Here is a 54,171-nt window from a genome sequence, read left to right as displayed (position 1 = left end):
CGACCTCGGCCAGAGGCTCGATGACCACGCCGCCGCGTGCGCCGGTCGAGTGGATGACCTGATCGGCGTCGACCATGATGGCCGAGTGGCCGGTCCAGTCGTCGCCCGCCGGGGCCATCCAGACGACCAGATCGCCGCGCTGGGCGGCGTCTCGGACGATAGGGCGGCCCAGATCGGCCTGGGCGTCAGAACGACGCGGACCGGGCAGACCGCAGGCCAGCAGGGCCTGCTGCACCAGACCCGAACAGTCGGTCTCGAACGAGGAACGGGCGCCCAGGGCATGGGGACGGCCCAGCAGGCGTTCGGCCACGGTCACCGGCTCCCGCTCGAAATCGCCGACGGGTTGCAGATCTTCAGCACTGACGCCCTCGGCCGTCTCGCCCACCAGGGCGTTCAGCGGCAAGGCGGCGGAAATCGAAGAGACGCGGCGGCTGGCCAGGGGCGCGCCGGGCGACAGGACGTCCAGCGCGATCCAGCCGACGATCCCGTCGCGGCGCGCGCGGCCCCAGCCTCGGTCGCTCTGGCGGTGCAGAATGTCGAAGGCTTCGCCGTGCAGCAACTGGTCGATGCGCTGGCCAGCGTCAGAGACAATGTCCGCGACCGGGACCCGGCAATGCATGGGTTCAAGCCGCCCATAGGCCTCGGCCCGCATCAGACCTTCCAGCGCCTGTTCGGCCAGCACGATCCGATCTCCGTCCCTAAGGATCAGAGGCGGGCCGGGCGGGATCAGGTCGAGGGCGTCGGACAATACGAGGACTCGGCGGTTCACGCGGGTAAGTCGTCGCTTGTAAACGCCGAAGCCAAATCGGGCGTTAACAGCCTTGGCTATTTGACGAATCGGTCGCGCAGATAGCGATAGCAGGCGCGCAGGGCCTGAGCTTCCCCACCCTCGGGATGACCCGGACGAGCGCGCGGGTTCCAGGCGAAGATGTCCATGTGGGCCCATGCCCCCGTCGTCGGCGCGAACTTCTGCAGGAACAGGGCCGCCGTCACCGAACCGGCCTGGGCCCAGGCGGCGGAATCATTCCTGACGTCGGCGATCTCGCTGTCCAGCGAGGCGCGATAGCCGGCCCAAAGCGGCATCCGCCACAGAGGATCGCCCACCGCCCGCCCGGCGCTGAGAAGGCCCTCGGCCAGGGCCTCGTCGTCGGTATAGAGCGGCGGCAGTTCGGGGCCGAGCGCCATGCGCGCCGCCCCGGTCAGGGTGGCGAAGTCCAGGGTCAGGTCGGGATTGTGCTCGCTTGCCCGCGTCAGGACGTCGGCCAGGATCAGGCGGCCCTCGGCGTCGGTATTGCCGATCTCGATGGTCAGGCCCATGCGGCTCGACAGGATGTCGCCAGGACGGAAGGCGTCGGCGGAGACCGCGTTCTCGACGGCGGCGACCAGCACCACCAGCCGCACCGGCAGATCGGCCTGCATGATCAAACGGCCCAGGGCCAGGGCATGGGCCGAACCGCCCATGTCCTTCTTCATATTGCGCATCCCGGCGGCGGGCTTGAGGTCCAGACCGCCGGTGTCGAACACCACCCCCTTGCCGACCAAGGCCACCAGCGGCAGGTCGGTCTGGTCCAGCTTCCAGCCGATCTCCAGCACGCGCGGGGCGCGGTGCGGCGCGGCGGCGCGGCCGACGGCGTGGACGGCCGGGTAATTCTCTTCCAGCAGGGCGTCGCCGGTGACGACGGTCAGGCTCGCGCCCGCCGACTCGGCGATCTCGCGGGCGATGGTCTCGATCTGCAGCGGCCCCATGTCGGCGGCGGGGGTGTCCACCATCTCGCGCGCCAGGGCCGCGGCGCCGGCGATGTTCAGGGCCTCGGCGAGGTCGAGGTCCGCTGGCGCGACCAGACGCGCACGGCCGCGCTCGGGCCGGGCCTTATAGCGGTCGAACAGATAGCCGCCGAGGGCGAAGGCCAGCGCCGCCTGTTGAGCCGCCTCGCCCTCAACGCCATCGAGCCGCCAGTCGCCGGCGGGCAGGCGCGTCGGCAGCGACCGCGCGCTCATCGGCTCGAAGGTCTCGCCGGCGCCGAACAGGGCCTCAGACGCCGCGCCGTCGTCGCCGGGGACGATCAGCAGTTGGCCCGCCTTGCCGGTGAAGCCGTTGGCCTCGGCCCAGACCGCCGCCTTGCCGGTCAGGGTCTGCCCCTGCGCGACCACACGCACCGGGCGCGCCGTCTCGGCGGCGGCGATCAGCAGGTCGGAGTGAACCACGGACATGGGGCGAGCCTTTCCGGCCCTTAAAGGCCGATTAACCAAACCTTGACCCGGAGGCGCGACGCTGGGGCCGCAGGAAACCGTCCGGACCCTCTCCATGTCGCGCACCGCCGCCGCCGCCGCAACCATGACGCTGGCTCTTATGGGTCTGACGGGCGCTGTTCAGGCGCAGACCGCCGCCCCGACGGCGACTTCCGCCCCCGCACGCCAGCCCGCCGACGCCGCCACCCGCGCCAGCTATGACCGCGCCGACGCCCTCAGCCGTTCGGTCTTCTGGTCGCAGGAACAGCAGATCAACCCGATGGACCCGATCGCCGGCGTCAAGACGGCCCAGGCCCTGCGCGAACTGGGCCAGTTCGATCAGGCGGCGGAGACGGCCCAGGGCGTGCTGACGCTTCAGCCCGGCAACGTCGAGGCCATGCTGGAGGTCGGCCGCGCCCACATCGCGCGCGGTCAGGCCTTCTACGGCATCGCCGCGCTGGAGCAGGCCCGCGCCGCGGCCCCCCGTGACTGGCGCTCGCTCTCGTTGCTCGGCGTGGCCTATCAGCAGGTGCGCCGCCCCGACGACGCCAAGGCGGCCTGGACCGAGGCCCTGCGCCTGTCGCCCGATAACCCCGACGTCCTGACCAACGCCGCCATCGCCCGCATGGGTGAAGGCGATGCGCCTTCGGCCGAAATCCTGCTGCGCCGCGCCGCCGCCCAGCCGGGCGCCAGCCTGAAGGTGCGCCAGAACCTGGCCCTGTCCCTGGGCCTGCAGGGCAAGACCGCCGAGGCCGAGGCCATCCTGCGCCGCGACCTGCCGCCCGAAGCCGCCGACGCCAACCTGCGCTGGCTGGCCGAACGCACGGCGGCGGCGCAAGCCGTGGCCGCCGTCCCGGTCGCCGAAGCGGGCACGGCCCGAACCTGGTCCTCGGTTCAGGGCGGCTAGTAACAGCAGGCCCAGCTTTCCAGCAGTCGCCGCGCAATCGCGAACGGCGGGGGCGCATGGATGGTCCCATGCGTGCCCGCCAGCACCGCCCGCGCCTCGGCGCGCGTCAGCCAGGCCACGGCTTCCAGCTCGGTCTGATCCGGCGCGGCGTTGTCGTCCGTGACCTCGGCGACCAGGCCGATCATCAGCTGGGCCGGGAAGGGCCAGGGCTGGCTGGAGTGATAGGCGACGCCCGAGACGGTCAGCCCCGCCTCCTCCATCACTTCGCGCGCGCAGGCCTCCTCGATGGATTCGCCGGGCTCCATGAAACCGGCCAGAGCTGACATGCGACCGGCGGGCCAGGCGGCCTGACGCCCCAGCAGGCAGCGCGGTTCATCCTTGTTTTCTGGGCCGCCCTTATAGACCGGCAGCATGATGACGACCGGATCGACGCGCGGGAAATGCTCGACCCCGCAGGCCGGGCAGATGCGCCGCCAGCCGCCCGAGGCCTGATCCGTGGCCTTGCCGCAGGCGGCGCAGAATCCATGACGCCGGCGCCAGTCGAACAGGCTCTTGGCCGTCCCTGCGATGGCGACGTCGGCTTCGGACAGGGCGGCGGCGGCCGCGCGCATCTCGATGAACTGGCCCAGGCCCCCGGCGGGGCCGGTGGTCGGGTCGATGGAGCTTTCGAACTCCACCGCAAACACCGGCGCCCCCTTCCACAGACCCAGGAAGATGTCGCGGTCCGGGACCAGGTCGCGGCCGTGGCTCAGCGCCAGCCAGACCAGACGCTGGCCGCCCTCATGATCTTCGACCAGAGGCCGCCCCTCCCACAGCACCATGGCCAGGGCCTCGGGGTTGGCCTCCTGCTCGCCCAGCCAGGCGGCGTCGTTGCGAAGGTCGCCCGAGCGGTCGAGCGGATTGCCGGAGAAGACGTTGGTATGGGGCATGGCGCTTCATACCCCCGACAAGACGACGCGGGGAGGGGTCTTGATTCCCGCGTCATCAGCCGTCATATCCCTCCTCGGAGATCGCGGGCGAAGGCTTCGCCAACTTGGTCAGGGCCGGAAGGCAGCAGCCACAACGAATTCACCTTCGGGTCGCGGTCTCTACCTTCCATCTTTGTGGCGCTACCGCTCGCCATGCGATGGCTCGCTGCTTGAGCGCCGTTCGGCGCTATGCTTGCGGCTTGAGCGGTTGATTTCAGACAGATTAGACGAATTGGACTCTGTTTTTTGGCAGGGGCTCCCGGCGTCTCGCAAGCTTCACGGAACCGGAATCGCTCTGGCTCGCTGAAAGGGCTTCACCTTTCAGGAGCAGGCGAATGAGCATTCTCGGGTCCATCCTCGGCGGCATCTTCAAGAAGAAGAAGGAAGAGGCGGCCCCCGCCGCACCGGCGGCGCCCGCGCCGACTGCAGCCCCGGTCGCGCCTGCCGCGCCCGCAGCGCCGGCCGCAGCGGCTCCTGCGCCCGAAGTCGATGTCGCCGGCATCCTCGACTTCATGAACGACCAGCGGGCGCAGAAGCTGAACTGGCGCACCTCCATCGTCGACCTGATGAAGCTGGTTGGGCTGGAATCCTCGCTGGCCGAGCGCAAGGAACTGGCCGACGAACTGGGCTACACCGGCGATAAGTCCGACAGCGCCTCGATGAATATCTGGCTGCACGCCCAGGTGATTCAGAAGATCAAGGACAACGGCGGCCGTCTGCCCACCGATCTCTAAGGCTCCCCTTTGCCGTCATCCTCGGGCGCCCGCAGGGCGACCCGGGGACCCAGGCGGCGGGGTTTTCTGCGGCGATGATCCGTTGAGAGCCGCCGTCTGGGTTCCCGGGTTCCGCCGCCTTGCGTCGGCCCCGAGAATGACGGTGCATATCGGCCAAGCGGAGGATGCGCTGGCGGCTCGCGCGCGCTAAGACAGGATCATGAGCGACGTCGATCCTGATCTTGATGGCCCTCCCTGGGAGGAGGACGTTCCCGAGCGGGACGAGAACACCGACGACATGTTCGGCGCGCCCGCCGCTGCGCCCGAGCCTGCAGCGGCGCCCGTTGCGTCCGCGGCGACTGCGCCGACCGAGGCCCAACCCTTCGCGGATGAGCTCGCTGACGACGGCGCCTACAAGGTTCTGGCGCGCAAATACCGCCCGCGCACCTTCGAGGACCTGATCGGTCAGGAGGCCATGGTCAGGACCCTGACCAACGCCTTCGCCACCGGCCGCATCGCCCACGCCTTCATGCTGACCGGGGTGCGGGGCGTCGGCAAGACGACGACCGCCCGCCTCTTGGCTCGCGCCCTGAACAACGAAACCGACGTTATCGACAAGCCGTCGCTGGCCTTGTCGGCCCACGGCCGCCACGACGCCTCCATCATGGCCGGCCAGCACATGGACGTCATGGAGATGGACGCCGCCTCGCACACCGGCGTCAACGACATCCGCGACATCCTGGAAAGCGTCCGCTACGCCCCGGTCGAGGCCCGCTACAAGGTCTATGTTCTCGACGAGGTCCACATGCTGTCGACGCAGGCGTTCAACGCCCTGCTGAAGACGCTGGAGGAGCCGCCGCCCCACGCCAAATTCATCTTCGCCACGACCGAGATCCGCAAGGTCCCGGTGACGATCCTGTCGCGCTGCCAGCGTTTCGACCTGCGCCGCGTCGAGCCCGAGGTCCTGGTCGGGCATCTGGGCCGTATCGCCGATCGCGAAGGCATGAAGATCGAGCAGGAGGCTCTGGCGCTGATCTCGCGCGCGGCCGAGGGCTCGGTCCGCGACGGCCTTAGCTTGCTGGATCAGGCCCTGGTTCAGGCCGAGAGCGGCGCGACGGTGCAGACCGCGACCGTGCGCGACATGCTGGGTCTGGCCGACCGCACCCAGACCATCGCCCTGTTCGAATCCATTATGGCCGGCCGCACCGCCGAGGCGCTGGAAAACTTCCGCACCCTCTACGGCTTCGGCGCCGATCCGGTGCAGGTGACCAACGACCTGCTGGAACATTGCCACGCGGCCTCGGTCGCCAAGATGCTGGGCCCCAACGCCACCCGCCTGCCCAATGATCAGGCGCAGAAGCTGACGGCCCTGGGTGCGGCCATCTCGGCTGGGACCCTGTCACGCACCTGGCAGATGCTGCTCAAGGCCCTGGACGAGGTGCGGCGCGCGCCGAACCCGGCGGACGCGGTGGAAATGGCCATCGTCCGTCTGGCCTACGCCGCCGACCTGCCGGGACCGGAAGAGGCGCTGAAGGCCATCCAGTCCGGCGGGACCCTGCCGGGCGGTGGCGGCGCGGGGGGTCCGCGCGGCGGTGGCGGAGGCGGCGGCGCCTCGGCCATGCTGGCGGCGCGTCCTGTGGCTCAACCCGCCTTTCCCGACCCCCAAACCTTCGAGGCCGTCGTCGCCCTGATCGGCGACAAGCGTGAAATCACGCTGCAGATGGACGTCGAGCGCTATGTGAAGCCGGTGTCGTTCAAGCCGGGCGCCATCGTCTATGAGCCGGCGGCGGGCTCGCCCGTCGATCTGGCGCGGCGCCTGGCCTCGCGGCTCAAGGAATGGACCGGCCGCACCTGGCTGATCGCCGCCAACGGCCAGGGCGGCGGCGAGACCCTGATCGAGATCGAGAAAAAGGCCCGCTCCGCCCGCCGTGCGGCGGTCGAGGCGGACCCCTTTGTCGTGTCCATCATGCAGGCCTTCCCCGGCGCCGAGATCAAGGAGATCAAGACCCTGGCCCCGGCGGTCGAAATGCCCGCCATCCCTGAGGATGACGAGGTGGGCGAGTACGACTGATCGTCCTCGCCGCTTTCGCGCTTACAGAATCTGCGCGGCCTCCTCGAAGTCGAGGCGGGGCGAGCGCGGGAACAGGTTCTCGTCCGTGCCGTAGCCGAGGTTCATGATGAAGTTCGGCTCGACATTGCTGTCGGGGAAGAACTCGGCCTTCACGCCAGCGGCGTCAAAGCCCGACATCGGACCCACGTCCAGACCCAGGGCGCGCGCGGCGATGGTCAGGTAGCCGCCCTGCAGCGAGGCGTTGCGGAAGGCGGCTTCGCGACGACCGGTCTCGTCCAGGAACCAGTCGCGAGCGCCCGGCGCGTGCGGGAAGAGACGCGGCAGGGTGTCGTGGAAATCGATGTCCTGGGCGATGATCAGGTTGACCGGCGCGGCCAGGGTCTTGGCGCGGTTGCCCTCGGCCATGTGCGTCGACAGGCGGGCCTTGGCCTCCGGCGAGGTGACGAAGACGAAGCGGGCGGGGGTCATGTTGACCGCCGTCGGGCCGAACTTGGTCAGGTCGTAGAGCTGGCGGATGATGTCTTCGGACACGGGCCGGTCGCTCCAGCCGTTGCGCGTGCGCGCCTCGGTGAACAACTGGGCCAGGACCGAATCGGAAACCGGAACGTCGCGGGCGGAAAGGGCGTCGAAGGCCATGGGAAAAGCTCCTGAACAGGATTAGTAACTTCAGTTGTGGCTAATATGGCCTGCGCCGGGGCGCCGTCAAGGGGATTGCTACAAAATCTGTTGCTGATGTGAATCGCTGTTCTGCAAGAGGGTCTGGAGCCGCGATGCGGATCACCCTATCTAGGGGGAATGAAAGACCTCAACGCCCTGATGCAACAGGCCCAGGCCATGCAGCAAAAGCTGCAGGACGCCCAGGCGAAAATGGCCGAAACCACCGCCGAGGGCACCTCGGGCGGCGGCCTTGTCTCTATCGCCCTGAAAGGCCCCGGAGAGATCACTGCGGTCAAGATCGACGACAGCCTGATGGCGCCTGGCGAGGGTGAAATCCTGGCCGATCTGATCGTCGCCGCCCACGCCGACGCCAAGCGCAAGCTGGACGAGGTCAACAACGCCCTGATGCGCGAGGCCGCCGGCCCCATGGCCGGGATGAACATCCCGGGAATGCCGAAACTCTTCTGATGGCCGCCTCCGCCGGGCCGGAAATCGAACGGCTCATCAGCCTGCTGGCCAAGCTGCCGGGCATGGGGCCGCGCTCGGCCCGGCGCGCGGCGCTCGCCCTGCTGAAGCGGCGCGAGCAGTTGCTGGTTCCGCTGGCGGCGTCGCTGGCCGAGACGGCGGCCAAGGTCGTCAACTGCTCGGTCTGCGCCGCGCCCGACACGCGTAATCCCTGCTCCATCTGCTCGGACCAGAGCCGCGACAACGCCCTGATCTGCGTGGTCGAGGAGGCCGGCGCCCTGTGGGCCATGGAGCGGTCCGGCGCCTTTCGCGGCAAGTATCACGTCCTGGGCGGACTGCTGTCCGCGCTGGACGGCGTCGGGCCTGAACAGCTGCGCATCGCTGAACTGATTGGCCGCGCGAAAGGCGGCGAGGCTCGGGAGGTCGTCCTGGCCCTGCCCGCCACCGTCGACGGCCAGACCACGGCCCATTACCTGGCCGAGCGCCTGTCGGCGGCGGGGGTCGAGGTCACCTCGCTGGCGCGCGGCGTCCCTGTCGGCGGCGAACTGGACTGGCTGGACGACGGCACCATCGTTCAGGCGTTGCGGGCGCGACGCCCCGCTTAGCTCCCTTCCCCCTCGAGGGGGGAAGGGTTGGGGATGGGGGTGTGGCCACAACCTTAATGTTAAGGGCAAATGAGGCTCTGACGACGACGGCGTGGCGCCGCTGATTTCCAGGTATCAGGCATCGCCATATTCCTGCGAAACGGGCTAGGTTGCCTACCAGCTCGAATAGGGCGTTCAGGTTGTCGATTAGGCCCACCGCTGTCTCCATCCAAAAGAAAGAATGGATGCTCAGGCCGGTCTGAAATCGGCAACGCGCTCCTGTTGTCAGGTCCGCCCCACACAATAGGAACTTGGCCCAGTCTCTTGCGAGCCCACGGAAACCGGCTGCCTTCACCCCCATCCAACCCTCCCCCCTCGAAGGGGAGGGCTTCGCATGAGCTTTCAACGGCCCCCGACTCCGGCTAGGAACGGAGCATGAACACGCTCGAACTCATCCTTCTGGTCGCCGCCGTGGCCGCCGTCGCCGGTTTCTTCTGGGCCTTCATGGGCTGGCAGAAGGCCAAGGGGGCGCTCGACGCCGCCGACGCCCGGCTGGATCTGATGGAGGAGAGCCGCGATTCCATGGCCGAGTTCCTCAAGGCCCAGGCCTCGCAGTCGGCCGAGGCCGTGGCGACCAAGCTGGTGGCCCGCGCCACCGAGACCTTCCAGGCCCAGGACCGCGTCGCCCGCGAGCGGATGGAGGCCCAGCTCAAGCCGGTTTCTGAAACCCTCGCCAAGTTCCAGGAGCACGTGGCCGCGCTGGAGAAGACCCGCGCCGAGGACACCGGCGGGCTGAAGGAGCAACTGGCCGCCCTGATGACCGCCTCGACCGCCACTCGCGACGAGGCCCGCCGCCTGACCGAAGCCCTGAAGGGCAATACCGGCCGTCGCGGCCGTTGGGGCGAGCAGACCTGCCGTAACGTGCTGGAGGCCGCCGGCATGGCGGGCCGCTTCGACTTCGAGGAGCAGAACTCCTCGGCCAATGACGAGGGGCGCCAGCAGCGCCCCGACTTCATCGTCAAACTGCCCGGCGGCGGCATGTTTGTCATCGACGCCAAGGTGTCGCTGGCCTTCGCCGACGAGGCCGACGGCGACGACGACGCCCAGGCCCAGGCCATGTCGCTGCGCACCGCCGCCAGCATGAAGACCCACGTGCGCCAGCTGTCGTCCAAGGCCTATCAGGACCAGTTCAAGCCCAGCCCCGACTTCGTCGCCATGTTCGTGCCGGGCGACGCCTTCCTGGCCGCTGCCCTGGATCACGAGCCCAACCTGATGACCGACGCCATGGCCTCGCGCGTCGTCATCGTCACCCCGACCACCTTGTTCGCCCTGTGCAAGGCGGTCGCCTATGGTTGGCGCGCCGAGGAGCAGGCCAAGAACGCCGAGGACGTCGCCAAGCTGGGTAAGGAGCTCTACAAGCGCCTGTCGGTCATGGGCGGCCACGCCGCTTCGGTCGGCAAGGCGCTGGACGCGGCGGTCGGGCGCTACAACCAGTTTGTCGGTTCGCTGGAGAGCCAGGTCATGGTTTCGGCGCGTCGCTTCGAGGACCTCAAGGTCGATCACGAAGGCAAGGACCTGCCCGAACTGCCGCCCGTCGAGCAGTCGCCGCGCACCCTTAGCCGCCCGGAACTGCTGAACGCCCCGGCAGAGTAGGCGGCTCTGACAACCTTCCTTGACGCCGACCGGCGCGCCTGTAAAACAAGCTTGTCTGTTTTTCGGGGAGAGCGTCCATGTCTTCAAAGCCCGCAAAGCCCTATGGCGCGTCCGCCCTGGTCGGCATGGCTGTCGGCACCCTGGTTCTGGGGGTGGTGGTGGGGCTGGGCGCCGGCTTCTTGTCCGAACTGCCCGGTCAGGTCGGCGTGCTGCTGACGGCGATCTTGCTGGCCGTAGGCATGGGCGGGGCTGTCTGGCTCAGCGTCGGCTGGTGGCGCCGCGTCGATGAAGCCGCGCGTGAGGCGCACAAGTGGGCCTGGTTCTGGGGTGGGACGTGCGGCATGGCTGTCGGTTTCGTCTGCCTGTTGACCGTGTCGATGCGCGGTGCGGAACTGCCCTTGCCGACCTGGCTCGGGACTGCGCCGCAGGACCTGCTGGTGTCGGGCATGATGGCGATCCTGGCCTTCCAGATCGTCGGTTATCTGATCGCTTGGGCCTGGTGGTGGCTGGGTCAGCGATGAGGGCGACAGCATGAACAACCGTCTCAAGGTCCTGCGCGCCGAGCGCGACTGGAGCCAGGCGCACCTGGCGACCGAGCTCGGCGTCTCACGCCAGACCGTCAATGCGCTGGAGACCGGTCGCTACGACCCCTCCCTGCCGCTGGCCTTCAAGATCGCGCGTCTGTTCCAACTGCCGATCGAATCCATCTTCTCGGACGAGGAATAGGTCCGGCGCGCGCCGGACCGATTGACCCTCAGTCACATGAAAGGACGCCTCTGATGCCTATCGCCCGACTGACCGCCTGCGTTCGATCGACCTTGGCCGTCGGCGCCGCCCTGTCGGCCCTGCTGCTGGCACCCTCGGTCATGGCTCAGCAGCCGGCGGTGTCGGGGCCGGTGGCCGTCGCTGCGGCGCCCGTGGGATCGGGACCGGGTCTGTGGGTGGTGCGCGACGCGGATTCGACCGTCTATCTGTTCGGCACGGTCCATGTGCTGAAGCCCGAAACCCCCTGGGGTACGGCCCGCGTCGATCAGGCCTTCGCCAGCGCTGACGAATACTGGTTCGAGATCGCGGACCTGGCCGATCAGACCGGCGTCATGCCTGTGATTCAGGCCAAGGGCGTGTCGCCCGACCGTCCTTTGTCCAGCCTGCTGACCGTCGAGGAGATGGCTGACCTCGACGCCGCCGCTCGCACGGTTGGGGCGACCGCGGCGCAACTGGACCCGCTGCGCCCCTGGCTGGCCAGCCTCCAGCTGGCGCTCGCCTCGATCCAGAAGGCCGGCTATGTCGCGGCCAATGGCGGGGACCAGATCCTGCACGCCCGCGCAGCCGCCACCGGCAAGCCGATCAAGGGCTTCGAGACCGCGCCCCAGCAGATCGGCTTCATCGCCGACATGTCGGAAGACGCTCAACTGGCCATGCTGCGCTCGGGCCTCAAGGAGTTCGACACCGCCGAAGCTGTCCTGGGCCAGATGGTCACCGCCTGGTCCACCGGGGATGTCGAAGGACTGGACGCCCTGATCGGTCAGGAGATGAAGGTGGAATCACCCGAGCTGTACGCCGTCATGCTGACACAGCGGAACACGAAGTGGGCCGATCAGATCCAGACCCTGCTGGCCGGTTCGGGCACGGCCTTCGTCTCGGTCGGCGCGGGCCATTTGGCGGGCTCTGACAGTCTTCAGGCGCAGTTGGAACGGCGCGGCGTCTCGATCGAACGCATCCGCGACTGAGCCGCAGGGTCCAGCCGATTTTCCATAGGCCCGGCCCCGCGCCGGGCCTTTCCTTTTCGGCCCCGCCCTCTATGGTCCGCCCCCAGCGCGGCCGTAGTTCAGAGGTAGAACGTCAGCTTCCCAAGCTGAATGTCGCGGGTTCGATTCCCGCCGGCCGCTCCATTCCCTCTCGCGATTATACGGACAGGTCTCGCTCGAGGCGGCAGGCCTGACGCTTCGGCGGCGACTCCGGTCGTGCGGAACGCTGGGGGGCGTGCAGTTCCGCGTGAGGTCGTCGCGCCGAAGCGCCCATGTTTGAGCGGAGGCGGAGCGCCCACGCCCGGCCCGCCCTTTGACGCGTCGACCCCGCAAACGCGGTGGTGGCGATCGGCGCGCCTGGGGTCCGGCGGGACAGGCTCGCGACGCGGCCTCGCGCGCGATGTCATTTCGCGGCGGTTGGTGCGGTCTTGGACCCGTCCGAAGTCTTTCCGGCGTCTCTGATTGTAAAATCACCGAGGGGCTCAGGGCTGTCGGCGGCGTCTTGCCCAGGAAAAACGTGTCAGTTCATCAATTTGCGACGTTAACAACTTGTTAGTAATCTCCATTTCACTTTGTTGATAGATTAATTGGTAGAAATCAAAGTATTTGATCAAACTAATTATGTAAAATGTAGACTATTACTGATCTTCGATCTGAATTTTGCATCGAATTTCAGTTTTGAATATCACCAATCTGTGGGGTGTTTGCGGGAATATTTTGGGGTATGGTCAATTCCGTCGACATTGTGGCGTTGTGACGTGGTGGTGAAACAACAGGTCGGACGGGGGCGGCCAGAGCTTGGAGTGTCAGGGTGGCGCAGAGTTCTGTTGAGATTGATCTGGCGACCAGCGTGCCGGGAGAACCGTTCTGGTTTTCGACTGATCGGCGCGTGTCGCGTGACCGGCGACGTCCTTCCACGTCGGACGAGGGCGGGCCAGACGCCGTCTGCGGCCGGGCTTTGGCCAACTGGATCGACAGCGAGCGGCGAGCCCGGCTGATTGTGACGCGCGATCTTGACGTGATGTGGATGAACGAGGCGGCGCGGCGACTGCGCGATGAGGGCGAGGCGTTCGAGATGTGCGACGGGCGCCTGACGCCGCGGTCCGCCATCATCGCCGGCCTGGTCGCGGCGGCGCGGTCCGAGGAGGCGGGCTGCGCCGTGGTGCCGGGCGAGGGCGGGCGCCATTGGGTGGCCTGGGCGCGCGAGGTCTGCGCCGCGCCCGACGCCCTGATCGGTCTGACCTTGCAGCGGGCGCGAAGCGAGATCCGCTTTCAGGCCCTGATCGAGAACCACCTGCTGACGCCGTCGGAAGGCCGGATCATCGAAATGCTGCTGGCCGGCGCCGAGACGGGACGGGTCGCCCAGGCGCTGGATATTTCGATCGAGACCCTGCGCACCCACCTGAAGCACGCCTATCAGAAGCTGGGCGTGCGCAGCCGCGGCGAGTTGTTCGCCGAGGCGTTGAGTTTCGTCGGCCCCTGATCGGCCGCAGACCTTAGGCGGCCGGGGAGGGAACGCCGACCACGGCGGGTGTCGGCGTGACCGATCCAGGCGCGACAGACCCAGACGCGAGGGGCGTTGGCGTGGCGGCGCTGGCGGCGTCGGCCTGGACCAGCAGGGGGCCCAGAGCGAAGGCGGCGACCGCCGCGCCGGCCGACAGGGCCAGGACCGCCACCACCACATAGGCCGCGATAGAACGCGAACGGCGACGACGGAAACCGCCGGATTTCACGGCGCGGATGATGACGAAGGGGCCCTTGTTGAAGGCCTCGGAACCCATGATGTTATGCTGGGACAAGAACGCGCTCCCCGACTGTCCAGGAATGGATCAGTTCACAGAGCGGTCCTGTAAGGCCAAAGGATGGCGAACGCTGATCCCTGGCGTCGTTCAGCTTCCGAGCGTGACGTTGATCATACGCCCGCCGCGCGTCTGGACGCGCTTCATCAGCACCACGATGTCGTCGCCCGCCTTGACCGGCGAGATCAGGAACCAACTGCCGTCGGGCAGGCCGTTGAAGCGGAAGGCGTCGTTGGCGCAGGCTTGGGCGCGCTCGAACGAGCGGTAGTCGGCGCCCTGCTCGCCGGCCGAGCGGGCGCGCACCACGGCGGCGGGCACGGCGGCGCGTTCGGTCGAACCATAGAGGCGCTGCATCCGGGCGCGGGTGTAGCCGGTGTCGGGGATCAGGCCGACATTGCCGACGCAATGGAAGCTCTTGCCGTCCTGAGCGAAGACGACGCGGCCTTCGATCGAGGCTTGGCCCGCGCGAGTCGACCAGGCGAAGGCGTCGGCGCTGAATTCAGCCGAGTTGACGGGCGCGCCGCCGCTCATGGGCATGGTGGCGCAGGCGCCGAGCGCGAGGGCGCCGGCCAGAATGGCGGCTAGGGCGAGGTAAGGGCGACGGGTCGACATGGAGGGGGCTCCCAGAACGCATTTCAAGCGTCACCGGCATGACCCTCCATGGCCTCGAGAGTCAAGGTTGCCCGTCCGCTTCGGGTGCGTCACAAGGGCGCCGGAGACCGGACGCAGAGACCGGCCGAGAAACGAATTCAGGGGCTTCATGACCGTCACCATCGACGATATTCGCGCGGCGCAATCCCGCATCGCCGGCCAGGTGGACCGCACCCCCGTCCGCTATTCGCGCCGCCTGTCGCAGCTGACCGGCGCCGAGATCTGGATCAAGTACGACAACCTGCACTTCACCGGCAGCTTCAAGGAGCGCGGCGCCTTGAACCGGCTGCTGCAGTTGACGCCGGATGAGATGAAGCGAGGCGTGGTCGCCGCCTCGGCGGGCAACCACGCCCAGGCCCTGGCCTATCACGGCGGTCGTCTGGGCGTGCCGGTGACCATCGTCATGCCCGAGGGCACCCCCTTTGTGAAGGTGGACGGCACGCGCGCCCACGGCGCCAATGTCGTCATCCACGGCCTCGACTTCTCCGGCTCAACCGAGGAGGCCAGGCGGCTTCAGGCCGAGCACGGCTATGTCTTCGTCTCGGCCTTCGACGACGAGGGCATTGTCGCGGGTCAGGGCGTCTGCGGCCTGGAGTTTTTGGAGGATGCGCCGGATCTCGACGCCCTGATCATCCCCATCGGCGGCGGCGGCTTGATCGCGGGCAGCGCCATCGCCGCCAAGGCGATGAAGCCGGGCATCAAGGTCTTCGGGGTCGAGGCGGCGCGCTATCCCTCCTTCACCGCCCGTCGTCGCGGCGAACCGGCCAAGTGCAGCGGCCAGACCATCGCCGAGGGCATCGCCATCAAGGCCGTGGGCGAGATCCCCTTCGCCCTGGCCGACAGCCTGATCGACGAGGTCTTCGTCTGCGAAGAGGCCGATTTCGAAAAGGGCGTGGCCCTGCTGGCGACGCTGGAGAAGACGGTGGCCGAGGGCGCCGGGGTCGGCGGTCTGGCCGCCGTCCTGGCCAATCCGGAACGCTTCAAGGGCATGAAGATCGGCATCGAACTGACCGGCGGCAATATCGACGCCCGCATGCTGGCCGTGGTGCTGAACCGCGAAATGGTCCGCGAGAAGCGGCTGATCGTCTATCGCATCCTGGGCGACGACCGCCCCGGCATGCTGTCGGCCATGGCCGCCGTGATCGGCGGGCTGGGCGGCAATATCATCGACGTCGTGCACAACCGGCTGGCGCTGGACGTGCCGGCCAAGGGGGCGGAGTTCGACATCATGGTCGAGACCCGCGATGCCAGACATGCCGAGGAAATCGGCGAAGCATTGAAAGAACGTGGCTATGAACTTCGCATGGGCTAGGCCCGTTTTGGTCGCGGCGTCCGCCGCCGCCCTGTTGGCCGTGGCCGCCTGCAATCGCCAGCCCGCCGTGTCGAGCGCGGACCTGGCCAGGAACGCCGAGGCCGCCGCCGCCTTCATGAAGACCAACGCCTCGGCGGAGGGGGTGCAAACCCTGCCGTCGGGTCTGCAGTACAAGGTGGTCGCCAGCGGTCCGGCGGGCGGCGTCCATCCCGACCGCAACGACCTGGTGCGCGTCGACTACGAAGGCAGCCTGACCGACGGCACGGTTTTCGATAGCTCGTTCAAACGCGGCGCCCCCGCCGTCTTCTCGCCCGAGGGCGTGGTGCCCGGCTGGACCGAGGCCCTGCAGCTGATGAAGCCCGGCGACGAATGGCTGCTCTATCTGCCGCCCGAGCTGGGCTACGGCGAAGCGGGCGGTCCGCCGATGATTCCGGGCAATGCGGTGCTGGTGTTCCGGCTGAAGTTGCTGGACGTGGCGGCGGTGCCGGGCGGCGGTCGCGGCGTCGGTTCGGCCGAGGTCTGATCTTTCTCCCTCCCCTTCATGAGGAGGGTGGTCGCGTAGCGACCGGGTGGGGAGGGCGAGGCTGATTATCAGCAGCGTCCGATTGCCGAAGCGCCCCCACCCGACTTCGGCCCCAAGTCGGGGCCTCAGCCACCCTCCCCATGGGGAGGGAGAGGCGTGCTCCACTCGACTCTCACGCTCTCGTCGTCTTCCCCCGCCAGTCGCGCCTCGCGCAGCGCCGTGAACCGCGCGCCGTTAAGCCGTGACAGCGCCCAGGCCGCTGCGCCGCGCACCACGGGGGCCGGGTCGTCCAGCAGGGCCTCGACCGGCGTGATCAACTCGGCGTCGCCGGAGTTCCCCGCCGCATAGAGGACGTTGCGGATAAATCGATCGCGCCCGATCCGCTTGACCGGGCTCTTGGTGAACAGGGCGCGAAAGGCTGGATCGTCCAGGGCCAGCAGGTCGGCCAGTCGCGGCCCCTTCAGGCTGTCGCGGGCGTGCAGCCGGGCCTCAGACGCCCCTTGCGCGAACTTGTTCCACGGACAGGCACCCAGGCAGTCGTCGCAGCCATAGATGCGCGGTCCCGCCGCGATGCGGAACTCGACCGGCCAGGGATCGGCGAACTCGATGGTCAGATAGGACAGGCAGCGCCGCGCATCGATCTGGAACGGTGCGGGAAAGGCCTTGGTCGGACAGGCGTCCAGACAGGCGGTGCAGCGGCCGCAATGCTCGGTCTCGGCCTCGTCCGGTTCGATCTCGGCGGCGGTCAGGATGACCCCGAGGAAGAGCCAGTTGCCGTGGGTCCGGCTCAGCAGATTGGTGTGCTTGCCCTGCCAGCCCAGACCGGCGCGCTGGGCCAGGGGTTTCTCCATCAGGGGGGCGGTGTCGACAAAGACCTTCACGTCTTGACCCAGACGCGCCGCCATCTGCCCGGCCAGGATCTTCAGCCGCCCCTTGATGACCTCGTGATAATCGTCGCCGCGCGCATAGACGGAAATATAGCCCGCCGACCGGTCCTCGAGCTCCGGCAGGGGATCAGCCTCGGGGCCGTAGTTCATGCCCAGGACGATGGCGGTCTTCGCCCCGTCCCACATGGCGGTGGGGTGAGCGCGGCGCTCCAGCGTCGTCTCCATCCAGCCCATGTCGCCGTGCCGCCCGGCCTCGACGAAGTGGGCCAGCTTCTCGCCCGCGCTCCACGGTTCGCTGGCCGAGGCGAAGCGGCACACGCCGAAGCCCAGTTCGGCGGCGCGTTTCCGGATAAAGATGCGGGGATCGGCCGCCATGACGCTCGTTTGGTGCGGTTGGGTGAGGGAGTCGAGTCCGATGATGTTCCCCTGCCGTCATCCCGGACGGCCGTCAGGCCGATCCGGGGCCCAGGCGGGGGCTTTATGAACGACAAGGGTCAGTCGATCTCTACCGTCTGGGTCCCGGATCTTCGGCCCGCTGCGCGCGCCTTCGTCCGGGATGACGACAAGGAAGTAGGACCTCAGAAGTCGAGGTCGGCGTACCAGGTGGCCGGATGGACGCCGGGGAAACGGTCGCTCAGCAGGGGACGGAAGCAGGGGCGCGACTTCAGCTTGGAATACCAGGTCTTCAGCGACGGATAGGACGCCCAGGTGATCTCGCCGAAATAGTCCAGCACCGACAGGTGGCCCGCTGCGATCAGGTCGGCCTGGCTGAGCCGACGCCCGGCCAGCCATTCGCGCCCGGCGGCTAGACTTTCCAGCATGGCCAGATGGGCGCGCAGGGCGTCGCGTCCCTCGCGCAGCATCCGCGCCTCGGGCGGACCGAGGCGCAGCAGGGGCTTTTCCATCCGCTCGTGCAGCAGGACGGCGTCGACCTCGTCGATGAAGCGGCGGTTGAACCAGGTCGCCAGTCTTCGTGCCTCGGCGCGCTCACCGATGTCGGCGGGCATCAGGACGTCGCCCTTGGCCCGATCCTCGATCCAGCCGAGGATGGCGTCGGTCTCGCACAGGGTCAGGGTCTTGCCCTTTTCCGTCACGCTCAGGACCGGCGGCATCCCCGAAGGATTGAGGTCGAAGAGGGGGCAGTCCTCTTCCCACGGCTTGACCAGTTCTTCGCCGAAATCGATGCGCGCCTCGCCCAGCGCCAAGCGCGCCGTGCGCGAGCCGGGGTGGAAGGCGAAATGATAGAGGACGGCGGACGCGGACATTGCTCCACCCATGCGCCCGCGCTCGTTAAGGCTCCGTTTACCGCGACGCCCGGTCGCAGGTCAGGACCAGGGGCCGTTGGATGTCGAGGCGGACAGATGCGGCGCCGACGCTTCTGACGTTTCGGGGGCCGCCGTTTCAGCAAAGACCCCGCCGTGCGGCTCGGCCAGCCCCCTCGGGTCGGCGTGGATCAGGATGTCGGCGTGGGGGAAGGCGGCCAGGATGCGCTGCTCGGCCTCGACCACGATGGCGTGGGCGGCCTCCAGCGTCAGGCTGGGCTCCAGATCGACGTGCATCTGCACCATCAGCACCTGTCCGCCCATGCGGGTGCGCAACTGGTGGACGCCCGAGATCCGCGGGTCGGCCAGGACGGCGGCGACCACGGCGGCGCGGTCGGCGTCGGGGGCGGCCCGGTCCAGCAGGTGATCGGCGGCGTCGCGCAGGATGGAGATGGCGCCCCAGAACAGCCAGACGGCCACGACCAGACCCGCCGCCGCGTCCAGCCCAGGCGCCCCCAGGTAAGCCCCCGAGATCACGCCGATCAGGACCACGGCATTGGCGGCCAGATCGGCGGCGTAGTGGGCGCGGTCGCCCGCCACGGCCAGGGACGAGGTCTTCTTCAGGGCTTGGGTCTGCATCCACACCAGCCACAGGGTGACGGCGATCGAGACCACGACCACGCCGACGGCCCAGCCGCCGGCCGTCACCGGGCGTGGATCGAAGATGCGCTGCACCGCCTCCCAGCCGATGAAGACGGCGGAGGCGAACACCAGGCCCGCCTGCACCAGGGCGGCCAGGGCCTCGGCCTTGCCGTGGCCATAGCGGTGCTCCTCGTCCGGCGGGGCGGCAGCCCAGCGCACGGCGAAGAAGGTGGCCAGTGAGGCGATCAGGTCCAGCGACGAGTCCGCCAGGGTCGCCAGGATCGACACAGAGCCCGAAGCGCCCAGCGCAAAGGCCTTCATCACGATCAGGATGGTCGCCGTCCCCACCGACAGGGTGGTGATCCGGCGGGTCTCTGCGTGGGCGGCGTCGAGGGAGGAGGCGGTCATCCCCGCCCTTGTCGCGCAAAACCGCGTATCCGCCAATGGCGGCGTCTTGTCCGGGGCGCTAAGGAAGGAGCCTGCCCGGCGCGGACGAACCGTCGCCGGTCGAGACGGAGTTTCCATGGCGGACTGGCTGACGGCGATCCTTCTGGGTCTGGTCGAGGGATTGACCGAGTTCATACCGGTGTCCTCCACCGGCCACCTGCTGCTGCTGGGGCATTTCCTCGGCTTCGAGAGCACCGGCAAGACGTTCGAGATCGTCATCCAACTGGGGGCTTTGCTGGCCATCATCAGCGTCTATTTCAAGCGGCTGTGGACCCTGGCGACGCGTTGGCCCTTCGATCCGGCGGCGCGGCGGTTTCTGATCGGTCTGCTGGTCGCCTTCCTTCCGGCGGCGGTGATCGGCTTCTTCGCCTACGGCTTCATCAAGACGGTGCTGTTCGAGACGCCCCTGGTCATCTGCATCGCCCTGATCCTCGGCGGCTTCCTGCTGCTGTGGCTGGATCGGGTGGACAAGTTCCCGGTCTATCTGGACGCCGACCGCTATCCCATGCGCGTCTATTTCCTGATCGGCCTGTTCCAGTGCCTGGCCATGATCCCCGGCGTGTCGCGCTCGGGCGCCACCATCGCCGGCGGCCTGCTGCTGAAGACCGACAAGCGTTCGGCGGCCGAGTTCAGCTTCTTCCTGGCCCTGCCCACCATGGGGGCGGCGGTGGCCTATGACCTGTTCAAGAACCGCGACGTGCTGGACTTCAGCGACTTCGGCCTGATCGCGGTGGGCTTCATCGCCGCCTTCCTGACGGCCCTGGTTGTGGTGCGCTTCCTGCTCGACTTCGTGTCCAAGCGCGGCTTTGGCCCCTTCGCCTGGTGGCGGATCGTGGTCGGCGTGGCGGGCATCATCGGTCTGGCCGTGACCGGCGCCTTTTAAGTTTCTTTCCTCCCCACTCTGTGGCGAGGGGGACCGCGTAGCGGTGGAGGGGGCGGCGCGATCGGTTGACGTGGAGTCGCCCCCTCCGTCACGGCGCTAGAGCGCCGCGCCACCTCCCCATGGAATGGGGAGGAAAGCCTAGCCACTAGCCATAGAAAAACCCCTCGGGACGCGGTCCCGAGGGGTTTTTTTGTTCGTCGCCCGATCAGGCGGCGGCGGGGCTTTCGGCGTATTGCCCGCCGACGCGGTAGCGGAACAGATAGCTCGGCGCGATGGCTTCCAGACCCGTGGGCTCGACGCCCAGTTCGGCCAGACCCTCAGCGCCCGGCGAGACGACATTGTCGCCTTCCAGCAGCAGGACCTGATCCTTGGTCAGCATCGGCTTCAGGCCGATCGCCGCCGGGATTTGCGCCAGCGAACCCAGAATGCGGGCGGCGAAGAAGGGCACGGGGACCAGGAAGCGGTTGCGGTTGGTCTCGCGCAGGATGAACTTGAGGATGTCCTCGAAGGTCCAGACCGAGGGGCCGCCCAGTTCGAAAGTCTTGCCCTCGGCTTCCGGGGCGACGGTGGCGCGGGCCGCAGCCTCGGCCACATCGCCGACATAGACGGGCTGGAACCTGGTCACGCCGCCGCCGATCAGGGGCAGGGCGGGCGACCAGGTGGCCATGGCGGCGAACTTGTTCAGGAAATCGTCGCCCTTGCCGAAGACGACCGAGGGGCGGATGACCACGGCGCCGGGGAAGGCGGCGCGCACGGCGACCTCGGCGGCGCCCTTGGTGCGGGCATAGGCGGCCTTGCCGTTCACATCGGCGCTCAGGGCCGACATATGGGTCAGGCGCTTGACGCCCGCGGCCTTGGCGGCCTCGGCGACATTGACGGCACCCTCGACGTGCAGGGCCTCGAACTTGCGGCCGCCGGTCTCGAACAGGATGCCGACCAGGTTGACCACGGCGTCGGCGCCTTTCAGCGCCTCGGCTACGGCGGCCTTGTCGGTGATGTCGCAGCGGACGGTCTGGATCTGACCGACGTCGCCGGCCATGCGCAGTTCATAGGCCAGGGCAGGCTTGCGCACGGCGACGCGCACGCGCCAGCCGCGCTTGGCCAGGGCCCGCACCACCTGGGTTCCGACAAAGCCCGAGCCGCCGAAAACGGTGACCAGTCCGGGGGCGAAATCAGCCATCTGAGCGCTCCAACGCCAAGCCCCGGCCGCAACGGGCGACCGGAGGAGAATTCCATGGGCGGGGCTTAACCGATGCGCCGCCCCGCCGCAACGCACAGGCGGGTCAGGATGCAAGGTCTGCTCCCTATGTCGTCACCCTCGGGCTTGTCCCGAGGGCCCATCGTTCGACTGACGCGGCCACGGTCATCGGGGCGCAGCCTGCGATCCGCCATAGGCCCTCGGGACAAGCCCGAGGGTGACGTCTTTTCTCAATCGGCCTGATACACCACCTGGCCGTCCACCACGGTCAGGACCGCATGGCCCTTGGGGATGTCGGCGGCGGGGACGGTCATCAGGTCGATGTTGAAGGCGGTGAAGTCGGCGCGCTTGCCGACTTCGATGGTGCCCAGCTCATTCTCGCGGAAGCTGGCGTAGGCCGGCCACAGGGTGAACATCTTCAGCGCCGTGGCCCGGTCCACGGCCTCGTTGGGGCGCCAGTCCGGGCCCTGGAAGCCGTTCAGGTCGCGCCGCGCCACGGCGGCGTAGAACTCGATCAGGGGATCGCCGCGTTCGACCGGCGCGTCCGAGCCGCCGACCACGATCACGCCGCGATCCACCAGGGTGTGCCAGGCATAGGCCCCGTCCAGCCGCGCGTCGCCCAGACGGTCGGCGGCGAAATGCAGGTCGCCGATGGCGTGGCTGGGCTGCATGGAGGCGATGATCGGCAACTCGTCGAAGTAGTGATAGTCGCTGGGTCGGATGATCTGGGCGTGCTCGATGCGCCAGCGCGGATCGGCCAGCTTCCACTCTGACTTGGGCACGGAGCGCAGGGCCTCCTCGTACCAGGCGGCGACCTCGTGATTGCCCTTGTCGCCTATGGCGTGGGTGGCGATCTGGATGCCGGTGCGCAGCGCCTCCTGATAAAGCGGCATGACCTCGTCGTGCGAGGTGCGCATCAGGCCGTGGGTGTCGGGCCGGTCGGAGTAGGGCTCGAACAGCATGGCCCCGCGCGAGCCCAGGGCCCCGTCGGCGTAGAACTTGATGGCGCGGGTGATGATCCGACCATCCGCCGCCTCGCGCGGTCCGCCCGCCATCAGGGCGCGGGCGTCGCCCATGTCGATGCTGTTGTAGACCCGAACCGGCGCCTCGCCGTTCTGCGCCATCTGCTCCAGCAGGGGCACGTCCTTCCACGGCGCGCTCATGAAGTGGATGCCGGTCCAGCCGTAGCGGGCATAGACGCCAAAGCCCGCGCGATAGGCCGCCCGCGTCGCCGCCGCATCGGCCTGGGGCGCCAGACCCGAGATCAGGTCGCCCGAGGCGTCGATCAGCAGGCCCGTCGGCTGGCCGTCCGCGCCTTTCAGAATGTCGCCGCCCGAGGGCGAAGGCGTCGAGGCGTTGATCCCGGCGGCGGTCATGGCGGCGCTCGACACCGCGACCGCGTGACCGTCGGCGCGGGTCAGCAGGACGATGCGCCCTGGCGCCGCCGCGTCCAGATCGGCGGCGGTCAGGAAGCGTTTTTCCGGCCAATGGGTCTCGATCCAGCCACGGCCGACGATGACGCCCTCGGGATGGGCCTTGGCCCAATCCGACAACCGCTGCATGGCCTCGACGACCGAGGCCGAGCCTTCCAGGTTCAGCGTCATCTCGCGCCAGCCGATGCCGTCCAGATGGGCGTGGCCGTCGGTGAAACCGGGAAACAGGGTCGCGCCCTTCAGGTCGATGACCTGCATATCGGCAGGGCCCGCCACCGCTGTCTCGGGCCCCACCGACAGGATCCGTCCGTCGCGGACGATCACCTGCTCCGCGGTCGGCTGATCGGGGGCGCCGGTGTAGATGGTCCCGCCACGGATCAGCAGGCTCTGAGCGAAGGCGGCGGGCGCGGCGGCGGCCATCAGGGCGGCGCCCAGCGGGATGGCCTTCAGGGCGTAACGGATCATGGGGTGTCCTCCAACGTCAGCGCAGGGAGCGGGTCGCAAGGTCCGGCGTCAAGCCCGGGACCGCGTATTGCACGATGCGTCAGAAAAAACAGTGCAATCGGTGCGATGGCGAGGGCGCGCGATCTGATCCAGGCTTCCAAGGAGGCTTGAGGCAACCGTTCGCCGGGATGCACTGCCGTTCACCGATCAAGGCGCGCCATTGACCGAGCCGAGGTGGACCAGTCTGCCGCAAACGGGTCAACCGACGCCATGGCCAACTCGCCGCTCAGTCATGCGCCGTTGCGCCCAATCCATGATCGCAGCCGATACCCCCTAAACTCTGGACACCCAAAAGAATGCTGAACAAGATTTCTGCCGCAATGGGCCTGATCACCGTCATCGGCGGTCTCGCCGACAGCGCAAACGCCCAAACAACGCCGGTCGCAGAAGCGGACAACAAGACCGCCGCGATCGAACGCCTGGTCCAGGACGAGATGGCCGCCCGCCGCATTCCGGGGCTCCAGCTGGCGATCGTGAAAAGCGGCGAAATCGTCTTCACGGGCGCCTACGGCCAGACCAACCTCGAGACCGCGACGCCTGTGACGGAACGCACTGTTTTCATGATCAACTCGATCAGCAAGGCCTTCACCGGCGTTGCGGCGATGCAGCTTGTCGAGGCCGGAAAACTGGATCTCGACGCCTCGGTGACGCAATACCTCGAAGGGCTTCCGGCATCGTGGAAAGAGATCACGGTCCGCCAGATCCTGACGCACACCTCCGGCCTGCCTGAGATCATTGACGACAACACCCGACTGATCGACGGCGCCGAGCCCGACGCCGCCTGGGCCAAGGTGCAGGAACTTCCCTTGAGATCTGCGCCGGGGACGCAGTACGCCTACAATCAGACCGGCTATGCCCTGATGGGCAAGATCATCGAGAGGATCTCAGGCAAGCCCTTCGTGGATTTCGTTCGCGAGGGGCAGTTCAATGCGGCGGGCATGGCGCAGGCGCGCTTTGGGCACACCGCCGACACCGTGCCCGAGCTCGCTTCGCTCTATACCTATCTGACGCTGAAGATGGAGGGCATGAGGGCTGTCGGTGTCGAGCGCAGCGAGACCCCGATGGCGCGTCATGAGACGTGGCCGGCCTATATGCATCCCACGGGCGGTGTTCAGACCACGGCTAGAGACCTGGCTGCATGGGTTATCGCGCTGCAGAATCGCAAACTGGTCAGCGAAAGGGGCCTCGAACAGCTCTGGGCGCCGCAGCAACTGCCCGACGGAAGCTATCGCGGCTTCAATCGGACCATCAACGGCTATGGACTGGGCTGGCCGTCCATCCGCCGCGCGGAACATCCGGCGATCACGCCCACGGGCGGCGATCGCGCGGCCATCTTCATCTACCCCGAGGACGATCTGACGGTGATTGTTCTGACGAACCTGATGGGCGCTTCACCCCAGAAGTTCGTCGACAAGATCGCGGCGCAATACATCTCCGACCTCGCCGTCGAAAACTGACGATAGCGGCGCATCGCGAGTGCGGCCGGATTGGCGGGGCGCCGTCAGTCTGACACGAGGCCGGACGTCGAGCCGCAAGGCTTGGCGTCGGGCGGCTTTCGTCCGATGCTGGCCGGATGAAGCTGTTCACCATCGGCTATGAAGGTTCGACCCAGCCCCAGGTCGTTGCGCGGCTGAAGGACGCGGGCGTCGAACTGGTCGCCGACGTGCGCGCCGTGGCCTCGTCGCGCATCGCCGGCTTTTCCAAGACGGTGCTGGGCGAAAGTCTGAAGGCGGAAGGCGTCGACTATCTGCAACTGCGGGCGTTGGGAACGCCCAAGGCCGGGCGCGATGCGGCGAGGAAGGGCGACGTGGCGACCATGCACGCCATCTTCAATGCCCATATGCGCGAGCCCGACGCCGAGGCCGCCTTCCAGCAACTGCGTCATGTTGCGGGCGAGAAACGTGTCGCCCTGCTGTGCTTCGAGGCCGACGCCTGCGGCTGCCACCGCGCCGTCCTCGCGGACCGGCTGGCTCGCGAGGACGGGGCTGAGGTGACGAACCTCTAGGCCTTACGGACGGCCCACCAACTGATCCACCGAGCCCGTCGTGACCGGGTGATAGAGGGGCCGGGCCTTGGCGTAGATGCGCGTGGCATTGGCGCGGCCCCAGTCGCCTTCGTTCCACAAGGTCTGGAACAGGGGTAGGACGAATTTGCGGCGGCCCTGGCTGGTCAGGAAGCGGTCGGCGGTGGCCACGGCGGGCTCATAGCGATGGGCCAGGGCGATCTGCAGCCAGGCGAAGGTCAGCTCGGCGTTGCCTTCATTGGCCAGGTTCAGCGTCTTTTCCAGATCGGCCAGTTGGGCGGTGGTCAGCCAGTCGGAACCGGCCTTAAGCCCTTCGGGGCGCCAGGCGAGGAAGCGCTGGCGCTGCTGGGTGTTCCAGTTCTTCCAGTCGATGGCCGAGGCCGGGCCCTGGTCGCCGAAGAAGGCCTTGGCCTGGGCGTCCACGGCCTCGAAGGCGTGCGACACCGGCGGGACCCAGTTCGACGGCATGCCGGGCTGGTAGATCCAGTTGTCGAGCTGAAGCTGGGCCTCCAGAGCGGCGTCGCCCTTGATCAGGTGCTCGCGGATGTCGGCCAGGAAGCCGACGTCGGTCATGGGCTGGAAGGCGTGGCGGTCGAAATAGCCGCGCAGCCAGGCGTCAAACGCCTCGCGCCCGACGATGCGCTCGATGGTGCGCAGCATGGCCGCGCCCTTTTCATAGGGCACGCCCGACAGGCCGTCGTCCGGGTCGCGCCCGGTCAGGTCGATGTGCAGCTTGGTGTCGTCCGGCGCGGTGGTCGCCAGTTCGGCCGACAGCTCGCCCCAGCCCAGAACCTGCTCCTGCAGCGCGCGGTCGCGACCGTAGAGGGATTCCATGATCCGGTTCTCGAAATAGACGGTGGTGCCTTCGTTCAGCCAGATGTCCGACCAGGTGGCGTTGGTCACCAGATTGCCTGACCAGCTATGCGCCAACTCGTGCGCCACCAGCGAGACCAGGGACTGATCCCCGGCGATGATGGTCGGGGTGGCGAAGGTCAGGCGCGGATTCTCCATCCCGCCGAAGGGGAAGCTGGGCGGCAGGACCAGCAGGTCGTAGCGGCCCCAGCGATAGGGGCCGTACAGGGCCTCGGCTGCGTCGACCATGCGCGGGGTCGACACCAACTCGGCGCGGGCGGCCTCCAGTCGGCTGGGCTCGGTCCAGACGCCGGTGCGACCGTCGAACGGGGCGAAGGCGATGTCGCCGATGGCGACGGCCATCAGATAGGGCGGGATCGGGCGATCCATGTCGAAGCGCCAGGCCTTGGTCCCTGCGCCCGCCGCCTCGCCGTTCGGCGTCAGGTGCTCGGCGGACATGACCACGGTCAGGTCGGCGGGAGCGACAACGCGCGCCGAATAGGTCTGGCGGATGCCGGGGCTGTCTTGGGTCGGGACCCAGGTGCGGGTCAGGATCGCCTGGCCCTGGCTGAACAGATAGGGCTTTTGACCGCCCGCCGTCTGCTGCGGGCTGAGCCATTGCAGGGCCGCCGCGTCGGGACGGGTCGAATAGTCGACGACGACCTTCTGGATCTCGGTCCCAGCGAAGGCGGGCAGGTGGACGGTCAGGGCCTGACCCTTGATGGCGTCGACGGCGCCCAGCTCATAGCGCAGGGGGCGCCCCCGCGCGTCGCGCACGCCGCGGATGTCCAGGTTCTTGGTGTCCAGCACCACCTCGGTCGCGCCGACACGGCCGGTGACGTCCAGCGTCGCCGAACCCGACAGGGTCTTGCTCGCGAAGTCGGCGGTCAGGTCCAGGGCCACATGGCCGACCCGCGCCTCGGCCGGGCGGGCGTTGGAGTGGATGTCGTTGGCGTAGGCGAAAGCGGGCGCGGCCGGGGTCGCGGGGGCGAGAGGCGTCATCGGCACGCTTCCTGCGTCGGGGGCGGTGGCGCAGGCGCCAAGCGCTGCGGTCAGGGCGAGGGCGGATACCAGGCCGGCCAGCTTCAGGGTCATCGAACGCTCCGTATTCAGATGCGTGCGAAAAGGCTCCCTCCGACCCGAAAGATCAAGCCTTTGCGGTGGGCGGCAGGTGGTGCGCCTTGAACAGCCGTCCCTTTTCGGCGGTCAGCACCAGCAGCAGGGCGACGAAGCCCAGCACGGCGAAACCGACCGTCATCGGCACGGTGGTGCCGTCGAAATGCTGGCCGATCCAGAATCCCAGCAGGGCGCCGCCTATGGTCGAGATGAAGCCCTGGGCCGAGGCCGCCGTGCCGGCGATATGGCCCATGGGCTCCATGGCCATGGAGCCGAAGTTGCCGGCGATGAAGCCGAAGCAGAACATCTTGCAGGCCTGCAGCGCGGCGAAGACCCACAGGCTGTCGTGGCCGGCATAGGCGATGGCGGCGTGCAGCAGGCTGAAACCGATGAAGCCGAACAGGGCGGTGTGGGCGATCAGGCGCGAGCCCAGTTTTTCCACCATGCGCGAGTTCAGCACCGAGGCCAGGGCGATGCCGCCGGCCACCATGGCGAAGACGGTGGTGAACAGGCCGGGCGACTTGAAGACGTCGAAGAAGATCTGCTGCGACGAGTTGATGAAGGCGAACAGGGCGCCGCTGATCGCCGTCATGGCCAGGGTGTAGCCCATGCCGATGCGGCTGGTCAGGGCCTGACCAAAGGCGCCCGCGATGCGCTTGACCTTGATCGGCATGCGGTCTTCGGGGTGCAGGGTTTCGGGCAGGCGCAGGGCGGCCCACAGCAGGAAGGACCCGCCGAACAGGGCGAAGAAGCCGAAGATCCAGCGCCAGGGCGCCACCAGCATGATCAACTGGCCGACCGTCGGGGCCAGGATGGGCACGCCGAGGAAGACCAGGAAGCTCAGCGACATGACCCGCGCCATGGTCCGCCCGGAATAGCGGTCGCGCACGATCGACACGGCCAGGACCCGCGTCGCCGCCGAGCCCAGACCCATGCCGATGCGCGACAGGATCAGCCACTCGAACGACTGGGCGAAGGCGGCCAGGATGCTGAAGGCCACATAGAGACCGATGCCGACGAACAGGATGGGGCGACGCCCGAACCGATCCGCCAGTGGACCGTAGAAGAGCTGCGCTCCGCCAAAGCCCAGCAGATAGGCGGTGATCACCCACTGACGCGTGTTCTCGTTGACGACGCCCAGATCCTCGCCGATGTGCGGCAGGGCCGGCAGCATGGCGTCGATGGCCAGGGCGTTCATCGCCATCATGACGGCGATCAGGCAGACGAATTCGGCGAACCCCGGCCCCTTGGGCGTCGTGGCTGTGGCGGTGGGGGTGCTGGTCATCGGGACCAGATGCGGGCTGCGTCAGCCTGACGCAACCCTCAAGCTGGATGAAGTTTTCGCGTCGGCGCGGTTCAGCGGGCGCCGGCGACGTCGATCCGCGCCGTCACCGACATGCCGGGGGCCAGTCGCGTCGCCGCTTCCTGACCGGGATCGATGGAGATGCGGACCGGGATGCGCTGGGCCACCTTGGTGAAGTTGCCGGTGGCGTTGTCGGGGCGGATGACGCTGAATTCGGACCCAGCGGCGGGCGAGATGCGCTCGACCTTGCCCTTCAGCTTCGCCCCGCCCAGGGCGTCGACGGCGACCTCGACCGGCTGACCGACGCGGACGTCGCGCATCTGCGTCTCCTTCATATTGGCTGTGACCCAGACCACGTCGGGGACCAGGGCGGTCAGTTGCGTGCCCACGGCGACCTGCTGGCCGACGCGGACCGCGACCTCGCCCAGACGTCCGGCGCGCGGAGCCTCGATGCGGGTATTGTCCAGATCGATCTGGGCCAGGCGCACCTGGGCCTGGGCGTTCTCGACCGCGGCCTCCAGCGAGCCGCGCCCGACCACGGCCGAGGTCACGCCGGTCTGGGCCACGCCCTCGGCGGCGCGGGCGGCGGCCAGTTGCGCCTCAGCGGCGCGCAGGGCGTTCTGGGCGACATCCACCTGGGCCTGGGCGACCCAGCCTCCGGCGAACAGGGTGCGTACGCGCTGGGCGTCGGCGCGGGCTTTCGTCACGGCGGATTCAGCCCCGGCGATGGAGGCGCGGGTCTGGGCGACCGAGCCGCGGGCCGAGGCCTGGCTCTGGGTCGAGTTGGCCAGAGCCGCTTCGGCCGAATGCAGGGCCGCCTTCGCCTGATCCAGCCGCTGGCGATAGATACGGTCGTCCACGGTGGCCAGAAGCTGGCCCTGCTGCACGGTCTGGAAGTCCTGCACCTCGACCGCGGTGACATAACCGCTGACCTGGGGGCTGATGACCGTCACCTGACCGCGCACATAGGCGTTGTCCGTGACCTGGGGGCCGCCGTCGAAGGGCGGCAGACGCCAGGCGTGCAGGATCAGCCCGACCCCGACCAGGGCGAGCAGGGCCAGCACCACGCTGATCATGACGCGGCGGCCGCTGGACGGCTGGGGCGCAGCGGCGGGCGCGGGCGGCGGCGGGGGAGCGGCCGGCGCGGCGGGGGCTTGAGCTGGGCCCGAGGAGGAAGCGGGAGTAGCGTCGGTCATGGTCGGGTCCGGGTCATTCGACAGCGGCGGCGGCGGCGGCCTGGGCCGCCTCGCGGTGGGCGGCGCGGCGCGCCTCGATACGGGGGCGATAATGGTTCACGGCGACCCAGAGCGCGCCCACTGCGGCGGCGGCGGCGATCAGCAGAAAGACGTCGTTATAGGCCAGCACCTGGGCCTGCTGGCTGATCTGCTGTTGCAGCAGCTTCAGCGCCAGGGCCTGTCGCTGGGCGGCGTCGCCGACGGTGTGGGCGTAGGCCCCGCCCAGTTGCTGCAGCCGCAGCACCACCTCGGGGTCGCCCATGTCGATGTGGGCGCTCAACTGGTTGGAGTGAAATTTCTCGCGCAGGGTCTGGATGGTGCCGACCAGGGCCGAGCCCATAAGGCCGCCGACATTCTGGCCGATCGAAAAGACGACGATGAAGCTGACCATGTGCTTGCCGCCGCCCTGCAGCACCTTGCCGAAGCCGATAATCATGGTCGGGCCGATGAAGAAGGCGGCGGCGAAGCCCAGCAGGGCCTGGCTGAAATAGAGGTTGGCCGGGCGCGTCAGCACCGTAGCGTGGCTGTCCATGAAGGCGCCGACGGCGATCAGGCCGAGCGCGATGGAGATGGGCTTCCACAGCTTGGTCGGGTTCAGGGTGAAGGCGCTGGTCAGGGTCCCCGCCGCCGTGGCGAACAGCATGACCCAGAACAGACTGTGCATCTGCTCGTAGCCCAGGCCCATCTGCTGCAGGAAGCCGACCGCGCCGGTCGTCTGCTCCGACAGGACGATCCGCACCAGCAGGATGGCCAGAAGCAGCCGCACGATGTCGCCGCCGGCCAGCCATTTCAGGTCGATCAGGGGATTGGCGCGGTTGTATTCGATGATGACGGCGGCGGTCAGCAGCACCAGGGCCCCGATCAGGGCCAGGCCGATCCACGGCGCCTCGGTCCACCAGACGATGCGACCTAGGCCCAGAACCGCAGTCAGCAGAGCCACCCCCGGCGCGAACAGGGCGAAGGTGACGAAGTCCAGCGTCTCGAAGGCCTTGACCCGCTGCGACGGCGGCATCTTCAGGGCGAAGACGGCGGGCAGGGCGATCAGCACCAGCCCCAGGTCGAACATGTAGACGGCTCGCCACAGGTCGCGATCCAGCAGATAGCCGACTCCCAGCCGCGCCAGGGGAATGGCCAGGCTGGACAGGCCGACGCCGATGATGATGCCCTTCAGCCGGTGCTGCGCCGGAAAGGCCTGGATGATGTAGAGGATGCCGAGCGTCGACATCCCCGCCGCCGCGATCCCGGCGATGCCGCGCACCACCAGGGTCGAGCCGTAGTCCTCGAGGAAGAGGTGAGCGGTCGCCGTCGCCAGGAAGATCATCAGGATGATCTCGGTGAACAGCCGCAGCCCGTACTGCATCCTGAACTTGACCAGCAGCAGGTTCATGCAGGCGTTGGTCATGACGAAGACGATGGGCAGCCAGGAGGCCTCGGTCGTCGTCACGCCCAGAGAGCCCGCCAGCAGGGGGATGTTGGCCGTCACCGCCGCATTGCCCAGACTGCCGGTCAGGGCCACCAGAACCCCGACGCAGGCATAGGCCAGCCGCCAGGGCGTCGAATGATCGGGCGTGGCGGGCGAACCGGGCAGGGCCGGCCGCTCGTGCGGCTTCAACGTCGCCAGATAGTCGTCCCAGGGCAGATCCCAGTTGCGGCGGCTCATGCGGCGCGCCTTTCAGGCTTCACCGCGTCCAGCACCAGCTCCAGCGCGCGGCGGCTCAGTTGATCCCGGTCCGCCGCCCCGACGGTGCGCGACGGCGCCCCCAGCATCAGGGCCAGGACGCGGGTGTCCTCGACGCTCAGATCGGTCCGCACCCGGCCCGCCGCCTGCGACACGGCCAGGGCCTCGGCCCCCGCGCGCTTCAGCCCGGTGCGGATCGGGGCCAGGGCCTCGTCCTTCAGATCGCGGATGGCGCCGGCCAGGCCCGCGCTCTGGATCATCAGCTCGACCATCTGGCCGAGGAACCACAGAAAGACATCCGGGTCGTCCAGCCGCGCCTGGGTGCGTTCGTGCAAGTCGTCGATCTGTCCGACGAAGACCGCCAAGGCCAGCTCGGAGCGGTCGGCGAAGTTGCGATAGAGGGTCGCCCGTCCCACCCCCGCCCGCTCGGCGATGACGTGCAGGGGCGTCTCCAGTCCGTCGCGCGCAAAGGCCTCGGCGGCGGCCTGCAGCAGGGCCTCGCGGCGTTGGGCGGCGTCTTTTCTCAGGGGACGGGTCATGAAGATCGCCAAGTGGACACTTGTGTCCGCTTAATCAAGTGCGGTGGGACTCATTCTTTGTTTCGGCCCATGTCGCGGGCGCGCGACATCCCTCCTCGCCAAGCGGAATGCGCCAGAACGGCTAAGGCTGCGTTCGGGTCGATGACGATGTCGGTCAAAAAGAAGACGGCGCCTTGGGGCGCTCATCCAGATGTGGTGCCGGTGGCCGGGCTCGAACCGGCACTCCTCTCGGAACAGGATTTTGAATCCAGCGCGTCTACCAATTCCACCACACCGGCACAGGTCTGGGAGGCGCGCAATCTAGCGGCGGAATTCGGGGGGTCAATCGCAGCGCTGACGATTAATTGGATCTCAGACGGCTTCCCGTGGAGGGGGAGGATTCCATCGTAAAGGTGGTTCGGTACTGGATCATGCCCAACGGCACCTCGCCGCCATTCTTGTTCCGCAGCCGAGCGCGACGCGTCGCCTCAATCGCCGCCTGGCCGAAACCGCCGTCGATGGGGTGCTCCGTCTCGACCACGCAGTCGCGCACGCGGCCGTCGGGCTGGGTCAAGCAACTCACCGTGGCGAACCCGCGGGAATAGGTCCGTCCCCGAGGATAGGCGGGTTCGGGGGCCGCGACCACTCAGTGTCTAGCGGCAGCCCGTCGTCCGCGAGGGCGTCGAGTTCTGCGTCGCGTGGATCGACCAAGGGGCGACCGCAGGCTTGCAAGGCTTCGTCGATGGCGGTGCTCGAGGCGGGCAGGTCCAGAACATAGCGCAGATTGCGTCCGCCCTCGCCGCCTCCCGGCACAATGACCTGCATCTTGCCGCCTTCGCGCATGTCGCGGGCCAGGGGGCTGGGGCTGTCGCTGATGGCGACCACGGGGTTCTCGGCCACATTCCAGCGCTGGTCGTTGAAGTCGTCGTCCTGGAACGCGACCTTCAAGGTGCGCGTCGCGCCGGTTGCCGGGGGCAAGCCGCTGATCAAGACCTGGAACGAGCCGTTCATGCAGCGCGCGCCGATGCCCAGGCCGTTGTCAAACGCGGTGTAGGCGATGACCAGTTTCTTGTCCGGATCGCGGGTCATGTCCCAGTCGCTCGCCGTGTCCTGGGCCAGGAGGGGGATGGCGTGGGCCAGGGCTGCGGCGGCGATCAGGGCGGTCTTCACGCCGCGATCTCGACATGGCTGTCGCTTCCGCCGGCCAGGATGCGGCGGGCGCGGATGTAGAGTTCGATGCGCTGGGTCACGATCATGCCGACGGCGAACAGCATGAAGGCGTCGGTGACGACCACGGCGTCCAGATGCCAGGCGGCGGCGTTGGCTTCCATCACCTCGCGCAGGCCCGCGCGCGCCGCGAACAGGCCGACGACCAGAATCAGCCCCAGGGGCGAGGCCTGGGCCTTCAGCGAGCCGTCCGGCTCCTTCTCGATGGTGATGGTCTTGCCGCGCTGCCAGCCGGCGAGGCAGCCAAGCGCCAGAGCCGCGATGAAGGCGATCCAGGCCAGGGGGCCGAAATGCGGATGCTGGGTGTTGGCCCACAGGCCAAAGCCGATCGCCGCCGTGACCAGCAAGGGCATGACCCACAGCAGGTGCGGCCGCAGGGTCCGTTTGCGCCGATTACGCAGCAGGATGATGATCAGGGCCACGCCGATGCCGATTAGCGGCCCCATGGTTTGCGGCGACATGACGGAACTCCCCCTCCGAACGCCGTCAGCCTAACCCGACGAACGGCGCTCGAAAAGCGGAGATCAGGCGGGCGCGACCGTCTGTTCGATGGCGCCGAAGAGGGTGTGGTGCTTGTCGTCCAGCATTTCGATGCGGACGGTGTCGCCATGCTTGAGGAAGGGGGTCTTGGCCTCGCCGGTCAGGATGGTCTCGACGGTGCGGACTTCGGCGATGCAGGAATAGCCCAGACCGCCTTCGGCCACCGGCTTGCCGGGACCGCCGTCGGCGTCCTTGTTCGACACCGTGCCCGAACCGATGATCGAGCCGGCGATCAGGGCGCGGGTCTTGGCCAGATGGGCGATCAGGACGCCGAAGTCGAAGGTCATGTCGACGCCCGCGTCGGCCTGACCGAAGTCCTGGCCGTTCAGTTGCACCAGCAAGGCGCCCGACAGCTTGCCGTCCTTCCAGCGGTCACCCAGCGCATCCGGGGTGACGAAGACCGGCGACAGAGCGCTGGCCGGCTTGGACTGGACGAAACCGAAGCCCTTGGCCAGTTCGCCGGGGATCAGGTTGCGCAGGCTGACGTCGTTGACCAGGCCAACCAGACGGATCGAGGCCAGGGCCTCGTCGCGGCTGGCGCCCAGGGGCACGTCGCCGGTCACGACCACGATCTCGGCCTCCAGGTCGCAGCCCCAGGCCTCGTCCTTCAGCGGGATGGCGTCGCGCGGGCCCATGAAGTGGTCGGAACCGCCCTGATACATCAGAGGATCGGTCCAGAAGGTCGCCGGCATCTCGGCGTTGCGGGCTTTGCGCACCAGTTCGACGTGGTTCACATAGGCCGAGCCATCGGCCCACTGATAGGCGCGGGGCAGGGGAGCGGCGGCGTCGCGCTCATGGAAGCGGCCGCGCGGCACGCCTTCGTGCTCCAGGCTTTCGGCCAGGGCCCGCAACAGGGGCTCGCAACGGTCCCAGTCATCCAGCGCCGCCTGTAGGGTGGGGGCGATCAGGAAGGCGTCCGTGAACCAGTTCAGGTCATTGGAGACGACGACGAGGCGGCCGTCACGGCCGTGCTTGAGCGAGGCGAGTTTCATGAGGCGAAGCTAATCCGGCGCGAGGCGGTTGGGAAGCGGCGTCGGCGACCGAAAAGCCGCAGTTCGATCAACTGTTTGGGGGCGAGATCACGGCGCGGGCCTCAGCCCCGGTGCGCAGGGCCGGGTCGCGCACCTCGACCTCGACGGCGATGGCGCCCGCGGGCTCATGTGCCCACAGGTAGCGACGCTCGATCTGGACCGCGCGGCCGGACGGGGCCGTGCCTTCATAGGTGTCGCCCCAGGGGGTGACGGATTTCATCTCGACCCAGTGCAGGCTGCAGGCGGCGTCCAGTTCCTCGATGGTCATTTCCGACAGTTCGTCGGCGTGGGGCGCGGGGCGGTTCGGGGTCACAGCCATCGGCGGACCTTTCCTTTGTAGGCTTGATACTCGGCGCCGAACTTGGCGCTCAGATAGGTTTCTTCACGCGCGATGACGAAGCGGTCGATCACGATCAGACAGGGCACCAGCAGGGCCAATGCGACCGGGCTGTCCATGGCCAGGGCGAACCCGGCGTAGGTGATGCCGAAGCCGACATAGATGGGGTTGCGGCTGTATTTGTAGAGGCCGCCGGTGGCCAGGGCCGTGGTCGGCTTCCACGGCTCGGGCGGCGTGCCCAGGCGGCGGAAGGTCCCGGCCGCGATCCCGTCCAGCAGCAGGCCGCCGATCACCAGCGTAAAGGCCAGTCCGCGCCGCAGATCGACGTTGAGGCCCAGCGACGGCTCGCTGACCAGTTGGCCGACGCCGTACCCGGCCAGCAGGAAACCGAGATAGATCAGCGGCGGCGGGGCGATGACGCCGGGATGGTCGCGGGTGCTCATAGAGGCTGGGTCAAATCGTCTGGCCCGAAGGCGCGGTGAAGTCCGAGGGCGGGGCGTCGCCGGTGTTGATCACTTCGGAGGGCTCGAAAATCATCACCTCGGCCTCTTCGTCGGCGGCGGTGCGGTGCTCGATCCCGCGCGGCACGACGATGAACTGGCCGGGACCGAGGGTCTCGATGCGGTCGCGGAACTCGACGCGGAACCGCCCCTTCCAGACCAGAAACATCTCCTCGGCGTCCGCGTGGCTGTGCCAGGGGAAGACCCCCTGGACCTTGACCAGCCGCACGTCCTGTCCGTTCAGCTGCGCCGCGACGCGCGGCCGCCAGTGGTCGGAAAAGCCGCCGAACTTCTGCTCCAGATCGACGACCCTGCCGGTCATCGCGGGGTTTCCTCGTCGGCGTAGATGGCGACACGCGAGGTGCGGCCCGAACCGGCCTCGCCGCGATACATGCCCGAGGTGTTCATCGAGAAGGCGACCGTGCCGTCCTTGCCCATGACGATGACGCCGCCGTCGCCGCCAATGGCCCCGACTTCAGCAATCTCGGCGTCGGCGGCGGGCTTGACCGCCATGCCTTCGGCGGTGCGATGGCAGATGTCGCGCGCCACGGTGGCGCGGATGAAATACTCGCCCGAGCCGGTGGCCGAGACGGCGCAGCCGTCGGCGTTGGAGGCGTAGGTCCCGGCGCCGATGACCGGCACGTCGCCGACCCGGCCCCACTGCTTGGCGGTCATGCCGCCGGTCGAGGTGGCGGCCGCCAGACGGCCCTGGCTGTCCAGGGCCACGGCGCCGACGGTGCCGAACTTGCGCTCGTCCAGCGGGGCTTCGTTCAGGGAGGCCAGCGGAACCGGCCGGGCCAGGGTCGCCGGTTCCGGCGGGGCGCCTTCAGGGCGCGGCGGGAGGGGCAGGCCCTTGTCGCGCAGGGCCTTCAGCAGGGCCTGCCAGCGGCTCTCGGTGAAGAAGAAGTCGGGCTCCACCTGCTCCAGACCGACCGAGGCGGCGAAGGTCTCGGCGCCTTCGCCGATCAGCATGACGTGGGGCGACTTCTCCATCACCGCGCGCGCCGCCGCGATCGGATGGCGGGTGCGGGTCAGACCGGCCACGGCCCCCGCCGTCAGGTCGGCCCCGTTCATTACGGCGGCATCCAACTCGTTCTTGCCGGCGGCGGTGAACACCGCGCCGCGTCCGGCGTTGAACAAGGGATTGTCCTCCATGGTCTGAACCGCGGCCTGAACCGCGTCCAGCGACGAGCCCCCGTTCGCCAGCACGGCCGAACCGGCGTCCAGCGCCGCCTGCAGACCGGCGCGATAGGCGGCGTCGCGCTCCGGGCTCAGGCTGGCGCGCTCGATGACGCCTGCGCCGCCGTGGATGGCCAGGGACCAGGTCGGCGCCTCCTGCGCGAGCGCGGGCGACGCCAGCAGGGCCAGGACGCTGGTTGTCAGGGCGGCTGTGGCGGTCAGGATGGATTTCATCGGCGATTTCCCCTCGGATATTTCCTCCCCACTCTGTGGGGAGGCGGCACGGACGCGCAAGCGGTCGTGACGGAGAGGGGCGGCACAGGCGGCTGATGTCAGCGCCGCCCCCTCCACCACTTCGTGGCCCCCCTCCCCATGGTCATGGGGAGGAAGTCCTCAACGGTGGTGCAGTCGTTTCCAGACGCGGTAGATCACGATGGGGGCAAAGCCGAAGATCAGGGCGATCAAGAGGATTCCCCAGAACCCACCCTCAGGCCATTGCCTGTCAGCCAAACCCGCCGCCAGTCCCGCAAACGCAGGGCCCAGATAGGGCAGCCAGTGCGGCGGCCGCATCTTCATTCAGGCGTCGACCTTGATGACGCCGCGACGGATCTGGTCCAGCTCGATCGAGTCGAACAGGGCCTGGAAGTTGCCATTGCCGAAGCCCTCATTGCCCTTGCGCTGGATGATCTCGAAGAAGATCGGGCCAAAGGTGTCCTGGGTGAAGATCTGCAGCAGCAGGCCTTCTTCGTCCGAACCATCGATCAGGATGCGGTTCTTGCGCATCCGCTCCACGTCTTCGCCGTGGTTGGGCAGGCGCTTGTCGATCAGTTCGAAATAGGTCTCGATCGTGTCCTGGAAGTCCACGCCGCGCGCCTTCATGGCCTCGACCGTCTCGAAGATGTTCTCGGTGGTCAGGGCGATGTGCTGGATGCCCTCGCCGTTATAGCGACGCAGGAACTCCTCGATCTGCGAGTTGTCGTCCTGGCTCTCGTTCAGCGGGATGCGGATGGCGCGGTCGGGCGCGATCATGGCCTGAGAGAACAGGCCGGTCGCCTTGCCCTTGATGTCGAAATACTTCTGCTCTTCGAAGTTGAACACCGAACCATAGAAGCCCGACCAGGTGCGCATCTCGCCGCGACGCACATTGTGCGTCAGGTGGTCCAGGATCTCCAGACCCATGGAGTTCTTGCGCTCGGCCTCTTCCCAGCCCTCGATCTCGTCCCAGGCCTCATACAGCGAGCCGTGCTCGCCATACTGGTCGATGACGTAGAGCAGCGAACCGCCAATGCCTTGCAGGATGTAAGGGTAGTCGTTGCCCAGCGCGCCGCCGTTGACGCCCTCGGCCTTGACGGCGCCGCGTTCCAGCGCGCCCTCGAAGGCGGCCTTGGCGTCAGCGACGCGGAAGGCCATGCCGTTGGCCGAGGGGCCGTGGTCCTTGGCGAAGTCCGCCGCCTGGCCCTTGGGCGCGCGGTTGACCAGCATGGTGATGTCGCCCTGCTTCAGGCGCACCGCGTCGGTGGTCGGGTTCACATGGGTCGGGGTGAAGCCCATCAGCTCCAGCCGGGCGACCATGGCCTCGGGCTCGGGACCGGTGAATTCGACGAATTCGAAACCGTCCACGCCCAGCGGGTTTTCCTGGTCGAGTTTGGCGGCGGCGTCCTGCATGACGCGTCTCCTCTCACTGTATTTTGTGGCGGCTGCTGCCGCCGATTGGGGCGGAACCTAATGGGCGGCCCCGGTCGGGCGCAAGGCGGAGCTGCATCGAAACAGGACACGTTGCGGTGTCGCAGGCGATTATCGGCGGATGCGCGCGCGCTTCCAGCCTGCTAGAGCCCCAGGCTCAACCGGGACGCCTGTATGCTTCGCAAGCTCTATGACTGGGTCTTCTCTCTGGCCCGCCACCGTCACGCGACCCGGTCGCTGGCCGTGGTCTCCTTCGCGGAGAGCTCCTTCTTCCCCATTCCGCCGGACGTCATGCTGGCGCCCATGGTGCTGGCCAAGCCCGAGCGCGCCTACTTCTACGCCACGGTCTGCACCGTGGCGTCGGTGCTGGGTGGCCTGTTGGGCTACGCCATCGGCTTCTTCCTCGAGCCGGTCGGGATGTGGATGCTGGCGGTTCTGGGCAAGGCCGACACGTTCGAGGCCTCCAAGGCCCTGTTCCAGCAGCACGGCGCCTGGGTCATCCTGATCAAGGGGCTGACTCCGATCCCGTTCAAGCTGATCACCATCGCCTCGGGTATCTTCCAGTTCAACCTGGCCCTGTTCGTCGCCCTGTGCGTCGTCACGCGCGGCGCCCGCTTCTTCCTGGTGGCCTTTGTGCTCAAGCGCTGGGGCGAGCCCATGCTGGCCGTCATCGAGAAAAGGCTGGCGCTTTTCACCGTGCTTTTCCTGGTCCTGCTGGTCGGCGCCGTCTTTGCGGTCAAGCTTGTCGGTCACTGATCGACGCGGGCTTCGGCTGAGGCTAAGAAAGGCGCCATGACGCGCCTGTATCAACTCCTGACCCGCTGGTGGACCGCCTTCGCGCTGGCGGCCTCTCTGGCCATGCTCGGCGCGGCCCACGCCTTCGAGCGGTTCGGCGGCCTGCCGCCCTGCAACCTCTGCCTCAAGCAGCGTGAGGTCTATTGGGCCGCCGTGGCCATCGCCGGGGCCGCCACCTTCTGGGCCGTGTTCAGCCGCGCCAGCCGCGGCACGCCGCGCATCGCCTCCTTCCTGCTGGCCGCCGTCTTCTTCACCGGCGCGATTACGGCGGGCTTCCACGCGGGCGGCGAGCTGCATTGGTGGGCCCTGCCGGCCACCTGTTCGGCCGCGCCCTCGACCGCCATCGACTTCAGCGCGCTGAACGCCCTGGCCGACGGCACGGCCGAGATCAAACCCATCGTCGGCTGCGGCGACGTGTCCTGGAGCATGCTCGGGGTCTCGATGGCGGGCTGGAACTTCCTGATCTCCTTGGCGCTGGCGATCTTCAGTCTGCTGGCGGCGAAACGTCCCAAGGACGCGCGCGCGCCCAAGGCTTAAGAAGAGGGGATCATGACCGACGCATCCGACACCGTCGCCGCCGCCCGCCGCATCCCCCTGCCGCGCCCCGGCGTGGGCCAGACCCGCGCCCGCATGGCCGAAATGCTGCGCGTCGATCACGCGGGCGAGTTCGCCGCCGTCCACATCTACCGCGCCCAGCGCGCCGTGCTGGAAGGCCGCAAGGGCAAGGGCGCCATCACCGCCGACCTGACCGAGATGGAGGGCCACGAGGCCGTTCACCTGGCCCGGTTCGAGGCCCTGCTGACCGAGAACCGGGTGCGCCCCACGGCCATGATCCCGCTGTGGAAGCTGGCCGCCACGGCGCTCGGCGCCGGCACGGCCCTGATCTCGGAAAAGGCCGCCCACGCCTGCACCGAGGCGGTCGAGAGCGTCATCGAAAAACACTACGCTGATCAGATCGAGGAGGTCCGCGAGCGTGACCCCGAACTCGCCGCCGAGCTGACCAAGTTCCGCGAAGAGGAACTGGCCCACCACGACCACGCCATCGAGCACGGTAGTCGTGAAGCCCCCGCCTATCGGCTGCTCAGCAGCGTCATCAAGGTCGGCTGCAAGGCCGCCATCAAGATCAGCGAACGGATCTAGGGGCTCGACGCCTCTCCCTCCCCTTCATGGGGAGGGAGAATTCTTCAGCTCACATCAAACGCCAGCATCATCGTCCGCTGCACGGCGTTGAAATTGTCGTCGGACAGGATGTAGAGCCGCGTCCGGTTGCCGCGCCGCTCGACCGCGATGCCCTCGAAATTATCCGTCGTTCCGGGCAGTTTCAACTCCACCAGAACCGGCCCCAGGGTCCCGTCCTGCGCCATGCGCCGCACTCGCGCCCGCACGTCGATCGGGGCGCGATAGGAGCGCTGCACCACGAACCAGCCGCCCGCCGGATCGCGGTCCATGCCGGTGATGCGATAGTCACTGTCGGCCAGAGGCGTCTCGGGCGGGGCGGCTGCGACGGCGCAACGCGCAGGCGAACAGTCCCAAACCCCGCCGGATTCACCCGCCACGCGCCAGCCGTCGCCGGACGCCGCCAGCCCCTCCATCCCGTCGTTCTCGGCGAAGGGGAAGTCGGGCCGTCGCACGGCCTGCGGCGTCCGCAAGGCGTTCAGCGGCCCATAGTTCCAGATGCGGTGGTCGCGCTCGAAACTGACCAGCAAGTCGCCGTTCGTGGTGACGGCCAATCCCTCGGCGTCGCCCTCCATCTTCTGGCTGATTGGCGTCCCGTCGGTCAGGGTCAGGCGACGCACGCTCAAGCCCTCCAGCCCGATCAGCCGCCCGCGCGCATCCAGCGCCAGCCTGCCACGCGCCAGATCCCCCACGTCCGACACGGCGATGAAGCCGCCGTCGCCGGTCAGCTTCAGGTCCGACAGGCTGTGCAGGGGCGAATCCATGCCGGCCAGCACCGTCACGCCCCCGGCGTAGCGCACGTCCTTGCCGAGCACCGCTGCGCCCGGCAGGCCCAGCCCCACCGCGCGGGTCGAGACGCTGATCGGCGTCCAGCCGTCGGCCTGCGGCGTCGGCGTCCACGGCTGCGAGGTCACGACCGCGCTGGCGCAGGCCGCCAGGGTCAGCGCCGCCAGGGCCGCGACATAGATCCGCCGGTTCAAGCCGCGCGCTTCTTCGCCGCCCGGGCCACCGTCTTGGGCTTGGCGTCGAACAGCTCGGCCAGCTTCTCGGTCATGACGCCCGCCAACTGCTCGACATCGACGATGGTGACGGCGCGGCGATACCAGCGGGTCACGTCGTGGCCGATGCCGATGGCGATCAGTTCGACCGGCGACTTCGTCTCGATCTGCTCGATCACCTGACGCAGGTGCTTGTCCAGATAGAGCGCCGCATTGGCGGATTGCGTCGAGTCGTCCACCGGCGAGCCGTCCGAGATAACCATCAGGATCTGGCGCGACTCGGTCCGCCCCTTGAGCCGCTCATGGGCCCAGGTCAGGGCCTCGCCGTCGATGTTTTCCTTCAGCAGGCCCTCGCGCATCATCAGGCCCAGGTTCTTCTTGGCCCGGCGCCAGGGTGCGTCCGCCGACTTGTAGATGATGTGGCGCAGGTCGTTCAGGCGCCCCGGATTGGCGGGCTTGCCCGCGCTGATCCAGGCCTCGCGCGACTGGCCGCCCTTCCAGGCGCGGGTGGTGAAGCCCAGGATCTCGACCTTGACCCCGCACCGTTCCAGCGTCCGCGCCAGGATGTCGGCGCAGACCGCCGCCACCATGATCGGTCGCCCGCGCATCGAGCCCGAGTTGTCGATCAGCAGGGTCACGACCGTGTCCCGGAACGGGCTTTCGCTCTCCATCTTGAACGACAGGGGGCTGGTCGGATCGGTGATGACGCGGGTCAGGCGCGCGGTGTCCAGCACGCCCTCTTCCAGATCAAAGGCCCAACTGCGGTTCTGCTGCGCCATCAGGCGGCGCTGCAGCTTGTTGGCCAGGCGCGACACGACGCTCGACAGGGTCGCCAACTGGGCGTCCAGCAGGGACCGCAGCCGGTCCAGCTCCATCGGATCGCACAGCTCCTCGGCGCCGATGGTCTCGTCATAGACGGTGGTGAAGGCGTGGTAGGCGTTGACGGCGCGGCCGTCGTCGGTGTTGTCCTGACGGTTGGGCAGGGCGCCTTCGTTCAGTTCGGGGCCGTCGTCGTTCGCCTCGCCGTCGGGGTCGGCGGGGGCGCCGTCGGGGCGGGTCTGGCGCTCATCCTCGGCGGACTGGTCGTCGGCCGTGCCTTCCAGCGACTGACCGCCTTCGCCGCCGTCCTCTTCTTCTTGTTCCTGCTCGTCGGGCGCGTCTTGCTGCGACTGATCGGGTTCGTCCTCGCCCTGTTCGTCGTTGGCGTCCTCGGCCTGGCCGTCGCCGGGATCGAGGTCCAGCGCCCGCAGCACGTCCTTCAGTTTCGCGGCAAAGGCCGTCTGGTCGTCGGCCACGGCGGCCAGGGCGTCCAGTTCGGCCCCCGCCTTCAGCTCCATATTGGACCGCACCAGATCCAGCATGGTCTTCAGTCCGTCACGCGACGGCTCGCCTGTCAGCCGTTCGCGCACCAGAAGCGCCGCCGCCTCGGCCACCGGCACCCGCTCGGCCTCGGCCCGCAGGGCGCCGGACTTCTCCAGTCGGGTCAGAAGGGCCGCGTTTAGATTGTTGCGAACCCCCTTCAGCTCGCGCGCGCCGACCGCCTCGACCCGTGCCTGTTCGACCGCGTCAAAGACCTCGGCCGCCGTCTGATCCACGGGGCGCAAGCGGGCGTTCAGCCCCTCGTCGTGATTGGCCAGCCGCAGCGCCAGCCTGTCCGCCTGACCGCGCAGGGTCGCGCTCTCGGGCGCGCCCGGATCGCGCGGCGGGTGGGGCAGGGTCAGGACGCCGTTCGCCAGCCTCGGCCCGTCCGAGCCGAAGTGGACTTCTAGCTCGGCCTGTTCGGCCAAGGCGCGCGCGGCATTGGCTAATGCGCGTTTGAAGGTCTCTGCGGGGGTCTCTGCGGCAGCCATGGCTCACACATAGACCACCCCGCGCGCGGGGAAAGGGGCTATCCCGCTAGAATGACGGTTGGCGCGTCAGCCGACGTCTGGCGTACGCGATCTTTGCAGGCCGCGCAGGGTATCGCGCCCCATTCGCTCGTTCTGACCGTCCATGATTGGAACCTTCCGACACACCCGCCGTCCGATCGTGCTGCCCATCGGCCGTTCCCAGGCGCAAACCGTGCGGGTCGGCCGATCAGGATCGACCGGTCGACTGGCCGTAATGGTGCGCGTCGAGACGCCAGCCGGCGGCGGCGCAGCATCGGGTTGCTGAACATCGAGGATGAAAAGCGCGGCGGCCGCAGCGATAACCGTCAACATATATCTGCTCCATGAGGTGCGGACTGACAGATTGCGCCGGAACGGCCGTTTTGACAACGATGTTCTTTGACTATGCTCGGTGCGGCTTGACCCGCACCCGCATGGCCCCGCCGGCCCCGGCCTCGACGTCGAAACGACCGGTGGCGCGGATCAACTCTGACAGCTTGGCGTGGCCATAGGTGCGCTGGTCGAAGTCGGGATAGGCGTTCCTCAACCGGTTGCCGATGCCGCCGATATTGACCCAGCCGTCGCCGTCCTCGTCCATGTCGGCGATGGCGGCGGCGATCAGGCGCACCGCGTCCGACGGCTTCTTCTCGGCGGGGGCAGGGGCGGCTTCGTCGTTATCGCCGCCGCCGCCGCCGCGTCCTGTCAGGTTCTCGGTGTAGATGAAACGGGTGCAGGCCTGACGGAAGCTCTCGGGCGTCTTGCGCTCGCCAAAGCCATAGACCGGCACGCCCTGCTCGCGGATCCGCGCCGCCAGCCGGGTGAAGTCGCTGTCCGACGACACCAGGCAGAAGCCGTCGAACCGCCCCGAGTGCAACAGGTCCATGGCGTCGATCACCAGAGCGATGTCGCCCGAGTTCTTGCCCTTGGTGTTCTGGAAATTCTGCTGCCACTGGATGGCCCAACGGGGCAGGACGTCAATCCAGGACCGCAGCGCCGGACTGGCCGCGTCGCCATAGATGCGCCGGGCCGAGGCCTCGCCCAGGGTGGCGATCTCGGTGAACAGGGCCTCCGCGATCCGGGCCGAGGCGTTCTCCCCGTCGATCAGGACGGCCAGGCGCGGCGCACGGGCGGCGGTGGGCAGGTCGGTCGGCATGGGCGAGGCCTTCTCTGTTGACGCCCCGCCAGCCTCGACCCGCACGTGGGCGCGGTCAACCGCCGACAGGCGTGCTAGAGGGCGGCTCATGACCCAAGCCCCCATGCGCCGCCTGATCGACCTGCCCGGCGTCGATGATCTGGAACTGAAGGCGCTGATGAAGCCGCGCTACGCCGATCCCGACGCCCGCGACGAATTCCCCGAGATCGACGCCCTGACCAGCGCCCTGTTCGGCCTGACCGGCGACGAAGCCGAGGCTGTGACGCTTCCCGCCGACTGGGACGACATCCACCGCCTGAGCGGCGCCGACCTGGCCGAGGCCTTCGAGGCCCTGGGCTGGGACGTGACCGACAAGCGCCGCAAGCCGCTGCGCCTCATGCTCCACTACGCCCTGCCTCTGGCGCTGGCGATCCGCGGCGTCGCCGGCGAACTGCCCTTCGTCGCCGAGCCCGACCACCCCGCGACCGACTGGGGCGCCGGCCTGGCCGCTGACGCCGCCCGCTTCAGGAAGCGCTAGCGGCCACAACGAAAAAAGGCCGGGGGGTCGCCCCGCCGGCCTTTCTGTTCGTCTCGACTGACGCGGCCTACTGGGCCGTCGTCGGCGCCGCGGCCGCACGCACCTCGACCGGCAGGCCGAGCGCGTCCAACTGCGGCTTGACCACCGAGGCGTCGCCGACCACCACCCAGACGAAGGTGTCAGGCTTGATGGCGGCGCGGGCGGCGGCGTCCATCTGTTGCGCCGTCAGGGCGTTGATGCGGCCGGCCAGGGCCTCCTGATAGCCGTCGGGACGGCCATAGAGGGCGTTGGAGCGCAGGGCGCCCAGCACCTGGGCCGAGGTCTCATAGCTGCCCGACAGGCCGCGCGTGTCGCCCAGAACCGTGCGGTCGCGCTCGGCCTGGGTCACGCCGTCGGCGCCGAGGAAGCGCTCGTACTGGCCGATCAGGGCGGCGATCGACTCGCCTGTGCGGTTGGCCTGGACCGGGGCGTTGACGATGTAGGGCGAGCGGTTCTGCAGGGTGCTGACATTGCCGCGCACGCCGTAGGACCAGCCCTTGGTCTCGCGCAGGTCGGCGTTGATCCGCGACAGGAAGTCCGCACCCAGCACGGTATTGGCCGTGGTCAGGGTCAGCAGGTCGTCGGTGCCCGACACCGGCAGGACCTGACCGCCGTAGATCAGCGACTGCGGCGACTGCGGACGGTCGATCAGGACGATGCGGGCCGAGGTCTGGGGCAGGGCGGCGGTGAACGTCTTGGTTCCCTTGGCCGTCGTCGGGGCGCGCCAGTCGCCGAAGGCGGCCTCCAGTTGCGGCTTCAGCTCGGCCAGGGGCAGATCCGAGACCACAAACAGCTTGGCGTTGTCCGGGCGGACCCAGGCGGCGTGGTCGGCGACCAGGTCGGCGCGCGTCAGGCCGCGGATGACGGCCTCGTCGCCGGAGCCGCTGAACGAACGACCATAGGGGTGGCTCTCGCCATAGATCAGCGGCGGCAGGGCGCGACCGGCGATCGAAGCCGGCTGGGTCTTCTCATTGGCCAGGGCCGCCAGACGCACGGCGCGCAGGCGCTCGACCTCGCTGGGGGCGAAGGCGGGGTTGCGCACCACGTCCGACAGCAGGGTCAGCGACGGCTGCAGGTTTGTGGTCACCGCCGACAGGCTGGCGACGGTGCGGTCCATCGACGAGCCGACCGAGACGCTGGCGCCCAGGCGTTCCTGTGCCTCGGCCAGGGCCTTGGAGTCGCGCGTCGTCGTGCCTTCCTGCATGACGTTCAGCATCAGGGTGTGGGCGCCCAGACGATCGGCGCGGTCGGCGGCGACGCCGGCGTCGAACTCCAGCGCCACGCGGGTCACCGGCACGGTGGTCGAGCGGGCGTAGACCACCTCGATCCCGTTCGACAGGGCGGCGCGCTCGACGGCGGGGAAGTCGACGTTGGACACTTCGCCGATGGCCGGGGTCGCCTCGCGGGCCACGCGCTGGATCGGGGCGGCCGGCGTCGGGGTCGCGCCCGACGGGGCGGCGGCGGCGTCGACGTAGGCCTCGCGGTCGCCCGGCATGACGATCTGGCTATAGACCGGGCGGCTCAGCCACTTCTTCAGGGCGGCCTGCACCTGGGCCGGCGTCACGGCGGCATAGGCCGCCAGTTCCTTCTTGTAGAAATCGGGATCGCCCGAATAGAGCTGACCCTCGGCCAGGACCGAGGCCTTGCCGTTGGCCATTTCCAGACCCTGGATGCGGCGCGAGGCGTATTGGGTCACGACGCGGTCGATCTCGTCCTGGGTCGGGCCGTTGGCGATCAGGTCCGCCAGGACGGCGTCCATGCGGCGGGCCACGGCGTCGGCGTCGGCGCCTGGCTTCACCATGGCCGAATAGCTGAACATGCTGACGCGCTGGAAGGCCTGGTTGCCAGCCGAGACGCTGGAGGCGATCTGCTCGTCGCGCACCAGGACATTGTCCAGACGCGAACTGGCCAGTCCCCCCAGCACCGAGGCGCCGACGCTCAGCGGCACCGAGTCCGGGTCGTTCAGGCCCGGCGTCGTCCAGGTGCGGCTGATGCGGGTCTGGGCCACGCGGTCGTGCAGCACCTGCTCGACGGGGGCCGCCAGGGTCGGGATCGGGGCCGCCGCCGGGGTGTTGACCGGGCCGCGGGCGATGGCGCCGAAGTATTTCTGGGTCAGCTCGCGGGCCTTGGCCTCGTCGATGTCGCCGGACAGGACCAGGATGGCGTTGTTGGGGCCGTAGTTCTCACGGAACCAGTCGCGCACCGTCTCCATGCTGGCCGAATCCAGGTCAGCCATCGAACCGATGGTCGAGTGGCGATAGGGGTGACCCTCGGGGAACAGCGCTTCCAGCGTGGCGTAGTAGGTCAGGCCGTAGGGCTGGTTGTCGCCCTGGCGCTTTTCGTTCTGGACGACGCCGCGTTGCAGATCCAGGACCTCCTGACTGACCTGCCCCAGCAGGTAGCCCATGCGGTCGGATTCCAGATACAGGGTGTAGTCCAGCGCCGGGGTCGGCACCGTCTGGAAATAGTTGGTGCGGTCGAACCAGGTCGTGCCGTTCAGGCCCGTGGCGCCCGCCGCATTCATCGTCTGGATGTGGCTGGACGGCGAGTTCTCCGATCCGCCGAACATCAGGTGTTCGAACAGGTGGGCGAACCCGGTCGAGCCCTTGGGCTCGTCCTTGGAGCCGACATTATACCAGACCGACACCGCCACGACCGGCGCCTTGTGGTCCTCGTTCACCAGGACCGTCAGGCCGTTGTCCAACTGGAAGCGCTTCCACGGAATATCGACGCGGGCGACCAGTTCGGACACCGGCGCCCCGCGCAGCGGCGTGGCCGACGGCGCGGTCACAGCGGTCGCGGCGGCCGGAGCATGGGCCATAACGGGTGAAGCGACGGCCACAAGGGCGGCCAGGGCTACGGATGAAGCGGCAAGGCGCATGGATTTCAGTCCCCAACAGATAGTGCTGGGCCGGGACCTTAACGGTGCATCACGTCGCGGCAACGCGACACGTTCGTCTATGAACGATTGTTCATGTTGAGGACCGGCATGCAAAAAGGGCGGAAAGCTCGCGCCTTCCGCCCTTTTAAGATTCAGCCGTCTGCGGCGAGGATCAATCCTCGTCCATCTTCAGGGCCGCGATGAAGGCTTCCTGCGGGATCTCGACCTTGCCGAACTGGCGCATCCGCTTCTTGCCGGCCTTCTGCTTCTCCAGCAGCTTCTTCTTGCGGGTGGCGTCGCCGCCATAGCATTTCGACGTCACGTCCTTGCGCAGGGCGCGGACGGTTTCGCGGGCGATGATCTTGCCGCCGATGGCCGCCTGGATCGGGATAACGAACATGTGGGGCGGGATCAGCTCCTTCATCTTCTCGACCATGCCGCGTCCGCGCGTCTCGGCGCGGCCGCGGTGAACCAGCATCGACAGGGCGTCGACCGGCTCGGCGTTGACCAGGATGCTCATCTTGACCAGATCGCCGACCTTGTAGTCCGTCAGTTCATAGTCGAACGAGGCGTAGCCCTTCGAGATCGACTTCAGGCGGTCGTAGAAGTCGAAGACCACCTCGTTCAGCGGCAGCTCATAGACCACCAGGGCGCGGCTGCCGACGTAGGACAGCTCGATCTGGGTGCCGCGACGGTCCTGACACAGCTTGATGACGCCGCCCAGATATTCGTCGGGGGTCAGGATGGTGGCCTTGATCCACGGCTCGCTGATGGTCTCGATCTGCATGACGTCGGGCAGGTCGGCCGGGTTGTGCAGGTCGATCTCGGTGCCGTCGCGCTTGCCGATCTTGTAGACGACCGAGGGGGCCGTCGCGATCAGGTCCAGGTTGAACTCGCGGCTCAGGCGCTCCTGGATGATCTCCAGGTGCAGCAGGCCGAGGAAGCCGCAGCGGAAACCGAAGCCGAGGGCCGCGCTGGATTCCATTTCGAAGGTGAAGCTGGCGTCGTTCAGACGCAGCTTGCCGATGGCGGCGCGCAGGTCCTCGAAGTCGGCGGCGTCCACCGGGAACAGGCCGCAGAAGACCACCGACTGGACTTCCTTGAAGCCCTTAAGCGGTTCGGCGGTCGGCTTCTTCTCGTCGGTGATGGTGTCGCCGACGGCGGCGTGGGCCACTTCCTTGATCTGGGCGGTGATGAAGCCGACCTCGCCCGGGCCAAGCTGATCGACCGGGGTGTTCTTGGGCAGGAAGACGCCGACGCGGTCGACCAGATGGGTCGAACCCGACTGCATCATCTGCACCCGCTGGCCGGCCTTCAGCACGCCGTCGAAGACGCGCACCAGCAGGACCACGCCCAGGTAGGGGTCGTACCAGGCGTCGACCAGCATGGCCTTCAGCGGCGCATTGACGTCCCCCTTGGGCGCCGGCAGGCGGGTGACGATGGCCTCCAGCACGTCCTCGATGCCGATGCCTGACTTGGCCGAGGCCATGACGGCGTCCGAGGCGTCGATGCCGATGACGTCCTCTATCTGGCTGCGCACGCGCTCGGGTTCGGCGGCGGGCAGGTCGATCTTGTTCAGGACCGGCACGATCTCGTGGTTGTTGTCGATGGCCTGATAGACGTTGGCCAGGGTCTGGGCCTCGACGCCTTGCGACGCATCGACCACCAGCAGCGAGCCTTCGCACGCAGCCAGCGAACGCGACACCTCATAGGCGAAGTCGACGTGCCCCGGCGTGTCCATCAGGTTCAGCACATAGTCCAGCCCGTCCTGGGCCTTGTAGTGCAGGCGCACGGTCTGCGCCTTGATAGTGATGCCGCGCTCCTTCTCGATGTCCATATTATCAAGGACTTGAGCCGACATTTCGCGCGCGGTCAGGCCGCCGGTGTGCTGAATCAGCCGGTCCGACAGCGTGGACTTGCCGTGGTCGATGTGGGCGACCACCGAGAAATTGCGGATGCGTTCGATAGGGGGCGTCGTCATGGTCCGCGCGCTTAGCATCCGCAGCGCTGGAACGCCATGCGCAGGGCGCGAAGGTCGACAGCGAAAGAAGAGACCAGATCGCGAGAGTTTATTCCGGGTGGTCGTCTGATCAAATGATCCGATCTCAAAACCGGCGATCCAGGTGACTATAACAAATGACGTGTCACGCCCTGTGAATGGCTAAAAAGCGTCTCATTTCGGGGCGGTTCGCCTATCGGGCGAAGTCGGAACGACGAGGTCTCAGGGCGATTGGGTTGTCCGGAGGTGGAGGAACCTCCGTATCCATTTTGATCTGGAGGCTAAAGATATGCGTGCCAAATTGATGACTTCGGCGGCTGTCCTGGCGGGGGTGCTGGCGTTTGCAACCGTGACCCAGGCCCAAACCACTTCGAGCGGGCCCAACGGCGGCGTGGGTGGCAACACCAACGCGACCGATTCCTACAACAGCACTGATCTGGACGTGGGGATTGCAGACTCCCTGAATGACAATTCAGATAATTCGACCAATCTCGGCGTCAATGACTCGCTGAATGACAACTCGAACAACTCGACCAATACCGACCTTGATGTCGGCATTTCCGATTCACTGAACGACAATTCCAACAACTCCACCAACACCGATCTCGACCTTGGCGTGAGCGACTCGTTCAACGACAACTCGACCAATATCGCTGACTCGGGCAACGACAACTCGACCAACATGGATAACTCGACGGACCTGGCCGTGGATATCGCGGACTCGTTCAACGACAATTCCAACAACTCCACCAATACGGACAACTCGACCAACACCAACCTGGATCTGGCTGTCGATATCGCTGACTCGTTCAACGATAACTCCGACAACTCGACCCATGTCGGCATTACCGACTCGTTCAATGACAACTCGACCTGGCGGGTGTCGCTGAGCAACCAGTCGCTGGCGGCCAACGTCAGTGATCTGAGCTTCGACCTGTCCGAAGGCGGCGACGGCCCGCAAAACGGCCGCATCCGCAGCGGCGACATCAACCAAAACGGCGGCGCATTCGCCGGCTTCGCGGGCATTCAGACCGTCAGCAACATCACCGGCCAGGCTTCGGTCGGTCAGGCTGCTACGGCTGTCGCCGCCAACGCCAACATCACGTTCGGCAACGGCGGTTAAGCGTTCTGTCGGCGGCCGGTTTGACCGGCCGCCGATTTCTTTCGGGAGGAAGCCAATGCTAATCCTTATTACAGCCGCGCTGTTGTTCGCCGGCTCGGATCCTGCCCCGCCGCCGCAAGTTCTTTCGCCCGCCGAACCGCAGAGCGCATCGGCATCGGCGCCGTTGGCGATGCAGCCCCTGGACCTGGCGGAACTTCATGATTTGAACGCGCGCGAGGGCGTCAATGTCCTTGTCGCCAGTGATCAACTGCTCAAGGCCACGAACAGCGGCAATAGCGTCACCGCCAACACCGTGGGGTCGGGTTCCATCTCCATCGGCGCCAACGCCTTCGCAGGCTATAGTGGTGTCGGCAACTTCGTGATGAACACGGGCCATAACAACAATCTCCAGGGCGCCATCACGATCAATATCGTGACCACGAGTCCGACGCCGTGACACGCAGCGGCTTTCGCTTTCACAAGGGCCTCGGCCTTTCGGCCGCGGCTCTGTGTGCGACCTGGTTCTGTGCGGCGCCTGCGGGCGCCGATGTGCTTCTCAGCAGCGGGCCGGCGCCGGCGCGGGTCAGCGTGGTCAGCTATCGCGATATTCCGTTCCGCACCGTGGTGCGACAACGCTATGACTTCAGTTGCGGCTCGGCGGCGCTGGCGACCCTGCTACGCTATCACTATGATCGAGAAGTGGGTGAGGAACAGATCTTCCGCGCCATGTACGCCGCCGGCGATCAGGACGTGATCCGGCGAGTTGGCTTCTCCCTGCTCGACATCAAGCAATTTCTTGAAACCAACGGCTATCAGGCGGATGGCTACCGACTGACGCTGGAGAACCTGGCCAGTATGAACCGGCCGGCGATCGTGATGATCGACACGGCCGGCTATAAGCATTTTGTCGTCTTCAAGGGGAACGACGCTGATCGCGTCCTGATCGGCGATCCGGCCCTGGGGCTGAAGATCTACAGCCGCGAACAGTTCATATCCATGTGGAACGGCATCGCCTTCGTGGTGCGTGAACCGGCGGATAGCTTCAATGAGGCGTCGGAATGGACGCCCTGGAACCGGTCGCGGCCGGCGCAGGCCCTGCCCAATCATTCCCTGGCTGAGCTGACGCGCGAACTGCCGCCGCTCTACCAGATCACCACACGTTTCCCTATTGATCCCTATTTGCGGTGACGATCATGCGACGTGTTCGTTCCCTTCTCTTATTCACTCTGACAGCCTTGGCGCCGGCCTTCGTGGTGTCTTCGGCGTCGGCGCAGGCCTTCCTGGCGCAGACGTCTCTGGCGCAGTTGTATGTGGAACAGACCTCGCCAGCTGCGGCGCTGACGCCGACGGGGCCACAGGCTCTGTCCGATGAAGAGTTGTCAGGGCTGCGTGGCGGGTTTCTGACGACCAACGGCTTCACCTTCGGCTTCGGCGTGGTCATTCGCTCCTATGTTGATGATCGGTTGGCCTTGGAGACCCGAATGACCTGGACGCCGACCGGGCCGGCCACGGAACAGACGCGCGGTGATGTGCCGGGCATGACTGACCTAGCCTCGGCTCTGACCTCCTTGCTGAACAGCGGCATAGATCTCAGAAATCTCGGCGGGACCAGCGGCGGCGTGGCTCTGGTCAGCGGTGACGGCGCGACGGCCCTGATCCATAATGTGACGTCCGGCCAGTTGCAGAACCTGATCGTCAACAACGCCAGCAATCGTGACCTGCGTCAGGATATGGAGTTGAATCTCTATCTGCCGGATCTGGCGACGATGCAGGCCTCAAGCAGCGCCCATGCGCGGGCGGCCCAACTGACCTACGATCTCAATACCTCCCTCGTCGGCTCGCTTGGCCGCTGAAGGCCTCCGACTACGTCGGAAGCCTTCGCGCCGCCATGACCTAGAAGATGATCGGCAGGCGCAGCACGAACCGCATGTCTGGCGCATCTTCCGTCACCCCGAACTCGAAATTGCCGTTCAGGCTGAAGCGGTCGGTCAGCAGGTAGGACATGCCGAACTGCAGGGCGCCGACCTGCAGGTCGTCGGACTTTTCCGTCAGGTCGTTCAACTCGCTGGTGGTCGGCCGGATGTAGCTGTGCTTGTAGCCCAACGAGAATGAGAACTTGGGATTGAGCGAGAAGCCGAAACCGATCGACATGCCGATGGCGTCGCCAGGATCGACCTCGCCGATCAGCACCTCGCCCTCGGTCTTGTTGATGTCCTTGGGCAGGTGGGCGAAGTAGCTGAGGCTGCCGAAGATCACCGCCGGATCGCTGGGGTAGAGGAAGCTGACGCTGGATTCCACGCCCCAGAAGCCGGAGCCGGTGGCCAACCGGGACGCCACGCCGAACTCATCACGCGGGATGTCGAAGGGACCTTCGCCGGTGTTGCTCTTGACCCTCAGGCCGGCGATGAAAATGGGGCGCCCGCGCTCGCCGCCGTTGATCTGATAGCGGACGGCGCCCTCGACATCGCCGATGCCGTCGCCGCTCAGGTCGATGGTGCGGGTGACGGCTTCGTCACGCTGCTGGACGGTGGTGATGGTGTCGTTGCGCCAGACGTAGGGCGCCCGCAGTTCGACCTCCATGCGGGAGGTTACGCCGTATTTGGCGGCGATGGTCGCCACGCCCGTGTCGCGATCGGCCTCGTTGGCCTCGATCACGCCGATCTGGACGCCGGGCACGATCTCGATGCCCCGGAACACCAGGCGATTGGCGCTGGAGCGCGTGTATTCGGTGGACACATCCAGGGTCAGTTTGCCAGGCCGTGTCAGAACCGCGATGCCCTCGGGTATGGCGGCCAACTGTTCGCGGCGAGCCTGCAGCAGGGGCGGCTCGACCGGCGGGGCGCCGGCCGGCGCGGGGGCGGTCTGCGGCTGAGCGCCGGCCTGGC

General features: G+C 67.7%; 56 protein-coding genes, 2 tRNA genes and 1 other RNA gene (2 of these 59 cut by a window edge). 25 read left to right on the top strand and 34 right to left on the bottom strand.

The features are described from left to right. Positions 1-748: the 5' portion of a C40 family peptidase gene (locus tag CQ039_RS11930; protein ID WP_105562545.1), read on the bottom strand. It extends 53 nt beyond the left edge of the window; 748 of the gene's 801 nt are visible here — the first part of the coding sequence; its start codon is at positions 746-748; the stop codon falls past the left edge of the window. Positions 749-825: 77 nt separating this feature from the next. Beyond that, positions 826-2,211 carry a M17 family metallopeptidase gene (locus tag CQ039_RS11925; protein ID WP_105562544.1) on the bottom strand — a complete coding sequence of 462 codons (1,386 nt, stop codon included), beginning with the start codon at positions 2,209-2,211 and terminating at the stop codon, positions 826-828. Positions 2,212-2,305: 94 nt separating this feature from the next. Here CQ039_RS11925 and CQ039_RS11920 point away from each other — a divergent pair, with 94 nt between their 5' ends. After that, the gene (locus CQ039_RS11920) at positions 2,306-3,136 is read left to right on the top strand and encodes a tetratricopeptide repeat protein (RefSeq protein WP_105562543.1); all 831 of its coding nucleotides are present in this window, start codon (positions 2,306-2,308) and stop codon (positions 3,134-3,136) included. Here CQ039_RS11920 and nudC read toward each other — a convergent pair. Continuing rightward, the gene (nudC, locus tag CQ039_RS11915; protein WP_105562542.1) at positions 3,133-4,065 is read right to left on the bottom strand and encodes an NAD(+) diphosphatase; all 933 of its coding nucleotides are present in this window, start codon (positions 4,063-4,065) and stop codon (positions 3,133-3,135) included. The two genes, CQ039_RS11920 and nudC, sit on opposite strands and share 4 nt — an antisense overlap. Positions 4,066-4,138: 73 nt before the next feature. Here nudC and ffs point away from each other — a divergent pair. From ffs to CQ039_RS11900, 3 genes are all read left to right on the top strand, one after another. Beyond that, positions 4,139-4,232, top strand: an RNA gene (ffs, locus tag CQ039_RS11910) — signal recognition particle sRNA small type. Between the two features lie 207 nt (positions 4,233-4,439). Continuing rightward, complete coding sequence (locus CQ039_RS11905; RefSeq protein WP_105562541.1) at positions 4,440-4,838, top strand: DUF3597 domain-containing protein; 399 nt, start codon at positions 4,440-4,442, stop codon at positions 4,836-4,838. 199 nt (positions 4,839-5,037) lie between these two features. Further along, positions 5,038-6,888, top strand: a complete 1,851-nt coding sequence (locus CQ039_RS11900) for a DNA polymerase III subunit gamma/tau (protein ID WP_105562540.1) — start codon at positions 5,038-5,040, stop codon at positions 6,886-6,888. Positions 6,889-6,909: 21 nt separating this feature from the next. Here CQ039_RS11900 and CQ039_RS11895 read toward each other — a convergent pair whose 3' ends face one another. Beyond that, positions 6,910-7,524, bottom strand: a complete 615-nt coding sequence (locus CQ039_RS11895; protein ID WP_105562539.1) for a malonic semialdehyde reductase — start codon at positions 7,522-7,524, stop codon at positions 6,910-6,912. Between the two features lie 159 nt (positions 7,525-7,683). Between CQ039_RS11895 and CQ039_RS11890 the strand changes: the two genes are divergently transcribed. The 8 genes from CQ039_RS11890 to CQ039_RS11855 all read left to right on the top strand — a co-directional run bounded on the left by CQ039_RS11890 (position 7,684) and on the right by CQ039_RS11855 (position 13,478). After that, positions 7,684-8,013 (top strand): YbaB/EbfC family nucleoid-associated protein, encoded by a 330-nt coding sequence (locus CQ039_RS11890; RefSeq protein ID WP_105562538.1) that lies wholly within the window; start codon positions 7,684-7,686, stop codon positions 8,011-8,013. Beyond that, complete coding sequence (gene recR / locus CQ039_RS11885) at positions 8,013-8,615, top strand: recombination mediator RecR (RefSeq protein WP_105562537.1); 603 nt, start codon at positions 8,013-8,015, stop codon at positions 8,613-8,615. The genes CQ039_RS11890 and recR overlap by 1 nt, the downstream gene beginning before the upstream one ends. 414 nt (positions 8,616-9,029) lie before the next feature. Further along, positions 9,030-10,247, top strand: a complete 1,218-nt coding sequence (locus tag CQ039_RS11880) for a DNA recombination protein RmuC (protein ID WP_105562536.1) — start codon at positions 9,030-9,032, stop codon at positions 10,245-10,247. Positions 10,248-10,324: 77 nt separating this feature from the next. Next, on the top strand, positions 10,325-10,768 hold the full coding sequence (locus CQ039_RS11875) for a hypothetical protein (protein WP_199183636.1): 444 nt from the start codon (positions 10,325-10,327) through the stop codon (positions 10,766-10,768). A 10-nt stretch (positions 10,769-10,778) separates the two neighbouring features. Then, positions 10,779-10,973, top strand: coding sequence for a helix-turn-helix transcriptional regulator (locus CQ039_RS11870; RefSeq protein ID WP_105562535.1), 195 nt, complete (start codon positions 10,779-10,781; stop codon positions 10,971-10,973). 53 nt (positions 10,974-11,026) lie between these two features. Beyond that, positions 11,027-11,977, top strand: a complete 951-nt coding sequence (locus CQ039_RS11865) for a TraB/GumN family protein (protein ID WP_233190146.1) — start codon at positions 11,027-11,029, stop codon at positions 11,975-11,977. Positions 11,978-12,064: 87 nt separating this feature from the next. After that, positions 12,065-12,139, top strand: a tRNA-Gly gene (locus CQ039_RS11860). A gap of 667 nt (positions 12,140-12,806) precedes the next feature. Further along, positions 12,807-13,478, top strand: coding sequence for a helix-turn-helix transcriptional regulator (locus CQ039_RS11855; protein ID WP_146112093.1), 672 nt, complete (start codon positions 12,807-12,809; stop codon positions 13,476-13,478). 13 nt (positions 13,479-13,491) lie between these two features. Here the strand turns inward: CQ039_RS11855 and CQ039_RS11850 are convergent, their stop codons facing one another. Together CQ039_RS11850 and CQ039_RS11845 are read right to left on the bottom strand one after the other, a co-directional pair. Beyond that, positions 13,492-13,794, bottom strand: coding sequence for a hypothetical protein (locus CQ039_RS11850; RefSeq protein WP_199183637.1), 303 nt, complete (start codon positions 13,792-13,794; stop codon positions 13,492-13,494). A 90-nt stretch (positions 13,795-13,884) separates the two neighbouring features. Then, positions 13,885-14,406: a hypothetical protein gene (locus CQ039_RS11845; RefSeq protein WP_105562533.1), complete on the bottom strand. Its 522-nt coding sequence runs from the start codon at positions 14,404-14,406 to the stop codon at positions 13,885-13,887. 148 nt (positions 14,407-14,554) lie between these two features. Between CQ039_RS11845 and CQ039_RS11840 the strand changes: the two genes are divergently transcribed. Continuing rightward, entirely contained in the window at positions 14,555-15,757 is a 1,203-nt protein-coding gene (locus CQ039_RS11840) for a threonine ammonia-lyase (RefSeq protein WP_105562532.1), read from the top strand. Continuing rightward, positions 15,738-16,280 carry an FKBP-type peptidyl-prolyl cis-trans isomerase gene (locus CQ039_RS11835; RefSeq protein WP_105562531.1) on the top strand — a complete coding sequence of 181 codons (543 nt, stop codon included), beginning with the start codon at positions 15,738-15,740 and terminating at the stop codon, positions 16,278-16,280. Before CQ039_RS11840 ends, CQ039_RS11835 begins: the two co-directional genes overlap by 20 nt. A 125-nt stretch (positions 16,281-16,405) precedes the next feature. Here CQ039_RS11835 and queG read toward each other — a convergent pair whose 3' ends face one another. The 3 genes from queG to CQ039_RS11820 all read right to left on the bottom strand — a co-directional run bounded on the left by queG (position 16,406) and on the right by CQ039_RS11820 (position 19,479). After that, positions 16,406-17,542 (bottom strand): tRNA epoxyqueuosine(34) reductase QueG, encoded by a 1,137-nt coding sequence (gene queG, locus CQ039_RS11830; protein WP_105562530.1) that lies wholly within the window; start codon positions 17,540-17,542, stop codon positions 16,406-16,408. Between the two features lie 203 nt (positions 17,543-17,745). Beyond that, entirely contained in the window at positions 17,746-18,432 is a 687-nt protein-coding gene (locus CQ039_RS11825; protein ID WP_105562529.1) for a glutathione S-transferase family protein, read from the bottom strand. 60 nt (positions 18,433-18,492) lie between these two features. After that, a complete protein-coding gene (locus CQ039_RS11820) occupies positions 18,493-19,479 on the bottom strand; it encodes a cation diffusion facilitator family transporter (RefSeq protein ID WP_105562528.1) in 987 nt (328 codons plus the stop codon). A gap of 115 nt (positions 19,480-19,594) precedes the next feature. Between CQ039_RS11820 and CQ039_RS11815 the strand changes: the two genes are divergently transcribed. Continuing rightward, positions 19,595-20,401, top strand: coding sequence for an undecaprenyl-diphosphate phosphatase (locus tag CQ039_RS11815; RefSeq protein WP_105562527.1), 807 nt, complete (start codon positions 19,595-19,597; stop codon positions 20,399-20,401). Between the two features lie 205 nt (positions 20,402-20,606). Here CQ039_RS11815 and CQ039_RS11810 read toward each other — a convergent pair whose 3' ends face one another. Together CQ039_RS11810 and CQ039_RS11805 are read right to left on the bottom strand one after the other, a co-directional pair. Continuing rightward, a complete protein-coding gene (locus CQ039_RS11810) occupies positions 20,607-21,581 on the bottom strand; it encodes a complex I NDUFA9 subunit family protein (protein WP_105562526.1) in 975 nt (324 codons plus the stop codon). Positions 21,582-21,829: 248 nt separating this feature from the next. After that, on the bottom strand, positions 21,830-23,497 hold the full coding sequence (locus tag CQ039_RS11805; RefSeq protein ID WP_105562525.1) for an amidohydrolase: 1,668 nt from the start codon (positions 23,495-23,497) through the stop codon (positions 21,830-21,832). Between the two features lie 335 nt (positions 23,498-23,832). Here CQ039_RS11805 and CQ039_RS11800 point away from each other — a divergent pair, with 335 nt between their 5' ends. Together CQ039_RS11800 and CQ039_RS11795 are read left to right on the top strand one after the other, a co-directional pair. Next, positions 23,833-24,993, top strand: a complete 1,161-nt coding sequence (locus CQ039_RS11800; RefSeq protein ID WP_105562524.1) for a serine hydrolase — start codon at positions 23,833-23,835, stop codon at positions 24,991-24,993. Between the two features lie 116 nt (positions 24,994-25,109). Further along, complete coding sequence (locus tag CQ039_RS11795) at positions 25,110-25,541, top strand: DUF488 family protein (protein ID WP_105562523.1); 432 nt, start codon at positions 25,110-25,112, stop codon at positions 25,539-25,541. A 3-nt stretch (positions 25,542-25,544) separates the two neighbouring features. Here CQ039_RS11795 and CQ039_RS11790 read toward each other — a convergent pair whose 3' ends face one another. The 16 genes from CQ039_RS11790 to hppD all read right to left on the bottom strand — a co-directional run bounded on the left by CQ039_RS11790 (position 25,545) and on the right by hppD (position 38,740). Next, a complete protein-coding gene (locus CQ039_RS11790; RefSeq protein WP_105562522.1) occupies positions 25,545-27,506 on the bottom strand; it encodes a M1 family metallopeptidase in 1,962 nt (653 codons plus the stop codon). 52 nt (positions 27,507-27,558) lie between these two features. After that, on the bottom strand, positions 27,559-28,812 hold the full coding sequence (locus CQ039_RS11785; RefSeq protein WP_105562521.1) for a multidrug effflux MFS transporter: 1,254 nt from the start codon (positions 28,810-28,812) through the stop codon (positions 27,559-27,561). A 71-nt stretch (positions 28,813-28,883) separates the two neighbouring features. Next, positions 28,884-30,026, bottom strand: coding sequence for an HlyD family secretion protein (locus CQ039_RS11780; RefSeq protein ID WP_233190145.1), 1,143 nt, complete (start codon positions 30,024-30,026; stop codon positions 28,884-28,886). A 13-nt stretch (positions 30,027-30,039) separates the two neighbouring features. Then, positions 30,040-31,725: an MFS transporter gene (locus CQ039_RS11775; protein ID WP_105562519.1), complete on the bottom strand. Its 1,686-nt coding sequence runs from the start codon at positions 31,723-31,725 to the stop codon at positions 30,040-30,042. Continuing rightward, positions 31,722-32,282, bottom strand: a complete 561-nt coding sequence (locus CQ039_RS11770; RefSeq protein WP_105562563.1) for a TetR/AcrR family transcriptional regulator — start codon at positions 32,280-32,282, stop codon at positions 31,722-31,724. The genes CQ039_RS11775 and CQ039_RS11770 overlap by 4 nt, the downstream gene beginning before the upstream one ends. 193 nt (positions 32,283-32,475) lie before the next feature. Next, positions 32,476-32,560: transfer RNA gene (locus CQ039_RS11765), tRNA-Leu, on the bottom strand. Between the two features lie 62 nt (positions 32,561-32,622). After that, a complete protein-coding gene (locus CQ039_RS11760; protein ID WP_158255987.1) occupies positions 32,623-32,835 on the bottom strand; it encodes a hypothetical protein in 213 nt (70 codons plus the stop codon). 5 nt (positions 32,836-32,840) lie between these two features. Beyond that, positions 32,841-33,431, bottom strand: coding sequence for a hypothetical protein (locus tag CQ039_RS11755; protein WP_105562517.1), 591 nt, complete (start codon positions 33,429-33,431; stop codon positions 32,841-32,843). Then, positions 33,428-33,949, bottom strand: coding sequence for a CcdC protein domain-containing protein (locus CQ039_RS11750; protein WP_105562516.1), 522 nt, complete (start codon positions 33,947-33,949; stop codon positions 33,428-33,430). Before CQ039_RS11750 ends, CQ039_RS11755 begins: the two co-directional genes overlap by 4 nt. 63 nt (positions 33,950-34,012) lie before the next feature. After that, on the bottom strand, positions 34,013-35,020 hold the full coding sequence (locus CQ039_RS11745) for a fumarylacetoacetate hydrolase family protein (protein ID WP_105562515.1): 1,008 nt from the start codon (positions 35,018-35,020) through the stop codon (positions 34,013-34,015). Between the two features lie 67 nt (positions 35,021-35,087). Beyond that, the gene (locus CQ039_RS11740) at positions 35,088-35,378 is read right to left on the bottom strand and encodes a hypothetical protein (RefSeq protein ID WP_105562514.1); all 291 of its coding nucleotides are present in this window, start codon (positions 35,376-35,378) and stop codon (positions 35,088-35,090) included. Further along, positions 35,369-35,839 carry an isoprenylcysteine carboxylmethyltransferase family protein gene (locus CQ039_RS11735; RefSeq protein WP_105562513.1) on the bottom strand — a complete coding sequence of 157 codons (471 nt, stop codon included), beginning with the start codon at positions 35,837-35,839 and terminating at the stop codon, positions 35,369-35,371. The genes CQ039_RS11740 and CQ039_RS11735 overlap by 10 nt, the downstream gene beginning before the upstream one ends. A gap of 10 nt (positions 35,840-35,849) precedes the next feature. Then, positions 35,850-36,218 (bottom strand): cupin domain-containing protein, encoded by a 369-nt coding sequence (locus tag CQ039_RS11730; RefSeq protein ID WP_105562512.1) that lies wholly within the window; start codon positions 36,216-36,218, stop codon positions 35,850-35,852. Next, entirely contained in the window at positions 36,215-37,309 is a 1,095-nt protein-coding gene (locus tag CQ039_RS11725; RefSeq protein WP_105562511.1) for an isoaspartyl peptidase/L-asparaginase family protein, read from the bottom strand. Before CQ039_RS11725 ends, CQ039_RS11730 begins: the two co-directional genes overlap by 4 nt. A 159-nt stretch (positions 37,310-37,468) precedes the next feature. Continuing rightward, on the bottom strand, positions 37,469-37,651 hold the full coding sequence (locus CQ039_RS11720) for a hypothetical protein (RefSeq protein ID WP_105562510.1): 183 nt from the start codon (positions 37,649-37,651) through the stop codon (positions 37,469-37,471). After that, entirely contained in the window at positions 37,652-38,740 is a 1,089-nt protein-coding gene (gene hppD, locus CQ039_RS11715) for a 4-hydroxyphenylpyruvate dioxygenase (RefSeq protein WP_105562509.1), read from the bottom strand. A gap of 192 nt (positions 38,741-38,932) precedes the next feature. Between hppD and CQ039_RS11710 the strand changes: the two genes are divergently transcribed. The 3 genes from CQ039_RS11710 to CQ039_RS11700 are packed head-to-tail and all read left to right on the top strand — an operon-like array spanning position 38,933 to position 40,693. Continuing rightward, on the top strand, positions 38,933-39,514 hold the full coding sequence (locus tag CQ039_RS11710; protein ID WP_105562508.1) for a YqaA family protein: 582 nt from the start codon (positions 38,933-38,935) through the stop codon (positions 39,512-39,514). Between the two features lie 36 nt (positions 39,515-39,550). Continuing rightward, entirely contained in the window at positions 39,551-40,090 is a 540-nt protein-coding gene (locus CQ039_RS11705; RefSeq protein WP_105562507.1) for a disulfide bond formation protein B, read from the top strand. Between the two features lie 12 nt (positions 40,091-40,102). Further along, positions 40,103-40,693 carry a demethoxyubiquinone hydroxylase family protein gene (locus tag CQ039_RS11700; RefSeq protein WP_105562506.1) on the top strand — a complete coding sequence of 197 codons (591 nt, stop codon included), beginning with the start codon at positions 40,103-40,105 and terminating at the stop codon, positions 40,691-40,693. A 44-nt stretch (positions 40,694-40,737) separates the two neighbouring features. Here the strand turns inward: CQ039_RS11700 and CQ039_RS11695 are convergent, their stop codons facing one another. From CQ039_RS11695 to CQ039_RS11685, 4 genes are all read right to left on the bottom strand, one after another. Then, positions 40,738-41,709, bottom strand: a complete 972-nt coding sequence (locus CQ039_RS11695) for an esterase-like activity of phytase family protein (RefSeq protein WP_105562505.1) — start codon at positions 41,707-41,709, stop codon at positions 40,738-40,740. Further along, entirely contained in the window at positions 41,706-43,577 is a 1,872-nt protein-coding gene (gene cobT, locus CQ039_RS11690; protein ID WP_105562504.1) for a cobaltochelatase subunit CobT, read from the bottom strand. The genes CQ039_RS11695 and cobT overlap by 4 nt, the downstream gene beginning before the upstream one ends. A 66-nt stretch (positions 43,578-43,643) precedes the next feature. Beyond that, positions 43,644-43,928, bottom strand: coding sequence for a hypothetical protein (locus CQ039_RS16555; RefSeq protein ID WP_146112095.1), 285 nt, complete (start codon positions 43,926-43,928; stop codon positions 43,644-43,646). Positions 43,929-43,998: 70 nt separating this feature from the next. Then, positions 43,999-44,838, bottom strand: a complete 840-nt coding sequence (locus CQ039_RS11685; RefSeq protein ID WP_233190144.1) for an NYN domain-containing protein — start codon at positions 44,836-44,838, stop codon at positions 43,999-44,001. Between CQ039_RS11685 and CQ039_RS11680 the strand changes: the two genes are divergently transcribed. Continuing rightward, positions 44,837-45,265, top strand: coding sequence for a hypothetical protein (locus tag CQ039_RS11680; RefSeq protein ID WP_105562502.1), 429 nt, complete (start codon positions 44,837-44,839; stop codon positions 45,263-45,265). The two genes, CQ039_RS11685 and CQ039_RS11680, sit on opposite strands and share 2 nt — an antisense overlap. Before the next feature lie 67 nt (positions 45,266-45,332). On the opposite strand, the gene CQ039_RS11675 is transcribed toward CQ039_RS11680, so the two are convergent. Further along, a complete protein-coding gene (locus CQ039_RS11675) occupies positions 45,333-48,185 on the bottom strand; it encodes a pitrilysin family protein (RefSeq protein ID WP_105562501.1) in 2,853 nt (950 codons plus the stop codon). A 172-nt stretch (positions 48,186-48,357) separates the two neighbouring features. Further along, a complete protein-coding gene (lepA, locus tag CQ039_RS11670) occupies positions 48,358-50,166 on the bottom strand; it encodes a translation elongation factor 4 (protein ID WP_105562500.1) in 1,809 nt (602 codons plus the stop codon). A gap of 307 nt (positions 50,167-50,473) precedes the next feature. On the opposite strand from lepA, the gene CQ039_RS11665 reads away from it, so the two are divergent. The 4 genes from CQ039_RS11665 (at position 50,474) to CQ039_RS11650 (ending at position 53,139) form a co-directional block, all read left to right on the top strand. After that, positions 50,474-51,307: a hypothetical protein gene (locus tag CQ039_RS11665; protein WP_105568009.1), complete on the top strand. Its 834-nt coding sequence runs from the start codon at positions 50,474-50,476 to the stop codon at positions 51,305-51,307. A 55-nt stretch (positions 51,308-51,362) separates the two neighbouring features. Then, a complete protein-coding gene (locus tag CQ039_RS11660; protein WP_146112096.1) occupies positions 51,363-51,743 on the top strand; it encodes a hypothetical protein in 381 nt (126 codons plus the stop codon). Positions 51,744-51,835: 92 nt separating this feature from the next. Continuing rightward, on the top strand, positions 51,836-52,474 hold the full coding sequence (locus tag CQ039_RS11655; protein WP_158255986.1) for a C39 family peptidase: 639 nt from the start codon (positions 51,836-51,838) through the stop codon (positions 52,472-52,474). A 47-nt stretch (positions 52,475-52,521) separates the two neighbouring features. Continuing rightward, complete coding sequence (locus CQ039_RS11650) at positions 52,522-53,139, top strand: hypothetical protein (protein WP_105562496.1); 618 nt, start codon at positions 52,522-52,524, stop codon at positions 53,137-53,139. Positions 53,140-53,179: 40 nt separating this feature from the next. Here CQ039_RS11650 and CQ039_RS11645 read toward each other — a convergent pair whose 3' ends face one another. Then, positions 53,180-54,171: the 3' portion of a transporter gene (locus tag CQ039_RS11645; protein ID WP_233190143.1), read on the bottom strand. The gene runs 358 nt beyond the window's last position; the window shows 992 of its 1,350 coding nt (coding positions 359-1,350); its start codon lies off the right edge, out of view; the stop codon is at positions 53,180-53,182.

This window comes from Brevundimonas sp. MYb52, assembly GCF_002979535.1.
Classification (GTDB): domain Bacteria; phylum Pseudomonadota; class Alphaproteobacteria; order Caulobacterales; family Caulobacteraceae; genus Brevundimonas.
The sequence above is the reverse complement of the archived record's forward strand: the minus strand, read 5'-3'. Positions and strand labels throughout refer to the sequence as shown.

What these genes read in the sequence shown, in the direction of transcription:
- CQ039_RS11665 (WP_105568009.1), top strand. Translation starts at nt 50,474, where the DNA reads ATGCGTGCCAAATTGATGACTTCGGCGGCTGTCCTGGCGGGGGTGCTG.
- CQ039_RS11820 (WP_105562528.1), bottom strand. Translation starts at nt 19,479, where the DNA reads ATGACCGCCTCCTCCCTCGACGCCGCCCACGCAGAGACCCGCCGGATC.
- CQ039_RS11805 (WP_105562525.1), bottom strand. Translation starts at nt 23,497, where the DNA reads ATGATCCGTTACGCCCTGAAGGCCATCCCGCTGGGCGCCGCCCTGATG.
- CQ039_RS11870 (WP_105562535.1), top strand. Translation starts at nt 10,779, where the DNA reads ATGAACAACCGTCTCAAGGTCCTGCGCGCCGAGCGCGACTGGAGCCAG.
- hppD (WP_105562509.1), bottom strand. Translation starts at nt 38,740, where the DNA reads ATGCAGGACGCCGCCGCCAAACTCGACCAGGAAAACCCGCTGGGCGTG.
- CQ039_RS11905 (WP_105562541.1), top strand. Translation starts at nt 4,440, where the DNA reads ATGAGCATTCTCGGGTCCATCCTCGGCGGCATCTTCAAGAAGAAGAAG.
- CQ039_RS11920 (WP_105562543.1), top strand. Translation starts at nt 2,306, where the DNA reads ATGTCGCGCACCGCCGCCGCCGCCGCAACCATGACGCTGGCTCTTATG.
- CQ039_RS11705 (WP_105562507.1), top strand. Translation starts at nt 39,551, where the DNA reads ATGACGCGCCTGTATCAACTCCTGACCCGCTGGTGGACCGCCTTCGCG.
- CQ039_RS11880 (WP_105562536.1), top strand. Translation starts at nt 9,030, where the DNA reads ATGAACACGCTCGAACTCATCCTTCTGGTCGCCGCCGTGGCCGCCGTC.
- nudC (WP_105562542.1), bottom strand. Translation starts at nt 4,065, where the DNA reads ATGCCCCATACCAACGTCTTCTCCGGCAATCCGCTCGACCGCTCGGGC.
- CQ039_RS11700 (WP_105562506.1), top strand. Translation starts at nt 40,103, where the DNA reads ATGACCGACGCATCCGACACCGTCGCCGCCGCCCGCCGCATCCCCCTG.
- CQ039_RS11740 (WP_105562514.1), bottom strand. Translation starts at nt 35,378, where the DNA reads ATGGCTGTGACCCCGAACCGCCCCGCGCCCCACGCCGACGAACTGTCG.
- CQ039_RS11845 (WP_105562533.1), bottom strand. Translation starts at nt 14,406, where the DNA reads ATGTCGACCCGTCGCCCTTACCTCGCCCTAGCCGCCATTCTGGCCGGC.
- CQ039_RS11800 (WP_105562524.1), top strand. Translation starts at nt 23,833, where the DNA reads ATGCTGAACAAGATTTCTGCCGCAATGGGCCTGATCACCGTCATCGGC.
- CQ039_RS11875 (WP_199183636.1), top strand. Translation starts at nt 10,325, where the DNA reads ATGTCTTCAAAGCCCGCAAAGCCCTATGGCGCGTCCGCCCTGGTCGGC.
- CQ039_RS11745 (WP_105562515.1), bottom strand. Translation starts at nt 35,020, where the DNA reads ATGAAACTCGCCTCGCTCAAGCACGGCCGTGACGGCCGCCTCGTCGTC.
- CQ039_RS11660 (WP_146112096.1), top strand. Translation starts at nt 51,363, where the DNA reads ATGCTAATCCTTATTACAGCCGCGCTGTTGTTCGCCGGCTCGGATCCT.
- CQ039_RS11675 (WP_105562501.1), bottom strand. Translation starts at nt 48,185, where the DNA reads ATGCGCCTTGCCGCTTCATCCGTAGCCCTGGCCGCCCTTGTGGCCGTC.
- lepA (WP_105562500.1), bottom strand. Translation starts at nt 50,166, where the DNA reads ATGACGACGCCCCCTATCGAACGCATCCGCAATTTCTCGGTGGTCGCC.
- CQ039_RS11900 (WP_105562540.1), top strand. Translation starts at nt 5,038, where the DNA reads ATGAGCGACGTCGATCCTGATCTTGATGGCCCTCCCTGGGAGGAGGAC.
- CQ039_RS11790 (WP_105562522.1), bottom strand. Translation starts at nt 27,506, where the DNA reads ATGACCCTGAAGCTGGCCGGCCTGGTATCCGCCCTCGCCCTGACCGCA.
- CQ039_RS11840 (WP_105562532.1), top strand. Translation starts at nt 14,555, where the DNA reads ATGACCGTCACCATCGACGATATTCGCGCGGCGCAATCCCGCATCGCC.
- CQ039_RS11815 (WP_105562527.1), top strand. Translation starts at nt 19,595, where the DNA reads ATGGCGGACTGGCTGACGGCGATCCTTCTGGGTCTGGTCGAGGGATTG.
- recR (WP_105562537.1), top strand. Translation starts at nt 8,013, where the DNA reads ATGGCCGCCTCCGCCGGGCCGGAAATCGAACGGCTCATCAGCCTGCTG.
- CQ039_RS11710 (WP_105562508.1), top strand. Translation starts at nt 38,933, where the DNA reads ATGCTTCGCAAGCTCTATGACTGGGTCTTCTCTCTGGCCCGCCACCGT.
- queG (WP_105562530.1), bottom strand. Translation starts at nt 17,542, where the DNA reads ATGGCGGCCGATCCCCGCATCTTTATCCGGAAACGCGCCGCCGAACTG.
- CQ039_RS11925 (WP_105562544.1), bottom strand. Translation starts at nt 2,211, where the DNA reads ATGTCCGTGGTTCACTCCGACCTGCTGATCGCCGCCGCCGAGACGGCG.
- CQ039_RS11785 (WP_105562521.1), bottom strand. Translation starts at nt 28,812, where the DNA reads ATGACCAGCACCCCCACCGCCACAGCCACGACGCCCAAGGGGCCGGGG.
- CQ039_RS11895 (WP_105562539.1), bottom strand. Translation starts at nt 7,524, where the DNA reads ATGGCCTTCGACGCCCTTTCCGCCCGCGACGTTCCGGTTTCCGATTCG.
- CQ039_RS11780 (WP_233190145.1), bottom strand. Translation starts at nt 30,026, where the DNA reads ATGACCGACGCTACTCCCGCTTCCTCCTCGGGCCCAGCTCAAGCCCCC.
- CQ039_RS11685 (WP_233190144.1), bottom strand. Translation starts at nt 44,838, where the DNA reads ATGAGCCGCCCTCTAGCACGCCTGTCGGCGGTTGACCGCGCCCACGTG.
- CQ039_RS11730 (WP_105562512.1), bottom strand. Translation starts at nt 36,218, where the DNA reads ATGACCGGCAGGGTCGTCGATCTGGAGCAGAAGTTCGGCGGCTTTTCC.
- CQ039_RS11835 (WP_105562531.1), top strand. Translation starts at nt 15,738, where the DNA reads ATGAACTTCGCATGGGCTAGGCCCGTTTTGGTCGCGGCGTCCGCCGCC.
- CQ039_RS11775 (WP_105562519.1), bottom strand. Translation starts at nt 31,725, where the DNA reads ATGAGCCGCCGCAACTGGGATCTGCCCTGGGACGACTATCTGGCGACG.
- CQ039_RS11725 (WP_105562511.1), bottom strand. Translation starts at nt 37,309, where the DNA reads ATGAAATCCATCCTGACCGCCACAGCCGCCCTGACAACCAGCGTCCTG.
- CQ039_RS16555 (WP_146112095.1), bottom strand. Translation starts at nt 43,928, where the DNA reads ATGTTGACGGTTATCGCTGCGGCCGCCGCGCTTTTCATCCTCGATGTT.
- CQ039_RS11795 (WP_105562523.1), top strand. Translation starts at nt 25,110, where the DNA reads ATGAAGCTGTTCACCATCGGCTATGAAGGTTCGACCCAGCCCCAGGTC.
- CQ039_RS11810 (WP_105562526.1), bottom strand. Translation starts at nt 21,581, where the DNA reads ATGGCTGATTTCGCCCCCGGACTGGTCACCGTTTTCGGCGGCTCGGGC.
- CQ039_RS11680 (WP_105562502.1), top strand. Translation starts at nt 44,837, where the DNA reads ATGACCCAAGCCCCCATGCGCCGCCTGATCGACCTGCCCGGCGTCGAT.
- CQ039_RS11720 (WP_105562510.1), bottom strand. Translation starts at nt 37,651, where the DNA reads ATGAAGATGCGGCCGCCGCACTGGCTGCCCTATCTGGGCCCTGCGTTT.
- cobT (WP_105562504.1), bottom strand. Translation starts at nt 43,577, where the DNA reads ATGGCTGCCGCAGAGACCCCCGCAGAGACCTTCAAACGCGCATTAGCC.
- CQ039_RS11825 (WP_105562529.1), bottom strand. Translation starts at nt 18,432, where the DNA reads ATGTCCGCGTCCGCCGTCCTCTATCATTTCGCCTTCCACCCCGGCTCG.
- CQ039_RS11750 (WP_105562516.1), bottom strand. Translation starts at nt 33,949, where the DNA reads ATGTCGCCGCAAACCATGGGGCCGCTAATCGGCATCGGCGTGGCCCTG.
- CQ039_RS11865 (WP_233190146.1), top strand. Translation starts at nt 11,027, where the DNA reads ATGCCTATCGCCCGACTGACCGCCTGCGTTCGATCGACCTTGGCCGTC.
- CQ039_RS11735 (WP_105562513.1), bottom strand. Translation starts at nt 35,839, where the DNA reads ATGAGCACCCGCGACCATCCCGGCGTCATCGCCCCGCCGCCGCTGATC.
- CQ039_RS11770 (WP_105562563.1), bottom strand. Translation starts at nt 32,282, where the DNA reads ATGACCCGTCCCCTGAGAAAAGACGCCGCCCAACGCCGCGAGGCCCTG.
- CQ039_RS11890 (WP_105562538.1), top strand. Translation starts at nt 7,684, where the DNA reads ATGAAAGACCTCAACGCCCTGATGCAACAGGCCCAGGCCATGCAGCAA.